Below are 56,198 nucleotides of genomic sequence, written 5' to 3'. Positions count from 1 at the left end.
TCGACCACGGCCCGGACTGCTACGCGCCCGCGCTGCTGCGCGCACCCGGAGGCAGATGGCTGCTGTGGGGGTGGTCCTGGGAAGCCCGCGAGGAAGACTGGGCCGCCCAGGACGGCTGGGCCGGAACACTCACCCTCCCCCGCGAGATCTCCCTCACGCAGGACGGCTCACTGCACCAACGGCCCGCCGCCGAACTGCTGGCTCTGCGCGGCGACCACACCGTCCACGCGCAGGGACGGGCCGCCGGGGCCGATCCGGTGGAACTGGGCGAAGTCGGCCGCAGCTTCGACCTCACGGCACGCCTGGAGACCTCCGGCGAGGCAGGCCTCCGGCTGATCACCGCCACCGACGGCTCCGAGTACCTCGACATCCGCCTCGCCCCCGCCACAGGTCACCTGGTCGTCGACCGGGACCGTGCCTCCCGGGACGCCCGCGCCCTCGGCGGTTCCTACCGGATGCCCTGCCCCGCCGGCCGGCCGGTCGACCTGCGCGTGGTCGTCGACCACTCCATCGCCGAGATCTTCCTGGCCTCCACCGGCCAGGTGCTCACCCTGCGCTTCTACCCGACCGGGCAGGGCCCGTGGCGCCTGCAGGCCCGCAGCGCGCCCGGGGAGAGTCTCGGTTACGCCGTCGACGCATGGGAGCTGCTGCCCCTCGTGATCAAGGATCCGAGCAGCGACGCCGAACAGCTGGAAAGGCGGTCCGCATGACGGCGGTCATCGCCGGGGAGGCCCTGGTCGACGTGGTGTGGCCCGCAGCCAGCACGCGCGCTCAGCCTCCGAGTCGAGAAGAGATCGACGCCACGCTGGTGAGCAGCCCGGGATCCGTCTGACAGGTCTCCCGGCGAACAGGCGTCCCGCCCACCTCCTGACGGCCGGCGGGACGAGCGACCCGCGGGCAAACGGGCTCGGCCCCAGCCCGCGGGTCGCTTCAACCGAGCCGCGCGGACGGCCGACCCGAGCCTCGTCAGCGCTGCCGCCAGCTCGATGGGGTCCCGGAAAGCGGCTGCGTCGGGACGGGCAGCCTCGACCGTGCCAGTGATGATCCCTTACTGCCTGATTCCTTTGCCGTCGCAGGAGCGGCACTCCCTCCGTCCGTGGCACTTGCTGCAGCTACGGTTTCCGAAGCACCGCGAGCAGCTCGTCGTCCCCTCGCCGGCGCAGGCAGTGCAGGACAACAGCCAGTTGTCGAAGGGGTCCGGGTTGCCGTTGCAGAGTCCGCAGGCAGTCTCGCCGCGACCGTGGCATTCCTGACAAGCCCCGCTGCCTCGGCACTCGGGGCAACGGCAGCGCGACCTGGCCGGTACCGACCCCGACACCCACCACCCGGAGGTGGGTGACCTCACCCTCGGTCATCAGGCCATGCAACTGGAGGGCACGCCCGGCCACCGTGAGCTCATGTTCTTCGCCGAACCGGGCACCCCTGATCACGACGCGATCGTCCTCCTAGACCTGCTCGGGCAGCAGCGAGCCGCCCAAGGTGCGGCGGCCGGCCCCGCACCTGCCCTCTGACCTGCGCCGCAGCCGCGTGGGGTGCCCTGTCACACCACGGATCGGCACTCCACGCCACGGCAGGGCCTGCCACTGGGAGGCCGAGACGGCGAGGCTGCTGCGTACCGGCACCACCCGTCAGCAGCCGTCCGTCGACCTCCCCGACGCAGACGTACAGACGTACAGGTGACGGGAATCGGACCGGGGCGTGGGTGCGTGCGCGCCTGGGACACCCCACGCTCCGTCGGCCGCACCACGCACGACAGAGAATCTGGAACGAAAAGGACCTGAAAATGGACCGAGTGACCTTCATCAACAAGGGCAACACGGTGGTCGGCAACCTGTTCAAGCCCGCCGGCTTCGAGCAGGGCACGAAGTACCCCGCGATCGTGGTGACCCACCCGTTCGGCGCCGTCAAGGAACAGGTCCCCACCACGTACGCGAAGCTGCTGGCCGAACAGGGCTTCGTCACCCTGGTCTTCGACGCCTCGTACCAGGGCGAGAGCGGCGGCGAGCCGCACTTCTCGGAGTTCCCCTCGGCGCGGGTCGAGGACATCCGCTGCGCGGTGGACTTCCTGAGCAACCACCCCGACGTGGACCCGGACCGCATCGGCGCCCTCGGTATCTGTGCGGGCGGCGGCTACACGGTCAACGTGTCGCAGACCGAGCTGCGGATCAAGGCCGTCGCGGGCGTGAGCACCTTCAACATCGGCTCCGCGCGCCGCGACGGCGTCGGCCCCCTGGGCAAGCAGTCGGAGGAGTACCGCACCGACCTGCTCAAGCGGTCGGGCCAGGCTCGTACGCGCGAGGCGGCCGGCGGGGAGGTGGAGATGTTCTCCCTGATCGCGGACAACCCCCGGTTCGACATGAACGACCTGTCGACGATCCCGATGATGTACCAGGAGGGCTACAAGTACTACTCGGAGATCGACCCGAACCCGCGCTTCATGGGCACGTTCGCCCTCTCCAGCCTCAGCCAGCAGATGGCGTTCTTCCCGTTCGAAGGCATCGAGTTGATCTCCCCGCGCCCGCTGTTGCTGATCGCCGGCTCCGAGGCCGACACGCTCTACATGAGCCAGGACGCCATCGGGCGGGCGAAGGAGCCCAAGGAACTCGTCGTCGTCGACGGCGCCAGCCACATCGACCTGTACTGGAACCCCAAGTACGTCCCGCAGGTCGCCGACAAGCTCACCGAGTTCTTCGGGAAGCACCTGTGACCGGTTGCCAGGGACACCGGCCGACCGTCTGAAGCAGCCGACGGGAATCCGACTGAGGGAGTGGGGCGGACGCCCCGCTCCCTCAGTCGTTGACCGGGCACCCCGGACACGGATTCAGCACGCGCACAGCGTCCTCGTCAGGGTCACTTTGTGGGTGCTGGGGTCGGTGCGTGCCGCGGGAAGGGTGTTCGGCGCCTGGCCATGCTCAACCCAGTTCACGACCGCCACCGGCGGATCGCTGGGCGCGGGCCCGGCTCCGCCGGCGCAGTGTTCGGCGCCCGGGGTTCTTCGTCATGTCGATCACCGTGCCGAAGGTGGCCGAACGCGGCCCGTGGGCGTGGCTGTTCGGCGCGAGCTATCTCCTCGTGGTCCTCATCCACCTGGTCGGGTTCATCGGGACATCGGGGCATCGGGGCATCCTGCGCGTCGGGCCGCTGAACGTGGTCATGGCCCTCGTAGTCGTGGCCGCCGGTCTGGTGCCGCCGGACGTGCGGCCCTGGCTGTGGCTGCTGGCCTTTGCCATGGTGGTGGCGACGCCCATCGTCACCGGGGTCGGCGAGTTCACCGTGGGGGTCGGGCACTTCGTGGAGCGGCACGGACTCGCGGTGATCATCGTGCTCGGCGAGTCGATCGCCGAGGTCGGTGCCGTGGCCTCGGAAGAGAGCGAGGTGACCACGGTGATCACGGGCGCGCTCCTCGTCCTGGCGCTGAGCGCGGCGATGTGGTGGCTCTACTTCGGCCGCGAGGAACGCGAGAGCGAGGCGCGGCTGGAACGGGTCCCGGCGGACCGGCGGCCCCGGGTCGCCGTGTACTCCTTCGGGTACTCCTACTTCGTGATCGTCTTCGGCATCGCGGTCGCGGCGGTCGGGATGGAGAAGTCCATCGACGCGTTCCACCACGCGTCGCACGGCGTCCCGGCCCTGCTCCTGCCGCTCGGCATCTCCCTGTATCTGGCCGGACTCGCCTGTTTCCACCACACGCTCGCCGGTGCCTGGCCACTCGCCCGTCTGGGGGCCGCACTCGCCGTCGCCGCCCTGGCCGCTCCCGCCGCACTGCACGTCAGCGGGGCGGCGGCACTCGTGTCCGCCCTCCTGGTGCTGCTCGCGCTGATCCTGTGGGAGGGCCACCACTGGGACCGGGAGGTGTGAGCGCGGCGGGGCGCACGCCGATGCCGCGCAGGCGGTGTCGCGCGGACCGGAACACTCATCCCTCCTGCCCCGGTGGAACGCTCATCCCTCCTGCCCCGGTGCACGGTGCTCGGGTGAAGAAGAGGATGCCTCGTCCGGTGTGGTCGTCGGCCGTGCCCCCTGGGGTGGCTGGGTGTCGCGCGCGGCAGGTTTGTGCGCGGTCAGGTCCAGGAGGACGAGCGCGTCATGGGCGGGGGTCCCGGGCTCGGCGTGGTAGGTGACCAGTCGATGCCCGGGGGTGCCCTCCAGCTGCATTCCCTGGTAGCCGAGAGTGAAGGTCCCGACGTCGGGGTGGTGGTAGGTCTTGCGGCCGAACGCGTGCGCCTTGACCTCGTAGCGTTCCCACAGGCGGGCGAAGTCCGGGCTCTTGAGCAGGAGTTCACCGACGAGCGCGGCCAGGTCGGGCGCGTCGGGGTCGGTACCGGCCAGAGCGCGCAGCCGGGCGACGCAGCCGCGCAGGGTGTGCTCCCAGTCGTCGAAGAGCTCGCGGGCGGCGGGGTGGAGGAAGGCGTAGCGGGCGAGGTTGCGCTGTTTGACCGGCCAGTCCTCGATGCCCGCGAACAACGCCAGGCCGGCGGGGTTCCAGGCCAGTAGGTCATTGGTGCGGCTGGCGACATAGGCGGGGCCCGGACGAAGGCTCTCCAGCAGCAGCGTGACAGCGGGCCGCACGGTCCTGCTGGGTGCGACGGGAGGTTCGGGCGCTGTCCGGGCGGCACGGACGGCCAGGTTGCGCAGGTGCTCGTGTTCGTCCTCCGTCAGCAGGAGGACGCGGGCGAGTGCGTCGACGACCGACGGGCTGGGGCGGGTCTCCTTGCCGCGCTCCAGACGGGCGTAGTAGTCGATGCTGACCCCGGCCAGGGTGGCCAGCTCCTCGCGGCGCAGCCCTGGTGTGCGGCGCAGCCCGGCGCCGGGGGACAGTCCCGCCTCGGCGGGGGTCACCTGGGCCCGGCGGGCCCTGAGGTAACGCCCCAGCTCGGTGCCACCACCGGCAGGCTGCTGCTCACGTGTCATACCGTCCAGTCTGCCGGGCCTGTGACCTGCGCGGCAGGCGTGTGGGGTGCCCTGTCACAGCACGGAACGTCACTGCCCGGCACAACGCGTCCTGCCACGCGACGCAGCGGGCGGGCAGGCTGGGCCGTGTCGCGGATCGAAGCTCTGTGGCTCACGGCCTACGCCGGTCCATACCCGTACGTGAGCACCGGCACCGGAGCACGGAGGTATCCGCGAGCGTCCCGTCAACGAAGGAATCGGCAACCGTGAAGCACATCAAACTAGGTGATCTGGACGTGTCCCGCATCGGCCTGGGCGCGATGGGGATGAGTGGCGTTTACACCGGCCACGGCACGGACGACGCCGAGTCCCTCCGCACCATCCACCGCGCCCTCGATCTGGGTGTCACCCTCATCGACACCGCCGAGATCTACGGGCCCTTCATCAACGAGGAACTCGTCGGCCGGGCCGTCCGGGGCCGCCGGGACCAGATCGTGCTGGCGACGAAGTTCGGCCTGGTCTCGCACACAGGCGACGGCGACGGCGTGCCGGGCGTGGCCGACAGCAGTCCGGCGACCATACGCGCCGCGGTCGAGGGCTCCCTCAGGCGACTCGGCACCGACCACATCGACCTGTACTACCAGCACCGCGTCGACCCGAACACACCGATCGAGGACACCGTGGGCGCCCTCGCCGAGCTGGTCGCCGAAGGCAAGATCCGCCACATCGGACTGTCCGAGGCCGGCCCTGCCACGATCCGCCGCGCCCACGCCGTCCATCCCGTCGCCGCCCTGCAGACGGAGTACTCCCTGTGGACGCGGGACATCGAAGCGGAGATCCTGCCCCTGCTGCGGGACCTCGGCATCGGCCTCGTCCCGTGGGCGCCGATCGGCCGCGGCTTCCTGACCGGCAAGATCCGCTCCACCGACCAGTTCGACGCCACCGACCGGCGCCTGACCAACCCGCGTTTCACCGAGGAGAACTTCCGGCGCAACCTGGCCCTCGTCGACGAGGTCGAGGCGGTGGCCGTGGAGGCGGGCGCCACACCGGCGCAGGTGGCCCTGGCCTGGCTGCTGGCGCAGGGCGCCGGCATCGCCCCCATACCCGGCACCAAGCGGGTCTCCCGTGTCGAGGAGAACACCGCCGCCGACCAGGTGGAGCTGACCGCCGGGCAACTCGACAAGCTCAACCGCCTCACCCCGGCCGCGGGCGACCGCCTCGAAGCGGAGATGAGCCGGCTGATCAACCTCTGACCCCTCCCCCCACCGACACGGGCGACCCCCACGATACGAGGAGCTCACCCCATGGCAGACGAGCCGACCCCCGCCCAGAAGGCACTCGGCGCCTTCGCACCGAAGCTGGTCGAGCTGACCGACGAGGTGCTGTTCGGGGACGTCTGGGAGCGTCCCGGCCTGTCGCCCCGCGACCGCAGCCTGATCACCGTGACCACCCTGGCGGCCCTGTACCGCCCGGAGCAGCTGGGCAACCACCTGCGCCGGGCCCTGGAGAACGGACTCGCCAAGGACGAACTGGTCGAGGCCATCACCCACCTGGCGTTCTATGCCGGATGGCCCAGCGCGATGAGCGCGATCACCCAGCTCAAGGACATCGTCGAAAACCAGGACAACGGCTAGCGGGAGGCCGAGCAACAGCCATGCGTACCACCACACCGGGCCCCGGCGGACCCGAGCTCGGCGTCCTGGGCCTGGGCTGCGTGGGCATGCCCCATGCCCACGACACGAAAACCCCACGTGACGACGCCACCTCCGTCGAGGTGATCCTCCCCCAGTCTCGGCTTCGGCATGACCCTGATCGACACGGCGGACGTGTACGGACCGCTCACCGACGAGGAACTGGTCGGCCGGGCGCTCAAGGACCGCCGCGACCGGGCAGTGCTGGCCACCAAGGTCGGCCTGCTCTCCCGGGACTCCAAGGGCAGGCCTGTCCGCGGCCCCAACGGCCGCCCCGAACACGTACGGCTCTCGATCGACGAGAGCCTGGCGCGGCTCGGCACCGACCACGTCGCCCCCTGCCGTACTGCCGGAAGCAGGGCATCGCCCACCCCGGAGGGCGGCCGTGACTGAGCGGCCCCCATTCCGTCAACTCCCCATCAATTCAAGCAGGATCGGAAAGTTCCTATGCGAGCGACAGTGATGTACGGCGCCGGCGACGTCCGTGTGGAGGACGTCCCCGACCCGAAGATCCAGAACCCCACCGACGCGATCGTCCGGGTGGTACTCGCCTGTGTCTGCGGCAGCGACCTGTGGCCCTACGCCTCCATGCCGGCCTCGGAAGAGGGCCGGCGCATGGGGCACGAGTTCCTCGGCATCGTCGAGGAGACCGGCTCCGAGGTGTCCGGGGTGAAGGCCGGTGACCTGGTGGTCGCGCCCTTCCTGTGGGCGGACAACACCTGCGTCTTCTGCAAGGAAGGTCTGCATGTCGTCTGTCCGCACGGCGGCCAGTGGGGCCCGAACGGCGTCGACGGCGGCCAGGGCGAGGCGGTCCGCGTCCCGCAGGCCCAGGGCACCCTGGTCAAGCTGCCGGTGGCCGAGGACTCCGCCCTCCTGCCCTCCCTGCTGTCCCTGTCCGACGTGCTGTGCACCGGCCACCACAGCGCGGTCAAGGCCGGCGTCAACGAGCGCACCACCGTCACCGTGATCGGTGACGGCGCGGTCGGCCTGTCCGCCGTACTGGCCGCCAAGCGGCTCGGTGCCGAGCGGATCATCCTGATGGGCCGGCACAAGGACCGCACCGACCTGGGCGTCGAGTTCGGGGCCACCGAGGTCGTTGCCGAGCGCGGCGAGGAAGGCATCGCCCGCGTGCGGGAGCTGACCGGCGGCATGGGCACCCATGCCGTACTGGAGTGCGTCGGCGCCCTGTCCGCCCTTGAGATGGGCCTCGGTGTGGTCCGCCCCGGCGGCGCGATCAGCCGGGTCGGCGTACCGCAGTACGGCGAGATCCCCTTCGGCTTCATGGACTTCGCGAAGAACGTCACCCTCACCGGAGGTGTGGCCCCGGCCCGCGCCTACATGGAGGAGCTGCTGCCCGACATCCTGGAGGGGAAGATCGAGCCGGGCCGGGTCTTCGACCGCACCGTGGGCCTGGACGACACCCCGGACGCCTACCGCGCGATGGCCGACCGCGAGGCGCTGAAGGTTCTCGTCAAGCCCTGACGGGCGCGGGCGTCAGTCCTGTTTCTCCTCGACGGGCTCGGTGGCGGGCTCGGTGGCCGCCCCGTCGAGGAGAAGCAGTTTCTCGTGATCAGGGGTGCCGGGTTCGGCGAAGAACACGACGAGACGGTGGCCCGGGGTGCCGTCGAGCCGCATGGACTGGTAGCCGAGGGTGAGGTCGCCGACCTCCGGGTGGTGGAAGGTCTTGTCGCCGCGCGGGTGCGGCTCTACGTCGTAGTCCGTCCAGCGACGCACGAACTCCGGGCTCTCCAGGGTGAGTTCGTCAATGAGCTCGGCCAGGCCGGGGGTGTCCGGTTCGGTACCGGCCAGGGCGCGGATACGGCCGACACAGGTGCGGACCTGCTCGTCCCAGTCGGCGAACAGCTTCGCCGCATGAGGATCGAGGAAGAGGTAGCGCAGAGCGTTGAGCCTCTCGGCCGGCCAGTCCTCCGAGCCCGCGAACAGCCGGACCGAGCCGCGATTGCCGACGAGGATGTCCATCGTGCGGCTGATCACATACGCGGGGTGGGGGCGCAGGCTCTCCAGCATCAGCTCGATGTCGGGCCGCACGGTCCGTTCGGATACGGCCGACGGCTCCGGCGCGGACCTCCTGTCCCCACGCTCGGCGAGATCGCGCAGATGTCCGTGCTCGTGCGCGTCCAGCCGGAGAGCACGAGCGAGGGCGTCGACGACGGCCGGACTGGGGTTGGTCTCCTGACCCCGCTCCAGGCGCGCGTAGTAGTCGATGCTGATCCCGGCGAGCGTGGCCAGCTCCTCACGCCGCAGCCCCGGCGTACGCCGCAGCCCGGCGCCCGTGGCAAGGCCGACGTCCTCGGGCGTCACCCGGCTCCGGCGGGTGCGAAGGAAGATCCCCAGCCCGCTGCCGTCGGCGTTCTGCTGCTCGCGTGCCATGTGGTCCAGTATGCAGCTGGAGTCATTGCCCGATCTGCCGTCCGATCTGCCCTCGAGAGCCGTCCGACAGGCGGTGGGCGATCGAAGGTGGCGCAGCAGCGCGTCGTGGGCGGCCGGCGACGGCCCGGCCCGGCCAGTGATCACGTCGGCCACCGCGGCCCTGGCGCTCCAGCACTCCGGGAACGTGCTCCGGCTCCGCTTGGGCCTGTATCGAATGCGCTGTTCACGGCCACGCATGGGTGGTCGCTACGCGGACGGTCGCCTCATGGCGGACCACCGGCCTCGTCGTACCTCGTGGCCTCGACCCGGAGCCTCGTAACGCAACGCATCGAGAAGTCCCTGGGCCGTTTTCCGGGCCGTTTGCCCGTCGCTCCGGCCGGCTTCAGTGGCAGCTCTGTGATCCAGGGGAGCCCGGATCACAGCCGCCTGCTGTCACGCCGCACCAATTCACCTACTTGGCCTTGACCGGCGTCGACGACCTGGGCACGGAGCGACTACTTCCGTTTCCCTGCGTCCCGCCAGCGTCCCGAATCCGGAGGTCAGCCTGTCACGGGAGCCACGTATGGCGGGTTCACCGTCTGCGGACTCGAACCCACGGCCGACGGATCATGGGTCCTGTGTGGTGGTTGTCGATGCGTTCCTGTCCTTGCGGCCCCTCAATGGCCCCTGGGGGTCTATGAGTCGGACGCCTGCCACAGCAGCCGCCGCGTCCGCCCAGTTCAGCCAAGGGGATGGAACCTACGCACAGCGGATTTCCCTTCCACCGCGCAGAGATTCCGCGGGCCACGACAGCTACGCCGCTGTGTTGCGATCACGCTGCGCAGCAGCGGAACGACTCCTGTAGAAACGCGCACAGCCAGTCGTCATCGGCGCGTGGACCGGCAAAGCGGTAAGCGGCGCGGTCAGGCGATCCCGGTGCCGCGCAGCAACAGCAACGCCACATCCACCGCCGCGACGGCGACCGCCGCCCCGAACGCCGCCCGCTCCCAGCGGCGACCCAGCACCGTCCCCGCCACCGCCACCAGGCCGGCCGCGACGAGCGCCGCCACTCCCCACCCGCCGGGTGGCCCGACGGGCCCCAGCGCCAGCACCGCGGACGCGGCCACCAGCGGCACCGGCAGCAGCAGCCGCGCGCCGTCCGGGCCCAGCCGGTGCGGCCATCCCCGTACGCCCGTCGCCAGATCCCCGCGGATGTCCGGCAGCACGTCACCCAGATGCGCGCCGACTCCCAGCAGCGCCCCGGCGGTGACGACCCACCAGGCCGGCCACGGCTGCCCCGGCAGCCCCAGCGCCACGAACGCCGGAAGCGCGGCGAAACCCACCGCGTACGGTGCCCAGGACCATGCCGTCGCCTTGAGCCGCAGGTCGTACGCCCACGCCGCCGCCACCCCGGTCAGGTGGACGGCGCCCGCCCAGAGGCCACAGGCGAACGAGAGCGGCACGCACAGCGCCAGCGCGGCGTAGGCGGCCACCCACACCTCCGTCACACCGACCGTGCCGTCGACGACGGGTTTGCCGCGGCGGCCGACGGCGATGTCCCGGCGCGCGTCGAACGCGTCGTTGCACCAGCCGACGGACAACTGCCCGGTGAGGACGGCCGCGGCGGTCAGGACACACCGCGCGGCGCCCTGGCCGGCGGTGACGGCGAGCGCGGTCATCAGGGCGGTGACCGCCACGACAGGTCCGGGGTGGCACGACCCGGCCAGGCCACCGACCCGGCCGGCCCAACTCGCCTCGGGGCCGCCGGTCGTCGAGTGCTCGGGAGTGCCCACCCGGCCGATCGTAGGCGCCCGGGCCCGTCCGGCCGACCCGCGTGCTCTCCGGGGCGGACGGCCGGACGGGCGATTCCTGGTGTCGAGGCCCCGGTTCGGGGAACATGTCGTGAGCAACTCAGCCGAGTTGGTAACCGGACGGGAACCACATGACGAGGATTGCCGCGGTTCGAGGTGCTCTCGCACCGCACCGTCGCACCCAGCCCGAGATCACCGACATGGTGGCCCGCACCTGCCTGCCGGAGGGCACCGACCGCCGGGTCCTGGACCGGCTGCACCGCAGCGCGATGGTCCGCTCGCGCCATATGACGCTGCCACTCGAACGGTACGGAGAACTCGACGGGTTCGGCGCCGCCAACGACGTCTACATCGCCGCCGCCACCGACCTGGGCGCCAAGGTCGTCCGAGACGCACTGCACGCGGCCGGTCTGTCCGCGGCCGACGTGGACCTGCTGATCTTCACCTCCGTCACCGGTGTCGCCGTCCCCTCGATCGACGCCCGTCTGGTCGGCCGTCTCGGACTACGGCCGGACGTCAAACGGCTCCCCCTCTTCGGGCTGGGCTGTGCCGGCGGCGCCGCCGGCCTGGCCCGTATGCACGACTACCTGCTGGGCCGGCCCGACCAGGTGGCGGTGCTACTCTCGGTCGAACTGTGCTCGCTCACCTTCCAGCGCGACGACGCCTCCCTGGCCAACCTGGTCGCCACCGGGCTCTTCGGCGACGGCGCCGCCGCGGTCGTCGCCTGCGGCGCGAACCGTCCGGGCCGCCCGGACGAGACCGCCGGCCCGACGATCGTGGACACCCGCAGCCGCCTCTATCCGGACACCGGGCGCGTCATGGGCTGGGACATCAAGGGCACCGGCTTCCGGATCGTCCTCGACCCGCGGGTGCCCGATGTCGTACGCCGTTACCTCGGCGACGACGTCGAGGGGTTCCTGGGCGACCACGGGATCAAGCCGAAGGACGTGACCGCCTGGGTGTGCCACCCCGGCGGCCCCAAGGTCCTCCAGGCCGTGTCCGAGGCCCTCGTCCTGCCCGATGGCGCACTCGATGTGACCTGGCGTCACCTGGCCGACGTCGGCAACCTGTCCTCGTCGTCCGTGCTCCACGTACTGCGCGACACCCTGGCCGAACGCCGCCCGCCACCGGGCACCCCGGGCGTGCTGCTGGCCATGGGGCCCGGCTTCGCCTGCGAACTCGTGCTACTGCGCTGGTAGTTCAGCCCCCTGAAGACACGAAGGGCACCAAGGACTCGAGGAAACATGATCTGGTACGGACTGCTGGTGGCCGCCGTCGCCGCCGAGCGCGTCGCCGAACTCGTCGTCGCCCGCCGCAACGAACGGTGGAGCGCCGCCCGCGGCGCGACGGTGACCGGGCAGGGCCACTACCCGGCGATGGTCGCGCTTCACACCGGCCTGCTGGTCGCCTGCCCGGCCGAGGTGTGGCTGGCCGACCGGCCCTTCGTACCCGCCCTGGCCTGGCCGATGCTGGCCGTGCTGGTGGCTGCCCAGGCACTGCGGTGGTGGTGCATCCACACTCTTGGCCCCCGCTGGAACACCCGGGTGATCGTCGTACCCGGCCTGCCGCTGGTGACGGGCGGCCCCTACCGGTGGCGGTGGCTGCGGCATCCGAACTACGTGGCCGTCGTCGTCGAGGGCGTTGCCCTGCCGCTCGTCCACACCGCCTGGATCACCGCGGCCGTCTTCACGGTGCTCAATGCCGCTCTGCTCACCGTGCGCATCCGCTGCGAGAACCGGGCGCTGGCCGCCGCGGCCATGCCGGCGTCGGCATGATCGACGTACTGGTGGCCGGCGGCGGACCCGCCGGACTGGCCGCCGCCATCCACGCCGCGCTCGCCGGTCTGGAGGCCGTCGTCGTCGAACCCCGGACCTCGCCCGTGGACAAGGCCTGCGGAGAAGGAGTCATGCCCGGCGGTGTCGCCGCGCTGCGAGCACTGGGCGTCGAGGTCACCGGCCGCGAACTGCGTGGCATCCGCTACGTGGACGGCACCACCCGCGCCGAAGCGACCTTCCGCGGCGGCAACGGGCTGGGAATCCGCCGTACGGAGCTGCACTCCGCACTGCACCGGCGCGCGCTAGGTCTCGGCGTGCGCATGCTGCCGGGCAAGGTCGGCGAGGTGCGCCAGAGCGCGGACACGGTCACCGTCGCCGGAACCACGGCCCGTTGGCTGATCGCCGCCGACGGCCTGCACTCCCCCCTGCGCCGCAGCCTGGGTCTGGAACTGCCGGGTCACCCCCACGGCCGCTACGGACTGCGCCGCCACTACCGCGTCGAACCGTGGACAGACTTCGTCGAGGTCCACTGGTCCCGGCACGGCGAGGCCTATGTGACACCGGTCGACGACGCCCTGGTGGGCGTCGCAGTCCTCAGCCGCCACCGGCGCGGTTACGACGCACACCTGGCGGACTTCCCGACCCTCACCGCATCCCTGTGCGGCCCGACCGCAACGGGGGTACGCGGCGCCGGACCACTGCGGCAGCGGGTGCGGCGCAGAACCGCCGGCCGTGTCCTGCTCGTCGGCGACGCCGCGGGCTACCTGGATGCCCTCACCGGCGAGGGCATCGCCCTCGCACTGGCAACGGCCGGGGCAGCCGTCCGCTGCCTGGCCGCGGACCGTCCGGACGCATACGAGCGTGCCTGGTCCCGGCTGACCCGACGCCACCGACTGCTGACGGGAGCCCTGCTGACCGCGAGCCGCCACCCCGGCACCGCCCGCCTCATCGTCCCCGCAGCATCCCGGATGCCCCCGCTGTTCTCAGCCGCAGTCCACGCACTGCAGTAGTGACCCGCCCCTACCCCTGCGGAAAGCGCCAGGGGATGGCGCGGCGTTGCCGATGGCGACGGGACTTTCGCCGAGGCCAAGCCCGCGGGCTTCCGCGCCGGTTATCGCGACCACGTCCCCTATCTGATGGTGAGTCAGGCAGCTGCGGGATCCGGGCCGACTGATGGTGTGCGCGACCTGGATCTTCGCATTGATCGCGGCTACGCCACAGAGTGGGACACGACCGGCATCATGTCGAGGCGTCGCCCGGGTACGGGGAACGGACGGCTTCCGGCCGTCCGCCGGACCCGGCGGGCACACTGCCGAACGCCAGGGCATCGACATGGAGCAGGCGTTCACCGCGCTGCGTGGTTGCGCCCGCGCGCACAACCGGCGCCTGGCCGACGTGGCCCGCGCCTTCATCGACGACTCCGAAGCCCTCCCCGGTCCGGGGTCCTGACCCACTCCGCGCCGCGGTCGGCGCGCCACCGACCGCGGCCCCTGCACCGGGTTCGCGGTCCGTACGGCCGCCGCCGCACTGCGGCGGCGGCCGTACGTGGCGCGAGGAGGGGAGGCCCCCCTCCACCGTGTCCTCGCGCGCTGTCCTCCGCGGCGGCGGGACTGGTGGGAACACCCCGTCTGGAAATGCCGGGAGGACGGAGGCCGGAGCCGCGCACTGCGGCGATGCGGCTCCGGCCGGGCCTGGTTTCCGACTCGGGGGCTGGGAGCCTGGGTGGGGAGACTTGCTGGTACCTGACGCGGTCGCAGTCCCGTCTTCCCTGCGCGGAGCCTAGAGCAGATACAGGCGAAGCGGAACAGGGCCGTTCGCAGACGCCGCCCGTGCTCTCCGCGAGAGTTGGCAGGCCCCGGACACCACAGCGCAGACCGAGGAACAGGATGCGCACGGGATTCGGCCATGGTGCGATGGACGGGCGCGGAATTCGTGCGCCTTGCTTCCGAGGTCACTCCGCGTGCGCCGGGCGGGATCGCCCCTGTCGCCCGGCGTGAGTGGAAGGAGGGGCGGGTGGGGTGGCGGAATCTAATTCCGTGTCCGCCACGGGCCGTGTCGTTGTGGTTCTCTGGCGGGACACCGGCTGCGGCCCGCCACCCGGGGGCCGACGTACGTGACCGAGGCGATCCCGCGTACATGATGCGGGGATGCGCCCGACGAGCCGACGTGTCCACGCGCCCTGCCCCCGCGTGCCCTGTGGTGAGAGAAGGGTTACCCCATGGTGGTTCTGCGCGCGTCGATCCCGGCGATGCCGTCGGCCGCTTCCGGTACGACGGCCGCCTTCTTGGCTGCTCTCGTCGGTCTCGCCGACAGGCTCGCCGAGTGGAGCGGCGGCCGTGTGCCGACGGCGGCGGGCCGGATCACCAGTGCCCTCGTGAGCCCTCTTGCGAGTCCCCTCGCTCCGGACGACTACCTGGGCCTGATCGACCCGCTGCTGTCCGCCCGCCATCCCGCGGGTCGGGTGATCGCCGTGCGGCCGGAGTGCGCCGGGGCGGCCACGCGGAGATCCGTCCCGGGCGCGGCTGGGCGGCACACCGGCCCGGACAGTACCGGCCGGTGGGGGTGGAGATCGACGGCGTACGGCACTGGCGTACGTACTCGATCACCTCACCCCCCGAAGCGCCGGGCCGGACACTGACCATCACGGTCAAGGAGCAACCTGGCGGCCGGGTCTCCTCGCATCTCGTGCACCGGACCCGTCCCGGCACCGTGCTCCGACTCAACCCCGCGCAGGGCGAGTTCACGCTGCCGGAGGATCCACTGCCGCCGCGGATGCTGATGGTGACGGCGGGCAGCGGCATCACCCCGGTGGCGGGGATGCTGCGCACCCTCGCGCGCCGCGGCTTCTCCGGGCCCGCCCCCAACGTCGTACTCCTGCACAGCGCACCCGGCCCGGACGAGTTCCTCTTCCGAGGCGAACTGGCCGAGCTGCAGGCCGGTTGCCCTGGCTGGGCGTCCATGTGCGGTACACCCGTACCGCGGGCCGGCTGGTCCCCGAGCACATGGGCGGGGCACGGACGCGGACGCGTCGGCACACCAACGTCGTCGGCCTCGACCGGGACCTCGGCTACACGATCCTGCGCATGAGCCCGGACCAGCCCTGGCATCCGGTCCACCTCCTCCAGCCGCTGTACACCGCGCTGCTCGCCCCCGTCTTCGAGTGGGGCATCGCCCTCTACGACCTGGAGGCGGATGCCGTCCCGTCCGGCCGCAAGAGCGTGCGGGCCCTCCTCGGCGACCTGGCCGGCCTGGCCCGCAAGGCCGTGCGCCAGGCGGCCAAGGACTACGTCCTCTTTCCCCTGCTCGCGGGCCCGTCCGCGCTGCCCTGCCTGGCCGGCACCGTCACCGCGAACGGGCTTCGCAACATCTGGGCGCACACCGTGATCTTCTGCGGCCACTTCCCGGGCGACGTCCAGACCTTCTCGTACGAGGAGGAACAGCTGGAGGGCGAGACGCGCGGTCAGTGGTACCTGCGTCAGATCCAGGGCTCGGCGAACATCGAGGGCGGTTCCCTCCTCCATGTGCTCACCGGCAACCTGAGCCACCAGATCGAGCACCATGTCTTCCCCGACCTGCCCAGCAACCGCTACGCCGAACTCGCGACAAGGGTGCGTGAGATCTGCGCTCGGCACGGGATCACGTACGTGAGCGGGCCGCTGTGGCGCCAGTACGCGTCCATGTGGGGCCGCGTCCTGCGTCACTCGATGCCGGACGGTTCCCGGCGCCGCCGGGCTTGGAACGGCTGACGGGCGCGGGCACAGAGGCGGAGAAGCGCGAGCCGCATCACCGCAGTACCCTGGATCGTGGGTTGGCTCACTCTCACGTGCAGCCGCCCGGAAGGGCGACTCCGGCGTGGTTGCGCCGGAGTCGTTGGCACAGTCGCACTGCCGGTTCCGGCCAGGCCACGACCTTCCAAAGGGCGAGGCCCGCATCGACCGGTGTCCCGCCCGGGCGGGACAGCGCATGATCCAGGCAGCCGACATCCGCGAGTGGCGCACCCATGACGTCGTCGACCCGAAGGGGCACACGATCGGCAGCCCCGGACCCTTCCCACACCGTGCGGACCCATCCGGCAGGCCTCAACGCTCAATCAGCCGACAAGGCAGATCGCCTCAGTAGGCGATGTCGAGGATGACGACGGCGCCCGACGCGCTGTTCTCGGCGTGGGCGAAGCCGTCGTGCGAGGCCGCGACGGCGGCGACGAGCGCGAGGCCGAGACCCGATCCGGGGGTGGTACGGCTGCCCTCGGCGCGGGTGAAGCGGTCGAAGGCGTGCGGCAGGAACTCGGGCGGGAATCCAGGGCCTTGATCGGCGACGGACACGCGCAGGCGGTCGTCGTGTACTTCCGCCAGCAACGTGATGTCGCCGCGCCCGTGGCGCAGAGCGTTGTCCAGGAGAGTGCCGATGGCCGGCCCGAGCCAGCGCGGATCCACGTGCACCGTGGCGTTGTCGTGCTCGACGGTGAGGGTGCGCCCCTCGCGCTCAGCGGCCGAACGGTAGGCGGCGGACGCGTCGTCGAGAAGGGAGCCGAGGCCGACCGGGGTGAGCTGGACGTGCTCGCCGCTGCCGAGCTGTTCGAGGTCGAGGAGCTGATTGGCCAGGGTGACCAGGCGGCTGACCTCGGCGTCGACGGAGCACAGCGTGTCGGTCAACTGCTCGGCGCTGCGCGGCCGGTGCAGCGCGACGTCGATTTCGGCCCGCATCAGGGCGAGCGGGGTGCGCAGTTCGTGGCTGGCGTCGGCGATGAACTGGTGCTCACGGGCGGTGGAGGCTGCCAGCTGGTCGAGCATGTGGTTGAGGGTGTGGCCGAGGCGGGTGATCTCGTCGTCGCGGTCGGCCGGTATTTCCAGGCGCAGGTCCTGGGCGCCGTCGGCGAGGGTGGCGGCACCGCGGCGGTAGTGCTCGACGGGGCGCAGTGCGGCGCGGGCGGTGCGGTAGCCGACGTACGAGGCCGCGATCAGGGTCAGTGAGGCGGCGAGGGCGAGTTGGGCGAGCAGTTCGCGCAGTGCCTCGTCGCGGTGCCCGCGCTGGACCGCCGCGACGGACACCACGGTGCTGCCGTCCGACAGCCGTACCCGCCTGGCCTCCTCTCGTAGCGAGATCGGTTCGATGGGCAGCAGCCGGCCGGTGTCCCGGTGGACCACCGCGCCGGCCCGCACGGCACGCAGTTCGGCGGTGGTCAGCAGGGGGGTGCGGTGGTAGCCGTCGGAGGCCATGGTGATGCGTCCGTCGGGGTCGATGACCTGGTGGACGCTGCCCGCCGGTCCCGGGGGCAGCGTGCCGTCCCGGCGCAGCGCCGTGTCGAGGTCGTGCTCGTACGTGGCCAAGTCGTCGTCGAGCTGCTGGTCCAGGGCGTACTGGACCCGCCAGAACACCAGGCCCGCGGCCCCCGTGAGGACGAGGGACATGGCGGCGGTGACCGCGAGCAACAAGCGTACGGCTATGGGTAGTTGACGCGGCCGCCAGCGCGGTGCGCGAGCGGCGGGGCGGACTGTCACCTCGGCTGCTCCAGCCGGTAGCCCAGGCCGCGCAGGGTGGTGATGTCGCTGCGGCCGAACGCCTTGTCGACCTTGGCCCGGACCTTGGACACATGGACGTCGATGACGTTGCTGCGGGCGTCGAACTCGCCGTCCCACACCTCGTCGAGCAGCGTCAGCCGGCTGACCACCCGCCCGGCGTTCTCCATCAGGACCACGAGCACGTCGAACTCCCGACGCGACAGGTCCAGTTCACTCTCTCCGCGCCAGGCACGGCGCTGGTCGGTGTCCAGGACGAGGTCGCCGACCGCCAGCCGGCCGGGGTCGAGATCGGGCGTGAGCTCGGGGCGACGGCGGAAGACCGCGCGGAACCGGGCGAGGAGTTCCTCCATGGCGAACGGCTTGACCAGGTAGTCGTCCGCGCCCGCATCCAGTCCGGCGACCCGCTCGGTGACCGCGCCGCGGGCGGTCAGCAGGACCACCGGCACGTCGTTGCCCTCGCGGCGCAGAGTACGGCAGACCTCCACACCGTCCATGCCGGGCAGCATCACGTCCAGCACGACGGCGTCCACGCCCGCCTCGCGGGCGGCCGCCAGCCCGCTGGGCCCGTCGAAGCGGCCCTCGGCGGTGTGTCCGGACTCCCGCAGATAGCGGGCGACCAGCTCGACCAGCCGTTTCTCATCGTCGATGACCACGAAGTGCACACCCGGAAGGGTAAGCAGCCTTGAGCTCAGCCCCCGGAGTGCGGCGGGCCTTCATCGTGGCTTCATGTGAAATTCCTACGTTCTTCATCTCGCGGTGGTCGTGCATCCGCGCCCGGCGGTAGCCGTGCGTCCGCCGGGAAGGAGAACGATGTACAACCAGGTTTCGATACTGGCCGGGAAGGGGCTCTCGACGAGCCTCACGGCCGGGGACCTGATCACCCGCGCCGGGCTCGACGTGATCGCGATCATGCTACTGGTGGGCTGGCTCTACCGGCGCCGCCGCCCGCTCGCCGAGATCCCCCTGGTGCTCACGGCCCTGAACATCGGGCTGTTCGCCGCGATGACCGCGATCACCGCGGGCAAGTTCCCGACCGGCGTCGGCTTCGGCCTCTTCGGCATCCTGTCGATGGTCCGGCTGCGCAGCGCGGCCTTCACCCTGCGCGATGTCGCCTACGCCTTCACCGCGCTGGTGATGGCCCTGGCCAGCGGCCTGCCGCAACGGCAGATGTGGCTGGTCGTCGCCATCGACGTGCTGCTGCTGATCGCCGTGGCCGTCGTCGACGACCCGACCTCCCACCGGCCCACCCGCACCGTGCGCGTCACCCTCGACCGCGTATACCTGGACCCGGAGGCGATCCACGCGGACGTGGCGGCCCGCCTCGGCACGCAGCCGCTGTCCGTGACGGTGGACGAGGTCGACTACGTACGTGAGACCACCCGGGTCTCCGTGCGCTTCCCCCTCCAGGACCCGGCGGACGTCCCCGACGAACGCGACCCCGACCAGGTCGGGGCCACCCAGGCCGAACGGCAGCCGACATGACGGCCGAGGCCGCGGTCCTCGAAGAGACCGCCACGGCGTCGGACCCTGTCGCTCTCGGCCTCGACGCCCTGCGCGGCGCGACCCTCGCCGAGGTCGACGCGGCAGCCGCACTGCAGCACCGCGTCGACCGCAAATACCTCCTCCCCATCGCCGTGGCGGCCCACCTGGTGGCCTCGCTCGCGGACACCCACCGTGTTTTGGACATCGACGGCCGACGCACCACCGACTACCGCAGCACCTACTTCGACACCCCGGGGCTCTTGGCCTGGCGGGCCCACGCCCAGGGCCGGCGCCACCGCTGGAAGGTCCGCACCCGGCTGTACGCCGAGGACGGACTGTGCCGTGTCGAAGTGAAGACCAAGGACGGCCGCGGCGCCACGGTCAAGCACGCGCTGAGCGTCGACGCGAGCACATACGGACAGCTGGACCGCACGGCCGCGGACTTCGTCGACGACGTCCTCGGCCGCTGTGCGATCACCACCGTCACCGCAGCCGACCTGCTCCCCGCGAGCGAGGTCCGCTACCGCCGCGCGGCCCTGGCCGACCTGGACGGCGGCACTCGCGTCACCCTCGACACGCTCCTCGACTGCCGCCGCGACGGCCGGATCGCCGCCCTGGACCACGGCCACGTCCTCATCGAGACCAAGGGCGGCCCGCGCCCGGCCCTCGGTGACCGGCTGCTGCTCGGCCTCGGCGCCAGACCCGTCTCGCTGAGCAAGTACCTCATCGGGCTCTCCCTGCTGGTCCCCGGCCTCCCCGACAACGACGTACGACGCCTCGCCCGCACCCACTTCCACATGCACCCCGCCCCGCACTCCGCTCTGTAAGGGATCACCGCCGTATGACCAGCACCGCCCGCCGCGTGAAGTGGCAGTACGTCGTCATCGCCGGACTCGCCACCACGGCGGCCGTCGTCGGCCTCGCCCGGCCGATCGTCTTCCAGGACTCCGCATCCGCCACCTCCACGAAGACCGCCAAACTGTCGGCCACCGACCGCGTCAGGCAGAACCCGCCGCCCGCCCTGTTCGCCGACGCCCAGATCGCCGACATCTCCCGGCAGCTGACGGCCCAGAAGCACACCGCCGACACCCTCTTTGCCCAGTGGACGAAGACCCACGGCACCACCCGCGACGACCACGCCTTCACCACCTGGGTCGAATCCAAGGTGCCCGCCCCACCGAACAAGGCCGCCCGCAGCGCCGAACTGCACCAGGTCCAGGAGCTCGCCAGGACCCGTACCGCCGCCGGCAAGAAGGCGGCGACCTGGCTCGAGGTCTACGGCAAGAAGGACATATGGAAGGTGTACGCGCACGACCAGCGCGAACTGCTGCCCCAGACCGAGGGCACGGCCGACAAGGCACAGCTGAAGTCCGCCCTCAAGACAGCGAAGACGATCACCGACCAACTGGCTGCCCGCTACAAGGCCCCGGCCCCCTACGTCCTCGACCCGTCGCTGCGCCCCGACAAGCACGTCAAGGCCGGCCAGAAGGGCCCCTACTCCTACCCCTCCCGGCACGGCGCCCGCTCCGCCGCCGCGGCCACCTACCTCACCGGCCTGGACCCCCACCGCGCTGCCGAGTACCAGTGGATGGCCGCCGAAGTCGCCTACTCCCGCCTCTACATGGCCGGCCACGTCCTCAGCGACCTCACCGCCGGCGTCCTGGTCGGCGACCTTGTCGGCGACTACCTCCTCGCCACCGGCGGTCATCAGGAAGGCTGAGTTCGGTGCAGGTGGCCGTCGACTGCCAGGGCGGCCGGGCCGGCCTGCAGCGCGTACGTGATCGTGCGGCGGGCGGGTTCGCGCGCAGGGGTCCCAGGCCCAGCGCCAGGGCGGCGGTGGTGAAGGCGAAGACCCCTCCTGCGGGGGCCTGCCTCGGCGGCCACGTGCCGGGCACCGGCTCCGAAGAGGCCGGCCTCCACCGGTTCCACCGGCCAAGTCCTCGCACGCACGCGCTCCGCCCGGCCGGGGACCGTCGGCAGCGAGGTCACACCTTCAGTGCCACGCCTCCGTACATGGCGACGTCCGAGTCCTTGACGTCTCCCTCGGTGCCGGGGAGCGGCTTCCACTGGTGCACGAGTGTCACCCCGGGCTCGACCAACCGCAGGCCGTCGAAGAACGGCTGGACTTCGTCCTTGGTGCGGTTGCGGGCGGGCATACCGCGCTTGGTGTACTCGGCGACCACACTGCCGATGGGTTTCGGGCTGGAGTCGGTGGTGACCGTGGACAGCGCGAGGAAGCTGCCGGGGGCCAGCGGCCGCAGGTACCGCCTGACAAGGTCGTACGCCTTCTCGTCGTCGAGCACGAACTGCAGTACCGCGATGATGGACAGCCCGACCGGCCGGCCGAGGTCGAGGGTGTCGTTCAGCTCCGCGGAGCCGAAGACCGCGTCCGGGTCGTGCATGTCGGCGTGGAGGTAGGCGATGCGGCCCTGGGGGGTGCCGGTGAGCCGGGCCCCGGCGTGCGCGAGGACGATGGGATCGTTGTCGACGTAGACGACTCGGGCGCTCGGGATGACCTCCTGGGCGACCTCATGGAGGTTCGGCGAGGTGGGGATTCCGGTGCCGATGTCCAGGAACTGGTCGATCCCCTGCTCCGCCAGGTAGCGCGCGGCGCGCTGCATGAATGTGCGGTTCTCGCGCATGGATATCTGCAGACCGGGCCAGGCGCTGAGCATCTGCTCCGCCGCCGCACGGTCCGGGGGATAGTTGTCCTTTCCCCCCAGTATGTAGTCGTAGACCCGCGCCGAGTGCGGAACGCTCGTATCGATCCTAGGTGGTTCGTAGCCCAGGGCCCGATTGGTCCAGTTTGCATCTTCGGGCACTTGTGCACTCCTCATGAATTAACTGCGCCAGAACGCTTCGCCGACGAATTTCGTACGGAAACCCAAGCACCGTCAGGAGGCCAGCATATTGGCCTGTCCCGCCTCCCAGCCCTCTGCGAAAACATCGAGTTCGACCTGCGTGAAGATCAGCGCCGGACCTTCCGGATCGCTGGACTGGCGGACCGCGAAACGACCGTCAGGCAGTTTTCTGACCTCGACGCAGGCGCCGCCGTTGCTTCCGCTCCACGGCATGTGCCAGCCTTCCGTCCCCAGTTCCTGAACGGCATTGTGAATGCGATTCACGGGACTACAGCTCCTTGCGAATATCACCGAGAAGTTCCCGGGTATGTTTTACCGGTAGGGCCTGTGCGCATATCCGGTCCAGGGCTTCCTGGTAGTTCGTCACGTCGTCGTACTCGTCGAGATACACCGCACCGACCAGGTTCTCGATGTATGCGATGTCCGAGATCTCCTCGTGCGGGAACCGGAAGATGTGGAACGGCCCGTACATACCCTCGTGCGCGCACAGCCCGAACGGCATGATCTGGAGCTTGACGTGCGGCAGGGCGGTCGCCTCGATGAGGTGGTCGATCTGCCCCCGCATCACATCGGGCGGGACCATGGGGCGGCGCAGCACCGTCTCGTCCATCACCGCCCACAGTTCGGGCGGCCGCGGCCTGCCGAGGAGTTTCCGGCGCTCCATACGGACGACGACTCTCCGCTCGGCCTCGTCTTCCCTGCCGTGGAGGCCGGCACTCAGGATGGTACGCGCGTAGTCCTCGGTCTGGAGCAGCCCCGGGACGTAGTGCGGTTCGTAGACCCGGATGAGGCTCGCCTCTTCCTCCAGGCTCACATAGGCGCTGAACCAGGCGGGCAGAGCGTCCCGGTGGCGGTGCCACCATCCCGGCTGGTTGGCCTCCCTCGCCAGGGCCAGAAAGGTCTTCGCCTCGTCCGCGGGGACTCCGTACGCCCGCAGGAGGGTCTGGACGTACGGGAGCTTCCACTTGCCCTTGGCGACTTCCATCCGCCGGATCGTCAGGTGGTTGACATCGAGCACGGCCGCGGCGTCGTCGAAGGACAACCCGGCGCGTACGCGCAGATCACGCAGCCGCCTGCCCAGGACCATCAGGCGGACCGTCGAACTGCCGGACGTCAACTGAGCCGAAGTCATCCACCACCCCCTCGCGCGGCATCCATCGGAAGCGTGCAGCATCCATCGGAAGAGTGTGCCATTCCTCGGCGGATCGACTTCCTTGGCGGATCGACTTCCTGACCATGTCTCGGTGAAATTATCACGGTGAATCTTGCTTCACGACCACGGCTCAGAGCATAGTGACGACATGGCCGTGTTCACTCAAGTGGACGGGGCATGCGCGGTGCTCATCCCCATGACGAGGAATCACGTGGCCATCTCTGACACGACCTTCCGGCGCGCTCCCTCATCCCCGGACCTGACCTTCGAACTTCCGGCACACGGAGCCTGCGTCGGCGAGGCCCGCCACCGCGTCCGAGTCCACCTCACCCGCCTCGGCTGCGGTGACGACACCTGCGAGACCGCGGTCTTACTGGTCAGCGAGCTGGTGACCAACGCGATCCAGCACACACGCAGCACCCGGGTGACATGCTCCGTCGGGGTGACAGAGGGCGCGGTGCGGATCGAAGTGAGGGATCAGGGCGAGGACTGCGCCCCCGTCGCGCCGGTCCAGGCCGACGCCGACGACGTGCACGGGCGAGGTCTGTACCTGGTGGCGGCGCTCTCCCGGGAATGGGGAGTCCGGAGACCCGCCGACGGCTGCGGCCACACGGTCTGGGCGCTTGTGCCGGCCGCCGAATGAGCACGCGGCGGAACGACGCTGGGCCTGGCACCGGCCCTCCCCTCCCGTGCGGGGATGTGAGGGCTTGCGGGGAGACGAGGTGTCGCTTCCCGCTCCCCGCCATGACGTCCGGGGATCTGTGGCCGCGGGAGCTCGAGGCCGCGCCCGAGGTGGGGTGTAGAGCGCGAACACAGAGTCGCGGTCCTCAAGTTCACCGCAACACTGCCACCACCCCGGCTCGCGGAGGCCCCCCTTGCGGCACGGCTCGCGGATCTGGGCGGAGCGACGGCTGCGCTCAGAGGACCGGCCAGGTTCACGGTCCCAGGACGGTGATGGGGTCATCGATCCACGACAGGTCAAGGGGCTGCCAACGTGAACCTGCCACGGAAGATCAAGCTCGTGCGTCTCGCTGCTGAACTTCCTTGAGGACATCGGCCACCGTCACGAAGTCGTTGTCCACGTGGAGAACAGTGTGCCCATGGTGCACAGCTGTCGCACACACCAACAGGTCGATCGGTCCCGCCGCCCGATGCTGGCCTTGCTGAGTCAGCTTGTACTGGGCGGTGTCGACCCAACGCCAGGCGTTCTTCGGAACGGGCGAGAGCACGCAGAGCGCGTCCAACTCCTCCGCGAGCTCGTCCCGGTGGGCAGGGCTGGTTGCCGAGTAGAGAAACTCGGCACGTGTCGGCTCGCACAAGTGGAACACTCCGGCTGCAATGTGCCCCTCCCAAGGACGCAGCGCCCCCGGGGTGCGGAAAAGGTGCCACAGAGCCGAGGTGTCCACCAGATACGTGATCACTCGAAGGCCTCGCGTCGCGCACGCTTCTCCGCGTCATGCGCCGCCGCGGCCTGCTCGAACTCACCACGCGCACCCCGCGCGGCCAACTTCTCCGCGGCCTCAAGCCGCTTGATCCGCGCCACGTAGTCCCGAAGGGCCGCGTTGACGGTCTCCTTCTTCGTCGTGACGCCCATGAGCCGCATGGCCTCGGCCAGCGCCTCGTCGTCGAGATCAATCTGTGTGACGGACATCGGACACCTCCAACATCCACGATGTATGCACCCAAGATACATCACCAACATTGGGCGCCACGCACACCCGGTTCAAGGACCCTCTCCCGAGCTGGGGAGAGGGTCTCGAAACCATGCGCAGCGGACCTCCTTTCCAACGCGCCACGACTCAAAGGCAGGTGGCCTCCAAGTACGCGGGACGACATCCACTCCTGCGCCGAAACGAGGCCTACTGACGAAATGCGGTTCGCGAGGTGACGGATTGCCTCATCGGCCGCTGACGTTGTGCCGCGCCGGGTCGGCGGCGTCAGCGGCCGCCCTGCGGCCGCGACCTCCGTGCCGCCAGGAACACCAGCGCGCCGCCCGCCACCTGCAGGACGGCGGTGCCCGCCCGCAGCAGGACTCCGTCCGTGCCCGGCCGCGAGCCCGCCGCCGGTCGTCGCCCCGCTGCTGGTTCCCGCCCCGGAGCCGGACGGGCTCGCGGTGGCCGTGGCCGACGGGGACGCGGAGGCGCTGGGCTGGACGTCGCCGAGCCGGTGGCCTTCACCGCGATCGCCGCGGTCGTTCGCCGCGTCGTCGTCACGATTGGGGTACTCGGGGTTCTCCACCGCCCGCACGCCCGCGGTAACGCACCTGGTCACCTCAGCGCCGTGCTCTCAGCGCGGGTTCCACCTCACGCATACTTGCCCAGGGCCGGGAGCGTCGGGCCCAAAGCAGAAGAGGACACTCTCCTTCGGTCGCATAGCGGCGGACGCGAGCCTCATCCGTGGTAGAGCACACGAACGACGTACGCGTCGGCCCGAAGTGTGTCCAGGTAGTCGTTGAAGTACCGGCGTCGCTCAGCGCCCGCCATGGTGAGCCAGCGTCCGTCCAGGGTCAGCAGGGCGTGCGTAGGCAGGGCTTCGTCCGCGGCTTCGCGTACCAGGGTGTCGAGGTCGTCGCCGAGGCGGGCGACCGGGTCGCCGCCCACGAGGTCCTCCAGGTCCGGACGGTCCAGGTACGCCGCGATGACCGGCTGGGTGCGGTAGTCCTCCAGGGCCTGTGTCTGCGGGTAGCCCTCGGGGTCGGCGAGATGTCTGGCCCGGAAGTGGCCCCAGGGCCGGCCCGGCGGGTACGCGGAGGCGAAGTCCCGCCAGGTCTCGAAGGCCCGGCGGACCCCGGCGGCCGCCCGCGCGCGCGGTGTTTCGAGGTCCAGCAGTCCGCGCGGCCCGCCGTCGCACAGCGAGGGCGGGACGTCCCGCGGCTCTCCGGAGAGGGTCTCGCTCCCCCGGAAGAGACGGGGGTCGTCCTCGTGCCCCGGGACGACCGGGAACTCACAGCCCCGGCCGTCGATCCGCCAGTAGTCCCACCAGGTCTCCACCTCCGGCTCACCGGGGGCGCGGTCGCGGTTGTAGTCGTACGGCGCCATGGCCGCGCCGATCGCCCGGTGCACGTCCTCGGGGGCGCACGGCGGCACGCACACGGTCACTCGTTCCCTGGCCACGGTCGCTCTCTCCGGCCCTTTCCTCACGCCATCGGCGGCGGGTCGCAGGACACGAGCCAGCCGTCGCAGCCCCGCTGCCACGATCGCGTCGCGTCCCAGATCATGTAGAGGTCGCCGATCACCCCGAGGCCGCCCATGAGCTTACCGACCCTGCTGCCGCCGCCCGTCCTGGGTGCCGACGGCGCCTCGGGCACGGTGGGTGCCTTCGCCTGCGCCTCACCCGGGATGATCCGGATCGTTCCGCCGTCGATCCTGCGGACCAGCGGCTGGACCCGGTGCGTGTCGAACGAGCCGTCCGGCCAGATCACACGCACGTGTTTGTTGCCCACGAACTTGTCCCGGATCGTCTCCGCCTCGGCCTGGCTCTTGGCGACGTAGACGACGTTCTGGGTCTGGCCCTTGGCCTCTCCGTTCATCTTGCCCGAGACGGTCTTGGCGGTGTTGTCGGCGTCGAACACCTTGGCGTTGCTCTCGTTGGCGTCCCAGGTGTCGACACTGACGATCTTGCCGTTCTTCCAGGTGACCTTGATGTAGTCCGCCGTGGCGCCGGCGGCGACGTGGTCGCCGTTCGGGCCGTGCCACAGACCCTTCTTCGGCAGTACGCCGTTGTCGTCCTGCCACAGATACCGCGATCCGCTGCCGTTCTTGGAGCCGTCGTAGTACTTGCCGCCGTTGCGCAGGTCGTCGTTCATGTAGTCGAACGCGACCTTCTCCGAGGTGTTGTTCGTCGCGGTGCCCACGGTGTGCGGAACGCCCCGCTCGTCGTAGAAGACCTGGCGACCCCTGACCGTGCGCTCGGTGAGCGCGTGTTCGGGCTTGACCTCGGCGGGCGCCTTCACCGAGATGATGCGCCCGCCCCGGCAGACCGCCGTGCCCTCCCAGCACTCGATGGGCTGCAGGCCGTCCGGGTCGCTCTTGGTGACCGGGTTGTTGTCGGCATAGGCGTAGCCGTTGATCTGCAGCGGGTCGGACGGGTCGATGACCGGGTCGGCCGACAGGAAGCGGCCGGTGGACTGGTCGTACTCGCGGGCGCCGAGGTGGGTGAGGCCGGTGGCCGCGTCGTCGATGCCGGTGCGCAGGTAGGAGCGCCGGTCGGGCCAGCTGAAGGGCTGGGAGCCGCGGGTCTCGCCGAACGGCTTGACGAAGCGGCGGGTCAGGGGCTGCCCGCTCGTGTCGTCCACCGCGGTGGTGGAGGTGCCGAGCTGGTCGGTGAGCAGGATGCTCAGCCGGTGGCCCGTCGTACTGCCGTTCTTGGTGGAACGGACCACGGTGGGCGCCCCGGAGTAGGCGTAACCGCGCGACGCCGCGACGATGTTGCCCTTGATGTCCGCGCTCACCTGGGTCTCGCCGAGGTAGAGCACGCTGCCCGCGGCGGTGTGCTCCAGCAGACGGTTGCCCGCGGCGTCGTACACGTACGTCGTGCGGTCGGCCGGCGTCCACTGCTGGGCGGCGCTGCCGTTGCAGGTGTAGAGCTGCAGGTCGGTGCTGTCCGCGTCGTTGGAGTTCGGCACGTCGACGCACTTGCCGGACGCCGGGTTGTAGAGGCTCTTGTCGGAGGTGCGGACGGTGAACTTCTGCGCGCTGCCGCCGTCGCAGGTGGCCAGCAGGATCTTGGTGCCGTTCGCGGTGCCGAAGGCGCTCGCGCACTTGCCGAAGATCCGCAGGCAGCCGAGCCACCGGCGGCTACTTCTTCGCCCTGCCCTGCCCTGCGTCCGCGACAGCAAGGACTGGTTCGGACGCGGGCTGCCGGCGACCTGAACACGCGTAGCCGACAGGTCCCGGCCGCCTCGTTACGGGCGGTGCTCCTCAAGTTTCCGGCGATCGTTTTCCCCGAAGCAGAAGTCGGGCCCGTTCCGGTGTCCGCCGGCCGACGATGCGGTCGCCGTGGCGGCGTGCGCCGCGCACTCCGCGCTGTCCACCATCCGATCGCTGTCGGACGCGGCATTGACGAGGCTCACACAACACACGGCAAGCAACAGGCCGCCCACCACAAGGGGCAGACTCCGGCGTGCGGGCGGCGGGGCCAGCAGGGCCCGCACCCGCTGCGGAACCTCCCCGCCGGTCGCAGCCAGCGCCGCAGGCGGGGAGGCACCAGCGGATGCCAGGGCGGCGCGCCCGACGGCGTGCGCGACGAGCCTACGGTTGCCGACGCACTGCGCGGCTTCCTCGTCGGCCCACCGTTCCAGGACGAAGCCGCCCGCGACGGCCAGTGGCCGCAGCAGCGGATTCAGGGCCGCGGTGAGCCTCCACAAGCTTTGGAAGAGGTGGTGACGGCCGCGCAGGTGAGCCCGCTCGTGTGCGAGCAGGGCCTCGCGCTCCCGGTCGCTGAGACAGCGCAGCATGCCCCGGGAGACCACGATCCGGCCCGTCGGCCCGGGCAGCGCGAAGGCCAGCGGGGCGTCGTCATCCACCACGACCAGCTCCGTCTCCTCCGGCAGCCGTGCGCACTCCCGCCGCGCCCGGACCACGTGTCGGGTCTGCCGTACGGCGGCCACGCCCAGCGAGACGACGCCCACGGCCAGCACCAGTGCGCTGCCACCCGCGACGACGAGGTAAACCGGGTCCTCGGCCCGCAGCGCGGCCACCGACCAGCGGCCCTCCTCCGCGATCTCCGGAATCTGTGCCACACCGGTAAAGGCAAGCAGGGCGAGCGCCCCCGCCCAGCCGATCGCTGTCACGAGCGCGGCGCATGCCAGGGCCCAGGCGGCGCGGCGCGGGGGCAGCACCTGTGCCAGCCGGGGCGCGATCACGGCGAGTACGGCCGTGACCGCGAAGGGGACATAGACGCTGATCAGCACAGCCTTATGCCGTCCCTCCTGAGCGATGGTTCTCGGCGTGAGCATCGTGCCCGGACAGGAGCTGGTGCAACACGTGCTCGTCCTGCTTGGACAGTTCCGAGACGAAGCGGGCCAGGACTGCTTGCCGGTCGGGGCCGCCTTCCAGCAACGACCGCATGCGCCGGGCGGTGTGCGACGCCTCGTCCCGTACCGGCTCGTACGCATTGCCACGGCCCTCGCGGTGCCGGACGAGCATCTCCTTGTCGTGCAGCCGGGACAGGATGGTCAGCACGGTCGTGTAGGCCAGGTCACCCGGCAATGCCTCCCGGACCTGGCGGGCCGTCAGGGGCCCGTTGGCGGCCCAGAGCACGGCAAGGACATCGCTCTCCAGTTCACCGCGGGCCCGTCGGCCCGACGCCTCGGAAAACCCCTCGTCCCCTCGCTCCTCCACCGGAATCCTCCCTTCGTCATCCGTCCGCACAGAGTACTCGGCAGCCTCCTACTAGTTGTAGGAGGTATTTCCGGGCTTCGAACCTCGAACTACTACAACTCGTAGAGTTCCGCTGCTCCCGTTCCATGCGGAGGAAGACCCATGCCCCACGCCGCAATCACGGCGCCCGGACCCGCGCTCGCAGGCGCTGTTCCCCGGCAGCGCTCCGCGACGCCCGCCACGGGTCGGGTCTCGATCGTGTCCGCGAGTGTCGGAGCCGGTCACGACGGTGCCGCCGCGGAGCTCGCCCGCCGCCTCATAGCGCACGGCTACGACGTGGACCGCTTCGACCACCTCGCTGGAGGCGTTCGCCTCAGGCCTGCCCGTCGCCAGTTACCGCTGCATACCCGGGCACGGGCTGACCAACGCCGCTGCCCAGGACGAAGCCGACGCGGCCGTGTGGATACGCGACCCGGCCGATCTCAAGGCGGTGCTGTGCGACCTGATCGACGGCCCGCTCGGACTTCGCCAACGGGCAACGGGACTCGTCCTGTTCGCCCGGACCCCGGATGGCGGTCCGGCAGCCGAGATCGCGCGCGTGCACCGGACAGGCGTCCCCGGCCGGACTCCGCGTCCCGCCGCTCGGCGGCGACGCCGTACAACGCGGCGGCTCGCCGCCACCGCCGCCCTCGCGTCCGCCGTGTGGGCAGGCGCCGTCTCCACGGGAGTCGCGACGACGATGTACGGCACTCCGGATCTCATCCACGCCATCGGCCACCGTCTCGACCCGGACGGCTTCCCACCAGATCACACCGCCTCCCGGTCGGGAGACCGCCACTCGTGACCGTGGCCCGGATCCTACGCACGGCCACCCTCGCCGCCCTGCCCGTCCTCACCGCGGCCCACGCCGCACCCGTCATCTCCACTTTCGGGCCACTGCGCAACCGCCTCATGCCCCGTCTCTCGGGCCGCGGCCGCCCGGACCACATAGCCCTGACCTTCGACGACGGCCCCGACCCCCGCTCCACCCCGCGCTTCTTGCGCCTGCTCGCCGAGCGCCAGGTGCACGCCACGTTCTGGCTGCTCGGTCGCGAGGCGCACCGCTCCCCCGCCTTGGTCCGTGAGATCGCCGGGGCCGGTCACGAGATCGGCATCCACGGCTGGCAGCACCGCCCCCCTGCTGCTGCGCGGGCCACGCTCCACCCACGACGACTTCAGCCGGGCCCGCGACACCGTGGCCGCGATCACCGGGCACCGGCCGACGCTGTTCCGGCCCCCGTACGGGGTCATGAAGGGAGTCCACAGACCCTGCGAGCAGCCCGGCCCGCGGCCCGACAAACCGCAGCTGCTCCTGCCGGTGCCCGCCTGCGGGCTGCTCCAGGAGACAGCCGCGAGCCGGGTCGAGCGGACAGCGGATCGTCCGCACCCGCCCTGCCCTGCCCTGCCCTGCCCTGCCCTGCCCTGCACAGCGAACTCCGCGGCCCCCTCCCTGATGTCACGAAAGGGCCCATGACACGGCTGGGCGACTCAGCCGTTGCGGAGTGTCCTGCGGAAGGCCAGGCAATCCTCGTAAGCCGGAAGCAGACCCAGCGCCTCCGCCTCGGCCAGGGTCGGTGCCTGCGCGTCCTTGGGGGACAGCAGCGGCTCGATACCGGCCGGCCACTCGATGGCCAGGTCGGGGTCCAGCGGGTGGATGCCGTGCTCGCGCTCGGGGGCATAACCCTCGGAGCATAGGTACACCACAGTGGCATCGTCGGTCAGCGCGAGGAACGCGTGGCCAAGCCCCTCCGACAGGTAGACGGCGTGGTGGGTGTCATCGTCGAGCCGGACGGCCTCCCACTGCTTGTACGTCGGTGAGCCGACTCGGATGTCAACGATGACGTCGATGACCGCACCGCGCACGCACTGGACGTACTTGGCCTGGCTGGGCGGCACATCGGCGAAGTGGATGCCCCGCAGGGTGCCCCATTTCGAGACGGAGCAGTTGGCCTGGGCCAGGTTGAAGTCCTGGCCGGTCGCCGCGCGGAACTCGTTGCCCCGGAACCACTCGTGGAAGCTGCCCCGGTCGTCGGGGAAGACCTTCGGCTCCAGCACCCACGCGCCTTCGATACCCAGGGGTCGCATCTTTTCCTTGTCCCTTTACTTCTTGAGGGCGCGGCGGAGCCTGCCGGCCAGGCCACGCAGCCTCGACATGCGCGCAGTGACCGGAGGCTTGGCGACTGCCCTGACCGGCTTGACCACGAGCGTGCCGCCATCGGTCCGCAGGGCCAAAGCCAGCGCGGCGGACTTCTCCTTGCCGGCGGCGGGCAGGATCAGCCCCAGACGCCACCGGCCGTCGGCGAGGTCGCCCAGTGGAAGGTCGGCGATGAGTTCGGCGCCGCCCGCCGGGCGGTCCGCCAGCACGGCGGGCAAGGTCGAGGTGCGGCCGGCGCCGAGGCCGGTCAGCTTCAGCGTGACGTCGGCCCTGCCCGGGACGTGCAGCGGCAGGGCGGCGGTGAGGCGGGCGATGTCTCCGGTGACCGTGACCTCGGTCGGGGTCGGGGCGGCGAGGTCGTACGAGAACCGGTCGGTCTTCTGGCCGATGTCCAGCGAGAGGTTGCCGTGCGGGTCGGTCCAGTACGGGAACACCAGGCGCGCCGGGGAGCCGAGCAGAGCGCCGATGCGCCCCTGACGGACGTCGTCGCTGCGCACGGAACCCAGGCGGGTGTCCTTGGTCCAGCCGCAGGAGCTGATCCGGATGAACACGTCCCAGATGCCGTCGCCCAGTTCCGCGCCGTTCGCCGCTGTGAGCGGGTCGACCTCGGCGGTGGCCCGCAGGATCTGCCGGAAGTGCCCTTCCCGGCCTTCCACGGCGGTTTTCTCGCGGGTCAGCTCCACGGGCTGGAAGAACTCCGCCCCCGTGTCGCGCTCGCGCACGACCAGGTCCACCTTGGACTTGCCCAGCGGAGCGGAGGTGTCCGCGCCTACCAGCGCGATCGCGTCCATGCTGCCCTGCGGCAGCGGCGGGACGAGCAGGTCCTTGTCACGGTCCGAGCGGAAGGCGACCGGCCTGCCGCCCGAGATGTATTCGGCGGTGAAGTCGATGCGCAGCTTGCCGTTGTCCCAGCTCAGGCTCTCCAGAGCGCCGGAGGGCTTGATGCCTGTCTCCCACTTGGCGAACACCTCGATGTCGCCCAGGCGGTTCGCCGCGATCAGCCCGGCGACAATCTGCTGCGTGGGCTGCATGCCTGCGGCGACACCGGGGCCGAAGCGTTCGACGGCCACCTTGTGGATCTCGTCGAACAGCTCCTGACGGTAGTCGGCGGGCAGCTTCAGCAGCCGCTGCCCGCGCATCCGCTCGACCATCTCGACGCGCAGCCAGCGGCGGAAGATCTTGTCGCGCAGGGGGCCGGGCTCGGTCAGTTCCTCGACGACGTCCAGGGCCTCGCGGAGGTTCTTGAAGTAGCCGACCGGGTCGAAGCGTTGGAAGCCCGCGTTGGATGCGTCGTCCCGCTTGACGTGGTAGTAGCAGATGTAGTCGCTGAGGACGGAGACGTTGTCGGCCCTCAGGTAAGCCTCGGTGACGAAGACGTGGTCCTCCAGGCGGCGGCGCCCTTCCATGTACCGGAGGTTGTGCTTGTCCAGGAACGCCTTCCGGAACATCTTGTGCGGCGTGAGACTGTCGATCAGCGGGGCATTGTCGACGTTCGCGTGCGGCCGGTTCCTGCGGAACAGCTCCCGCGGGACCGGACGCCCCTTGCCGGCCATCTTCCCCACGATCACGTCGGCGCTGTTCTCCACGCCGTAGTTGTACATACGTTCAAGGGCTTCGTCGCCCAGCCAGTCGTCGTTGTCCACGAACTGGATGAACTCACCCTTGGCAGCCGCAATGCCGACGTTGCGCGGCTTGCCCGACCAGCCCGACGCCTCCTGATGGATGACGTGCATGTGCGGGTACTCGGCGGCGAGCCGGTCCAGGCGCTCGGGAGTCTCGTCAGTGGAGCCGTCGTCGACGAAGATCGCCTCGTACTCGTCGACCGGCAGGCTCTGACGCAGAAGAGAGGCGATGCAGTCCTCGATGTACCTACCCGGGTTGTAGACCGGGATCACCACGCTCACCTTGATGGGCACGTGTCTTTCCGCCTCCGCTACTGAGTGACTTCATGACGGCCACCTCGGACGCCTCCCAGCCCAAGCGAATCTACTACATGTTGTAGAGTTCGACTGTCCGCCCCTCCTCTGAACCATTGGCGAAATGTAACGAATGAAAGCTCTCGTTCTCTCCGGTGGCTCGGGCACGCGCCTCCGTCCCATAACCCACACATCGGCCAAACAGCTGGTGCCCGTAGCCAACAAACCCGTGCTGTTCTACGGACTGGAGGCCATCGCCGACGCCGGCATCACGGAGATCGGGATGATCGTCGGCGACACCGCCGAAGAGATCCGGGAAGCCGTGGGTGACGGCTCGAAGCTCGGGATCAACGTCACGTACATCCCCCAGGACCAGCCGCTCGGCCTGGCCCACGCCGTGCTCATCGCGCGCGAGTTCCTGGGCGACGACGACTTCGTGATGTACCTGGGCGACAACTTCATCGTCGGTGGCATCACCGGCCTCGTCGACGAGTTCCGCACGGAACGTCCCGACGCGCAGATCCTGTTGACCCGGGTGCCCAACCCGTCGTCGTTCGGTGTCGCCGAGCTCGACGAGAGCGGGCGCGTCAAGGGGCTGGAGGAGAAGCCGAAACAGCCCAAGAGCGACCTGGCGCTGGTGGGTGTGTACCTCTTCACTCCCAGCGTCCACGAGGCCGTCCGCAGCATCCAGCCGTCCTGGCGCGGCGAGCTGGAGATCACCCATGCCATCCAGTGGCTGATCGACCAGCGCAAGGACGTCCGCTCGACGACCATCTCCGGCTACTGGAAGGATACCGGGAACGTCGCCGACATGCTGGAGGTCAACCGCTCCGTCCTGGAGACACTCGAGCCCGGCATCGAGGGCACCGTCGACGAGTCCAGCGAGATCGTCGGCCGTGTGCGGATCGACGTCGGTGCCGAGGTCCGCGGATCACGGATCGTCGGCCCCGCCGTCATCGGCCCCGGTTCGATGATCAGCGACTCCTACATCGGCCCCTTCACCTCCATCTCCGAGGGCTGCCGGATCGACGACAGCGAGGTGGAGTACTCCATCGTGCTGCGCGACTCCTCCATCACCGGCGTACGACGGGTCGAGACCTCGCTCATCGGCCGCAACGTCGAGGTCACCCCCGCGCCCCGCAATCCCTCAGTCCACCGTCTCGTCCTCGGCGACCACAGCAAGGTGCAGATCTCCTCATGACCACCAGAATCCTGGTCACCGGCGGCGCCGGTTTCATCGGCTCCCACTACGTCCGCTCGCTGCTCGGTCCGGCCGGCCCGGGCAACGTGGCGATCACCGTTCTGGACAAACTCACCTACGCGGGCAACCCGGCCAACCTCGACGAGGTGCGCGATCACCCCGGCTTCGCCTTCGTCCAGGGCGACATCTGCGACCCCGAGCTGGTCGCGAAGCTGCTGGCCGAGCACGACGAGGTGGTGCACTTCGCGGCCGAGTCGCACGTGGACCGCTCCATCGACGGCGGCGCGGAGTTCGTCCGTACCAACGTGGTCGGCACCCACACCCTGATCGACGCCGCGCACCGGGCCGGGATCAAGACCTTCGTACACATCTCCACCGACGAGGTCTACGGCTCCATCGACGAGGGCTCCTGGCCGGAGACGCACCCGCTGCAGCCCAACTCGCCGTACTCCTCGGCCAAGGCGTCCAGCGACCTGATCGCCCTGTCGTACCACCGCACCCACGGCCTCGACGTGCGGGTGACCCGCTGCTCCAACAACTACGGGCACCACCACTTCCCCGAGAAGGTCATCCCGCTGTTCATCACGAACCTGCTGGACGGCAAGAAGGTCCCGCTGTACGGCGACGGCGGCAACATCCGCGACTGGCTGCACATCGACGACCACATCCAGGGCATCGACCTGGTGCGCACCAAGGGCCGGGCGGGAGAGGTCTACAACATCGGCGGCGGCACCGAGCTCTCCAACAAGGAGCTGACCGGGCTGCTGCTCAAGGCGTGCGGCGCGGACTGGGACGAGAGCGTCGAGTACGTGCAGGACCGCAAGGGCCACGACCGCCGCTACTCCGTGGACTGCACCAAGATCCGCACCGAGCTGGGCTACGAGCCCCGCAAGGACTTCGCCACCGGCCTCGCGGAGACGGTCACCTGGTACCGCGAGAACCGCGCCTGGTGGGAGCCCCTGAAGGAGCGCGCGGCGCTGTGACCTCCACCTGGCTGATCACGGGTGCGGGCGGCATGCTCGGCAAGGACCTGCTGGCCCGCCTGGCGGCCGACGGCGAGCAGGGCGTGGGCCTGGCCCGCGGGGATCTGGACATCACGGACCCGGAGGCGGTGTACGAGGCCGTCGCGGAGCACCGGCCCGACGTGGTAGTCAACTGCGCCGCCTGGACGGCCGTCGACGACGCGGAGACCCAAGAAGCCGAGGCTCTGCGGATCAACGGCGACGGCCCCCGGAATCTGGCAGCAGCCTGCTCCAAGGCCGGCACCAGACTGCTCCAGGTCTCCACGGACTACGTCTTCGCGGGCGACGGCACCTCTCCGTACCCCGAGGACGCCCCCACCGCCCCGCGGAGCGCCTACGGCCGCACCAAACTGGCCGGCGAGCAGACGGTGCTGGCAGCCCTCCCCGACGCGGGCTACGTGGTGCGCACCGCGTGGCTGTACGGCGCGGGCGGCGGCAACTTCGTCCGCACGATGATCAAGCTGGAGGGCGTCAAGGACACCCTCGACGTCGTCGACGACCAGCGCGGCCAGCCCACCTGGACCGTCGACCTCGCCGACCGGCTCGTCCGCCTCGGGCGTTCGGCGCTGGCCGGTACCGCCCCGGCCGGGACCTACCACGGCACCAGCGGCGGCGAGACCACCTGGTTCGGCCTCACCCGGGAAATCTTCCAGCTGCTCGGCGCGGACCCCGCGAGGGTCCGCCCGACCACCAGTGCCGCCTACGTCCGCCCTGCTCCCCGGCCCGCCTACAGCGTCCTCGGCCACGACCGCTGGTCGGCCGTCGGCCTCGAGCCGATCCGCGACTGGCGTGAGGCTCTGCACGAGGCGTTCCCGGCGCTGCTCGCCACCGAGCCGTCGTCATCACGCAGGCACAGCCCCCGAGCGCCGTGTGCGACCAGCGCGGATGCGGATAACGCGCACTGACCGACACAGGCCGGACCGTCATGCTCACCTTCGCCCTGGGCACCGCCACCGGCGACCTGACCCGGCTTCCGCTTCGACGTCGGATCCGTGGACCCTGCGCTGCTCTTCGGCGCAGCGATCCTCGTGCCGTGCGTGCTACACCGCTTCGCCTGGCTCAACGTCGTCGCCGCGTTTCCCCGAGCCGACCGCTGCACTTCGGCGCTGGGCACCGCCGGACTGCGCTGATGCGGTGGGCAGACTCACGGTGATCAGGGCCCCGCCCAACGGGTGGTTGGCGAGGCTCATCTGGCCGCCGTGGGCCGCGGCGATCGTCCCGACGATGGCGAGGCCCAGCCCGCCGGAACCCGCGTCACGCGGGTTCGGCGGCGGCCCGGCGAGCATGTCGGGTGGGAAGCCCTGGCCTTGGTCGTGCACGCACAGGCGCACCACGCCGTCCCCGTGTTCGGCGCCGAGGGTGATGCGGCCCGGCCCGGAGGGGCCGCAGTGGCGCAGGGCGTTGTCGAGGAGGTTGTGCAGGACTTGGCGCAGCCGTACCGGATCGAGGTTGGCGGTCGCTTCGCGGCTGCCGGCACATTCCACGGTGACCGTCGAGCCGTCGGCCATCGCGCGGGCGCGGAACGCCTCGGCCGCGTCGGTGAGCAGCCGCGGCAGGGAGACCGGTTCGCGGCGCAGCGGGAGCCGGCCCTGTCGAGTGCGGGCGAGGACAAGGAGATCCTCGGCGAGCCCGACGAGGCGGTCTGTCTCGGCGGCGGCGGAGCGTACGGCGGCTTCGAGTTCGGTGCGGTCGCGCGGGCGCGCGGTGGCCAGTTCGAGCTGGGCCCGCAGGAGGGCCAGCGGGGTGCGCAGTTCGTGTCCTGCGGTGTCGATGAAGCGGTGCTCGCGTTCCAGCGCCTCCTGGAGGCGCGCGAGCATGGCGTTGAGGGTGTGCGCCAGACGGGCCAGTTCGTCCCTGGTCTGCGGGACGGTAAGGCGCCGTTCGGGCTCGGTCTCGGAGATCGCGGCGGCCTCCCGGCGGATGCGCTCCACCGGTCGCAGGGCCGCGCCGGCAAGCAGCCAGCCCGTGTACGAGGACGCCGCCAGGGCGAGCGGGCCCCCGATGAGCAGCAGGAGCAGCAGCCGGTCCAGCGCCTCCGCGCGGTCGCCGAGCGGTGCGCCGACGACGAGGACTGCGCCCTGTGCGACCGCCCCCGGCACGCGAACGGGCAGGGCGAGCAGCCGCGCGGGGTCGTCGATACCCACGACATGACGGCTAAGGAAGACGGGCTTGGTGACGGTTCGGGTGGTGCCCGGCGGCAGCATGGGCGCGGCCGCGACGGCCGGGGTCGTCTCGACGACGTCGCCGTGCGGCGTGAGGATCTGGCCGAACGACTCGTCGGGGTCGATGAGCCCTCGGCCCGCGTCCAGCGGGGCCCGTTCGCGCTGGGCCAGCGAGCTGACGGTGGCCGCGGCCCGTGCGCGCAGATCTAGGTCGACGGCGCGGGTCAGCTCGGTACCCATCCGGGTGTAGAGGAAAGCGCCCAGCGCGGTCAGCACCACCGCCATCGCCAGACAGAACGCGAGCGTGAGGCGGAGCCGGACGGGGAGCCTAGCCAACGGACCGCGCATGATCCGCATGCTCCCTGCGGTCGTCCCTCAGCCAGTAGCCTGCGCCCCGGGAGGTGCGCAGTGACTGTCGTCCGAAGGGACGGTCGATCTTCTGTCGGAGGTAGCCGACGTACACCTCCACGACGTTCGAGTCCGCGTCGAAGGTGAAGTCCCATACGTGCTCGATGAGTTCGGCCTTGGACAGCACCTCGCCGGGCCGCCGCATCAGGCACTCCAGCAGCGCGAACTCCTTGGCCGTCAGCGTGACCGGAGTTCCGTCGCGGGCCACGGAGCGGGTCGCCGGATCGAGGGTGAGGTCGCCGACGGTGAGCACGGCGGGCCGTTCACGGACGCCCCGCCGCATCAGCGCGCGCAGCCGGGACAGCAGTTCGGCCAGCGCGAAGGGCTTGACAAGGTAGTCGTCCGCCCCCAGGTCCAGTCCGCGCACCCGATCCTCGACGGAGTCCCGCGCGGTCAGCAGCAGGACGGGCGCCCACCGGCCGGCGGCACGGACCTCACGTAGCACGCCGAAACCGTCGGTGCCCGGCAGCATCACGTCCAGGACGATCACGTCGTAGTCGGTCTCCCCGGCATACCAGAGGCCCTCCTCGCCGGTGGCGGCCACGTCGACCGCGAAGCCGTTCTCCGCCAGACAGCGCCGCAGCAGCTCCGCCATGGGCGCTTCGTCCTCGACCACGAGAATCCGCATGGCGCCTCCTCGCGCAGGCCCTGCTTGTGTCCAGCGTAGTGGGGGTGGCTAAGGGGACGCTGAGTCCATCCGAGCGGACCCCCGGGAACTCGTGGGGACTTTCAGGGTCCCCTTAGCCGCTCGCGAGCAGGCTCGAAGCCACAGTTCGACGAGGGAGTCCCGATGATCGGCAAAGGCATGGCACACAGAGCCCTGGTCCTCACCGTCGCCGCCGGCTGCACGGCCACGGTCGTGCTGACGGCCTGTTCGTCGGGTTCGGGGAGTTCGGATCACCGGTCCGCGGCGCCCGCGACGACCAGCCCGGTTCCCCGCAGCTTCTCGGCGACCGTCGACAACCCGTGGTTCCCGCTGCCGCCCGGCCGGACGCTGGTCTACAGCGGTATCAAGGACGGCGCCAAGTCCACGGAGTACCTCACCGCCACCCGCGAGACCGAGAAGATCACCGGCATCCCCTGCCGCGTCGTCGAGGACCGCCTCTACACCGGCCGCACCCTCCACGAGGCCACCCGCGACTACTACTCCCAAGACGCCGCCGGAAACGTCTGGTACTTCGGCGAGGACACCGCCGAACTCGATGCCCACGGCGACATGCTCTCCACCGAGGGCACCTGGCGCGCCGGCCGTGACGGCGCCCGCCCGGGCATCTTCCTGCCCGCCCACCTGGTACCCGGCGCCGCCGGACAGCAGGAGTACTACCCCGGCCAGGCCGAGGACCGATTCCAGATCCTGGACCTGACCTCCCGTGTGTCCGTCCCGTACAAGACCTTCACCGGAGCCCTGCGCACGAAGGAATGGACGCCGCTGGAGCCCGGGGTCGTGGACAACAAGTACTACGTCAAGGGCATCGGCACAGTGAAGGAGGTCACGGTCAAGGGCGGCCCCTTCGAGGAGAACGTGTTGACCGCTGTCAGGGGCTAGGAGGCGCCGGACCGGGCCGGGGCCGCGGGCCGGTGCGGGGACCGGGCCCGCGTCGAACGCCCATGACGGCTTCACGTGGTGCCGGCGCGTGCTCTCCCCGTGCATCAGGTACCAGGAACAGGCGCCCCTTGTGCCTCGTCCTGATCGGCGGGGAGGAGCAGCGTGAAGGTGGCCGGGTGTGCACGGGTCAGGGAAAGCCTGCCGCCGAGCGAGACGGCCAGGTCCCGGGCGAGAGCCAGGCCGATACCCGCTCCCTGTCCGCCCCCGGTGTGCCCGCGGTCGAACAGCCGGGCCGGCTCGCCCTCCACGGCGCCTTCGTCGCTGACGTCGAAGGCGAGGGCACCGTCCAGGTCGCGCACGGCGATCCGGACGGTGCCGCGCCCGTGCGTCCGGGCGTTGTCCAGCAGGATGCCGAGCACCTCCGACACGGGCGCGCCCGGGACCAGGGCATCGGCCGGTACGTCCCGTGCGGCGCACTCCAGGCGTCTGCCGTCCTGGGCGAACGGGCCGTGCCACCGTTCCCCAGACCGGAGAGGACCGCCAGGTAGATCCGCAGAAGGGTGGTGGAGTCGGACCACGACGCAATCGGCGCGACAAGGAGAGAGATGCCGCGGGCGCGGGGCGCGCTGAAGAAGGCGGCGGGAACCTGGCCACTGACCTGGCTGACGTAGACCGTCTCGTCCCAGCCGAGACCGAGATCCGGCCGTACGAGGACAAGCTGGGCAAGCGTGAAAGCCCCTGCAACCGCCGCGAGCCAAGGTTCGGCCCACCGGCGCCGAAGCCGGGCCGACCGCGGCGGGAAACCGGTGCGAGTGGCACCGGTCATCGTGACGTTCGAACCGTCGGCCATCCCGCACCTTTCGTCGTCACGCGCCCCGGAACCAAGTTCTCCTACACCTTGTAGGAGAACAGTTCACCGTACGGCTCGTCGGTTGGAGACGGGTGAGAGGAAGCCGTCTCCCTCACCCCTGTCCAAGGTGAGGGGATGGCGGGCCGCAGCCCACTCGACAGGCCCGAACGGCGTAGTGCCGACGAGTTCGAACGGCCTCCGCTGTCCGCTCACCAGGAGCCATCAACACCGGCTTCGACCGCCCCGACGGAGTTCGCGGATATGCCCGGGCTGCCGCAGGCGACTCGTCATCTCCGCCGGCCGGGCGTGGGGTGGCCTGTCAGCCCATGTCCGTCAGGAGGGCGTTCAGTTCCTTCTCCTGCTGCGCGGGCGACATCGGGGGGTTCGAGTGGTCGATGCCGAAGGTCTTGAGCATTTTGTCCATCTGGGCGTCGATGGAGGTCCAGCCGGTGTTGTCCAGCGGCTGCAGCGAGGCCTGGTCGGCATCCCACAGGTCACGCAGCGACTGTGCGGCCGCGTGCGCTCCCTTCGCGTTCCCCGAGCGTGCGTCCTTGAGCGAGGTGGAGGCGAGGGTCTTCAGCGCGGCGACCTTGGCGGGCGGGAACTTCTTCACTGCCTGGCCGGGAGCCATCTGGACCGCGGAGGTGTTGTCCTCCTCCGGCGCCGGGCCGACGTGCGGCTGGCTGTGGGCCCAGACCAGCAGGCTCGTGGTGGCGACGGCGAGCAGGCCGAAGCCGGCCAGACCGACGCGCTCCTTGCGCGGGTCGCCGGTGACGTGTGCGGCGTGGGCCGCCTCGTAGGTCTCGCTCACATCCGAGCGCGTCACCGTCAGGTAGACCACCGTCGCCAGGATCAGGCCGAGGAAGATCAGGCTGGTGGTGAAGGTGCCCAGCGCGAGGCCGGTCGGCTCGCCCGGCTGAGCGACCTTCGGGGAGGCGAGCCAGTCGCCGATGTTCGCGCCCAGCGGGCGGGTCAGGATGTAGGCAAGCCAGAAGGACAGCACCGGGTTCGCACCGAACTTCCACAGCAGCGTGATCGCAGCGATGAGACCGAGCGGCAGCAGCACCGAGGCGCCCGGGCTCCAGCCGGTGAGCTCGAGGGTCCAGTCACCGGTCGCGGTGCCGAGCGCGAAGGTGACGAGAACGGCGAGCCAGTAGAACGACTCGCGCGGTAGCGTGGTGACCGAGTGGATCGACAGCGTGCGCTCGCGCAGCCACCACACGCCGAAGACCACCGCGAGCAGCACCGAGAAGACCGCGGAGCTGATCCACAGTGGCACATTGAGCTGGTCGGTGAGGATGTCGGTGTACAGGGTCCCCGTGACGCTGACAACGACCACGGTCAGCCAGTAGGGGAACGGGACGTACCGCTTCAGCCGCAGCTGGACGGCCAGGACCACCACGAACACCCCGGTGAAGATCCAGGCCGTGTTCACCAGGCCGACGCCCAGCTTCATGTTGATCCAGTCGGCGAAGCTCTCCCCCACCGTGGTGCACAGGATCTTGATCACCCAGAACCAGATGGTGACCTCGGGAACCTTGTTGAGCATGAGGCGCCCGCTGCGCGTGCGCGCTTCCGTAGTCGTTGTCATGCAGGGAGGTTTACGCGGGGAACCTGCAAGCAACCTGACTACGTGACCGCACGCACCGCCGGGAGCGTCACCTCGACATGACCGCGGCCGTCCGCGATCGCCCGGACCTCCACACCGGCCGAGGCGGCAATGCGCCGGACCACCGGCAACCCCAGCCCATATCCATCGCCGCCGGTCACACCCGCCTCGAAGACCCGCTCGACGTCCGCGGGATCGAAGCCTGGGCCGTCGTCCAGGACATCGACCACGACGGTCGCACCCTGGTTGCGCGCGGTGATCCACACACGCGTCTTCGCGTGCCGCTGGCCGTTCTCCAGCAAGGGTGACAGCAGCGACACGGCGACATCTGGCGCCAGGGCCACCTCGATCCTCGCGGGAAAGGCGACCTCGACCGCGCGATTGCCGATCGCCTGCCGCGCTGCGGAGCGCAGATCGCACCGGGTCCCCTCGTCCGTGCGGGCGCGCGCGGCGCGCAGAATCGTCGTGATCGCCGCGTCGAGGCGGTCTACCTCGCTCAGTACCGCGTCCGGCGGCACCGGCTCACCGGACAGCTGCGCCAGCTGCGCCTCACCCCGCAGGACCGTGAGCGGTGTCCGCAGCTCGTGGGCGATCTCGTCGGTGAGCCGGCGCTCGTCCGCCAACGCGTTGTCGACGCGCTCCAGGAGGCGGTCCAGCGTCTGTCCCAGTTCCCCGAACTCGTCGCGGGGGACGCCGAGGTTGAAGCGGCGCCCGGGTTCGTGATGGCCCCAGTCGTCGGCGAGAGCGGCCATTTCGTGCACGACCCGCAGCGCGCGGTGCACCACGAGATGCGCGACACCACCGGCGAGGAGGACCGTGAGGCCGCCCAGGATCAGCGACAAGGTCAGACTGCGCTGCTCGGACGTCTCATAAGGCGTGAGGTCCACCCGGACGACCACCATGACGTGGCGGCCGTCGACCGGGACATGCCGCGCGTACAGGAGGGAGTCGCCGACGGTCGCGGTCTGCGAACGCCCCGAGTCCGCCAGCTCCTCGACACGCCTGACCACGCTCGCCGGTACGTTCCCGTCGATCAGGCGGCCGTCGGCATACACCCAGGCGACCTCGTCCAGCGCCTCACTGCCGTTCTCCGTGAGCACGACACGGCCACCCTTGCCGGTGACATTCGCCGCGACCGCCTCGGCGCGCGTGCGGGCCAGATCGTGCGCGTCGGCGTCCGTCACCCTGCTCAGCAGCACGTGCGAGACGACGACCAGGATGGCGACCACGGCGGTGGCGATCAGGACGGTGAGCGCGACGACGCTTCTGCGGAAGCCCGTCACTGCCATCGGTAGCCCACGCCGCGGACGGTCGCCAGACGTTCGGCCACGCCCAGCGGACCGAGCTTGGTCCGCAGCCGGCGCACATAGGAGTCGAGGGTGTTGTCGCTGACGTGAGCCCCGTGCGGCCAGCCGGCGGCGACGAGGGCGTGGCGGCGCACCGCGTCGCCCTGCGAGGCGATCAGGCGGCCCAGCAGCCGGAACTCGGTCGGGGTCAGGCTCATGCTCACCGAATCGTAGGTCACCACGTGCTTCGAAGGATCGAGGACGACCTCGTGCGATGCGCGCGCCACGGTGGCCCGGCGCAGCAGCGCCCGGACGCGGACCAGCAGTTCCGGGATGTCGAAGGGTTTGGTCATGTAGTCGTCGGCGCCCGCCTCGAAGCCGCCCACCTTGTGATGCAGACCGTCCAGGGCGGTGAGCATCAACACCGGCACGTCGACGCCGCGAGCCCGCAGGGCCAGGCAGACATCGCGGCCGTCGGCGTCCGGCAGCCCGAGATCCAGGACGACCAGCTGGGGCACCGGCGTGAGGTGCCGTAGCAGGCTGTCGGCCGTGGCGGCCACGGAAACGGTGTGACCGTCGTGCTCCAGGGCACGTCTGAGGATGCCGCGAACCGCCGCGTCGTCTTCGCACACCAGGATGAAAGCCACGTGCCGACCCTAGATTCTCGCGTCTCAATACTCCATCCGCCCCGGCCAGGTACTTGACGCCGGCCCGCTCCCTGCCGGGACGGCACGGTGGCGCGTCCGAGCGTATGCAAGACCTCCCAGGGGTGAGCTTGATCGAAGAGGTAGCCTCGGCTGTCGGTAACCCCCTCAACTCCGGTTTTCGCCGCAGTGGCTCACGCCCGTCCTCACGACGCTGCTTGTCGTCCTTCGCCGCGGCATCAGCGACGGCACCCGCGAGCGTGGTGGTTGAGTTGACCTGCGCGCTCCAGGGCTTCACCAAGTCCTCGGGTAATTGGGCGCACACAAGATTGCAGAGGCGCAGGCAGGCCGAAGCGGCGTGCAGCGCCCTCCGCCTCCTGGGTCGATCCTGTACGGACATCGCACGAGGACCCATACGGGCCGAGTCGCATCCCGGACACGGTCAGAGGGCAGCGAATTGGCCTGATCCCTCTGGCCACTTGAGCGTGAACCCGCTCCTGGCTGCGCACCGGGGCAGGGTGAGGTTGCACACACCACGCCCTCGATGAAGACGATCACCACCAGCAGTGGGGAGAGGCCGTGGACTGCCGGAAACCCGCTGGCGATGGCGCCCCACCCAGGGTGATCAGGACACAGGTGTGGGCGGTGATGCGAGTGTTGCCGGCAGGAGCGGTGCAGGGCGCGGCCGGAAGTCTGTTCTGCGCCCACTCACTCCGAGGGCCCAGGCATCCTTGCCTACTCTCCGAACTGTAGGACGGATGGCCTGGCTCCACCTCGCCGCCTCGCGATCTCTAGCCTCGCGCTTTCACGAGTCGTGCTGTCCGGCTGGTGATCAGGAAAGCAGAAAGTGCCTCTGACCAGCAATGCTGGCGATTTGGGCCGTTTTCGCAGGTGAGGGTAGGGGTCCCGGGTTCCGCGTGACTTTGAGTGAGTAGCTGACGTGGCTGAGAGCTTCGTGTCCGTGCCGGGTGTGAACGGCGTTGGCCTCCCACCCGTCCCTCGGCGTCCGGCGCGTCTACACCTCGATGTGCGAGCCCATGATGACCGTGCGGTCGCGGGGCAGGCCGAAGTACTCGGCGGCGTCGGCGGTGATGTAGGAGGTGGCGATGAACAGCCGCTTGCGCCAGGGCGCCATCGTGTGTGCCTTTCCGCGTCGGAGTTCGATCTTCGACAGGAAGTAGGACGCCTGGTCGAGTTGCAGCGGCCCTTCGGTCCGGGCCGGGTCGAGCATCGCCAGTATGCCGGGCACGTCCGGTGTCTCCATGTAGCCGAACCGGGCGGTGACGTGGAAGATCCCGTCGTCGCTGTAGCCAAGGTCGTCGACGACGATCCGCTGGCCGGCCGGGACGCGGGGCACGGGCTCGGTCTCGATGGACAGGATCACGACATGGTCGTGGCGCACGTGATTGTGCTCGACGTTCGCCCGCATGGCCAGGGGCGCGGTCTGCTTGCCCCGGTTGAGGAAGACGGCCGTGCCGGGGATCCGGAGCGTCGACACCTCCCCGGTGCGCAGGCGGTCGATGAACTCCGGCAGCGGGCCTTCCTCGCGTGCGCGTTCCGCGGTGACCAGTTCGCGGCCGCGTTGCCAGGTCGTCATGACGGTGAACACGGTGAGGCCGATCAGCAGCGGCAGCCACGCGCCGTGGACGAGCTTGGTCAGGTTGGCCGCCACGAACAGCAGGTCCACGAAGAGCAGCACGGTGGCGCCGATGGCAATCAGCCACCTGGGCGTGCCCCATTTCGCGCGGGCGACGTAGAAGAACAGCAGGGTGGTGATGGTGATGGTGCCGGTGACCGCCATGCCGAACGCGAAGGCCAGCGCGGTGGAGCTGCGGAAGGCGAAGACCAGGGTGAGGACCGAGACCATGAGCAGCCAGTTGATCCAGGGGACGTAGATCTGGCCGATGGTGGACTCGGAGGTGTGCGCGATGCGCAGCCTTGGCAGGTAGCCGAGCTGGGCGGCCTGGGAGGTGACCGAGTACGCGCCGGTGATCACTGCCTGGGAGGCGATGACGGTGGCCGCCGTGGCCAGCAGGATCATCGGCCACTGTCCCCAGTCGGGCACGAGCAGGAAGAACGGGCTGCTTATGTTGTGCGGATCGGTGAGGATCAGCGCGCCCTGGCCGAGGTAGCTCAGGATGCACGCGGGGAAGACGAGGATCAGCCAGGCGCGGGTGATCGAACGGCGGCCGAAGTGCCCCATGTCGGCGTAGAGCGCCTCGGCGCCGGTGACCGCGAGCACGACCGCGGCCAAAGCAAAGAAGGCGGTGCCGAAATGGCCGAACAGAAAGCCCAGGGCGTAGGTCGGCGACAGCGCCCGCAGGATCTGCGGGTGGTCGGTGATGCCGGCGACGCCGCTCGCGCCGATGGCCGCGAACCAGACGATCATGACGGGTCCGAACACCCGGCCCACCGCCGCGGTTCCCCTGCGCTGCACCACGAACAGCAACACGATGATCACCGCGGTGATGGGCACCACCGCACTGTCCAGCGACGGCTGGACGACCTTGAGCCCCTCGACCGCGGACAGCACCGAGATCGCCGGTGTGATCATGCTGTCACCGAAGAACAGCGACGCACCGAAGATGCCCAGTGCGGCCAGTACGACGGCGGCCCGCCCGCCCCGCTGGGAGCCCCACCGCCGCAGCAGGGTGATCAGCGCCATGATGCCGCCCTCGCCGTCGTTGTCGGCGCGCATCGCCAGCAGCACATAGGTGACCAGGACGATGATCACCACCGACCAGAACACCAGTGACACCACCCCGTACACGTTCTGGGTGGTGACCGGGACGGGGTGCGGATCGCTCGGGTTGAACACGGTCTGCAGGGTGTAGATCGGGCTGGTCCCGATGTCGCCGAAGACCACGCCGAGAGCACCGATCACCAGCGCGAGGCGCACCGAGTCGTGCGTGCCCGCCCGAGGAGCCTCCGGCGCCGCCGATGCGGGTCCGTCATCTGCCGCGGTGCTCTGCCGGCGACCGGCCATGGTGATCCTCCTCCGTACGGGCCGCTGAACTGCAGGCCGGGGCATCGGGGCGGACGATACCTATCCCACAACGCAACCTCCGGTAGGGGGTGCCGCTTCGTCTCGAAGGACGTCTCGCACGGTCGGCCCGCAGGAGGGCGCCGGCTGTGCACCGGGAGACGTGAAGCACCTCCAAGCCCCGCTGCTCGCACGATCGCATAGGCGGCGAGCGACGACGCCACGTTCACGCCGACGACGCGCCGTCCGAACGGTGTAATGATCACCGCGGCGCTCGCACGCGATCGAACGCCTGGTGACCTTGACCGACACCACGCCCAACTCGCTGCTCCTGGAACGAGCGGCCGACCCCGCGACCGCACAGTCACCGGCTGGCTCGCGCCAGCCCGCGCCGACGACCTGCGCGTGATCACCTCCGCGGCAACCCTGGTAGAGGTGGTCCACCCTCGGATCAACCGCCCGGCCCTGGAATGCACGTTGTCCCGCCTGGTCGTCGAACCGGTCACCGAGCCCCTCGCCCGCCACGCCGCCGCACTCTCGCCGACACCGGCCTGCACGGACACAAGTACGCCCTCGACGCCATGCTCACCGCCACCGCCCTCACCGCCCCCGGCCGCGTTGATCAGGATCAGGACCCAGAACAGGACCAGGTCACCGGCGTCGACCAGGAGGAAAAGTGATGGGACGAAGGCCCAGGACATCGTGAAGGCGCCGTAGGTCTGCTTCTTGCCCCAGCGGAACGTCAGGTGGCTGACCAGCGGCAGCCACGCGAGGCCGGCGATGAACCAGGTGAGCATGACGAGCGACGCCTCTTCCTCGGTGAAGCCCATGACGTGCACGCCGAAGTAGATGGAGACGGTGGCGGTCACGCTGAACGGGGCCCACCCGAACGCGGTCATCCCCATCAGCAGCCGGACGTAGCGTGACTTCAACAGCCCGAGGAAGCCTGCGGCCACTGCCAGGCGACGCCATGTCAGACAGTGCGCGGAATATGGTGCCCGGCCCTCCGGCGGCGCGCCGCTCGGCGCGATCACCGTGGCCACGGCCGTCCGTGCAGGGTCACAGGTGCTCTCACCTGCCCATACGGAGCAAACCTCCTCGGGGTCCCGCTAAGGCGTCATCGTGCACCTGCCAAGATGTCCCCATTCAGCACAAGTCCCCGCTTCGACCCCCGCGCCGTGGGTACGCCACAGATATCCTCTATCTTCCCATTTGCGCATGTAGCGCCTCATTCGTCCTATAATGAGGCGTTCCTACCACCCTGGTCTGGCGACCCTTCGGACCGGTGCTGGATGGATGATCATCGCCCGCCGGGCCATCGTCCGTCATGGCTGCACCTGGAACCGGTCACCACCGGACAGGGGGTGCACGGCTATGACGGCCCCCATAGAGGTCACCGGCTCAGCCGCCGAGGCGCAGCCGGAGTCCGTGCTGTCCGGGATGGGCGAGGGGATCGAGGGCCGGTCGCTCGGGCAGATCGCGTGGATGCGGTTCAAGCGTGACAAGGTCGCGGTCGCGGGCGGCATCGTCGTTCTCTGCCTGCTGGTGCTGGCAGTCTTCGCCAAGGTCATCGAATCCGTCTTCAAGCTTGATCCGGACGCCTTCCACCAGAATCTGATCGATCCGGTGCTGCTCAGGCCCAAAGGGGCCTGGGGCGGGATCAGCTGGGACCATCCCCTCGGCGTCGATCCACAGTTCGGCCGCGACCTGCTCGCGCGGATCATCGAAGGTGCATGGGTGTCACTGGCGGTCGCGTTCGGCGCGACCATGCTGTCGGTGACTCTCGGCACGGTGCTCGGCGTGGCCGCCGGCTATTACGGGGGCTGGGTCGACACGGTGATCAGCCGCCTCATGGACATCTTCCTGGCCTTCCCGCTGCTCCTGTTCGCGATCGCTCTGTCCGCCTCCCTTCAGGGCGGCGCCTTCGGACTGCACGGGTTGACGCTCCACATCAGCGTGCTGATCTTCGTGATCGGTTTCTTCAGCTGGCCCTACATGGGCCGCATCATCCGCGGCCAGACGCTTTCGCTGCGCGAGCGCGAGTTCGTCGACGCGGCGCGCACCCTCGGCGCCCGGGGGCCGCACATCCTGTTCAAGCAACTGCTGCCGAATCTCGTCGCACCGATCATCGTCTACTCGACGCTGCTGATCCCGACGAACATCCTCTTCGAGGCCGGTCTGAGCTTCCTCGGCGTCGGCATCCAGCCGCCGCAGGCGTCCTGGGGCGGCATGCTCAACCAGGCCATCAGCCTCTACCAGGCGGATCCGTGGTTCATGCTGGTCCCGGGTCTGGCGATCTTCATCACTGTCCTGGCATTCAACCTGCTCGGCGACGGACTCCGGGACGCCCTGGACCCGCGGAGCAAGTGATGCGCGCACCGATTCCCGGCTCAGGCGAGGGGAGCTCGTCATGAGGAGATCAAAGACCACATTCGTTCTTGCGGGGGCCGCAGTCGCGGCGCTGGTCGTGTCAGCGTGCGGCGGCGGCAACGGCGGCGGCGGAACGGCGGGGAAAGCCCCCGCCTACAACGCCGGCATCACCGGCGTGGTCAATCCCTCCGACCACAAGGGCGGGACAGTGGTGTACCAGCTTTCGAGCACACCGGACTCGATGGACCCCGGCAACACCTACTACGCCTTCATGTGGGACTTCTCCCGGGTCTACGCGCGGGCGCTGACCACCTTCCAGCCCGCACCCAAAGGTGCCGGCCTGAAGCTCGTACCGGACCTCGCGGAGGGGCTCGGCAAGCCCAGTGACAACGGCAAGACCTGGACTTACCACATCCGTCCGGGACTGAAGTTCTCCGACGGCACACCGATCACGACCAAGGACGTCAAGTACGCCATCGAGCGGAGCAACTACGCGCCTGATGTGATGTCCAACGGGCCCACGTACTTCAACGCGCATCTGGTGGACAACACCCCCAAGTACCAGGGGCCGTACAAGGACAAGACCGGCGGCCTGAAGTCGATCGAGACGCCTGACGCCACCACCATCGTCTTCCATCTCAACCAGCCGTTCGCAGACTTCGACTACCTGGTCAGCAATCCGCAGACCGCGCCTGTCCCCCAGGCCAAGGACACCGGCTCGGACTACGTGAAGCACGTGATCTCGTCCGGCTCGTACATGTTCCAGAGCTATCAGGACGGCAAGGGCGCAACGCTGGTGAGGAACCCGAACTGGAGCGCGTCCTCCGACCCGATCCGCAAGCAGCTCCCGGACAAGATCACCGTCCAGTTCAACATCGCCCAGACCACGGTCGACCAGAACCTGATCGCCGGCAACGCCACGCTGGACATCGCGGGCGCCGGCATCGCGGCGCAAAGCCAGGCCGCCGCCTTGAGCAACCCGACCCAGAAGGGACACATCGACGACGCACAGAGCGGCGCACTCGCCTATGTGGCGATCTCCACGGCCGTGAAGCCGTTCGATAATGTGCACTGCCGCAAGGCGGTGGAGTACGCGGTCGACAAGGTCTCCGCGCAGACCGCGACCGGCGGCGACATCCACGGTGACATCGCCACAACGATCCTGCCGCCCACGGTCTCCGGCCACGTCAAGTACGACCTGTACAAGACCCCTGGTTACAAGGGAGCGAACTCGCCGGAGGGCCTCGCCGCAGCCAAGGATGAGCTCAAGCGGTGCGGCCACCCGGGCGGCTTCTCCACCAGCCTCTCCGCCCGGGCCGACCGGCCCAACGAGATCGCGATCGCCCAGGCGGTCCAGGCGTCGCTGAAGAAGGTCGGGATCAACGTCGGCATCCAGCAGTACCCGTCGGGGAAGTACTTCACCGACAACGCCGGCGCGCCGGCCTTCGTCCACTCGCACGGTCTCGGTCTGATGATGACGGCGTGGGCCGCCGACTGGCCGACCGGTTACGGCTTCCTCCAGCAGATCATCGACGGCACGGCCATCAAGGCCTCAGGTAACTCCAACCTGTCCGAGCTGAACGATCCCGGCATCAACCAGATGCTCGACGCGGCCATCGGCAACACCGACGCCGCGGCCCGCACCAAGGCGTGGGGTGACATCGACAAGGCCGCGATGGAGCAGGCGCCTCTGGTGCCTCTGCTCTACCGCAAGGACCCGCTGTACCGCCCGGACCACGCAACCAACGTGTTCGTCACCGAGGCATACGGCATGTACGACTACCTGAACGTCGGCCACAAGTAGCCCTTGGCGGACGCGCGGACCGTACCGGAAACGGAGGAGGTGAAGGGCGGGGCGCCGGCCGACCGGGCCGAGGTCCGGCCGGCAGGGGCCCCGCCGCCCGACCGTGGGTGCGTACATCATCCGGCGCGTAGCGGCGGCGGTGATCCTGCTGTTCGTCGTGACGGCCATTACCTTCGCGATCTTCTTCATGGTGCCACGACTGGCCGGCGAGACCACCACTCAGCTGGCGGCTCAGTACGTCGGCCGCGACCCCAGTCCTGAGGCACTGGCCGCCGTCAAGAAGAACCTGGGTTTCGACCAGCCGCTGTACACGCAGTACTGGCAGTTCGTGCACGGGATCTTCGCCGGCCGCACGTTCCATTTCGGGCCGGATGCCTCTTACTGCCAGGTGCCGTGCTTCGGTTACTCGTTCAAGAGCCACCTGCCGGTCTGGCCGCAGATCACCCAACGCATCCCCGTGACGCTGTCACTGGCCGTGGGGGCGGCGATCATCTGGCTGGTCAGCGGTGTGTCGATCGGCGTGCTGTCGGCGCTCAAGCGCGGCTCGTTCTTCGACCGGCTCTCCATGGGCATCGCGCTGGCCGGCGTCTCGCTGCCGATCTTCTTCACCGCGCTGGTTTCGCTCGCACTGTTCAGCTACAAGTGGTCGATCTTCCCGAACCTGCACTACGTGCCCTTCACCTCGGACCCGCTGATGTGGGCGAAGAATTTGGTACTGCCCTGGGTCACCCTCGCCTTCTTGTACTCGGCGCTGTACGCCCGGCTCACCCGGGCAGGCATGTTGGAGACGATGAGCGAGGACTACATCCGCACCGCACGGGCCAAGGGCCTCACCGAACGGACGGTGGTCGTCAGGCACGGTCTGCGTGCCGCCCTCACCCCGATCATCACGATCTTCGGCCTGGACATGGGTCTGCTGCTCGGCGGCGCCGTACTGACCGAGACCGCCTTCTCGCTGCCAGGAGTCGGGCAGTACGCGGTGCAGGCGATCACCGACAACGACCTGCCGAAGATCATGGCCGTGACCACACTGGCTGCCTTCTTCATCGTCGTGGCCAACCTCGTGGTGGATGTGCTGTACGTCGCCGTCGACCCCCGGGTGAGGTACTCATGAGCCGCAAACCTCGCGAACAGCCGCCGATGGGGTCGTCCATTGGCGGTGTGGAGGCGGGCCGCGGCGCGCCGCCCGGTACCGGCTTTCTCCACATACGCGACCTGCGCATCCACTTCGACACCGACGACGGTCTGGTCAGGGCCGTGGACGGCATTTCCTTCGAGCTGGATCGGGGCCGGACGCTGGGGATCGTCGGCGAGTCCGGGTCCGGCAAATCGGTGACCTCGCTGGGCATCATGGGCCTGCACCGCACGCTCAAGGCCAAGATCTCCGGCGAGATCTGGCTGGACGACGAAGAACTCATCTCCGCCCCTCCCGAACGCGTGCAGCACCTGCGGGGCCGCAAGATGGCGATGATCTTCCAGGACCCGTTGACCGCGATGCACCCCTTCTACACAATCGGCGCCCAGATCACCGAGGCCTACCGGGTGCACCACCCGAAAACGAGCCGCAAGGAGGCCCGCCTACGGGCGGTCGAGATGCTCGAAAGGGTGGGAATCCCGCAACCCGCCACCCGGGTGGACGACTATCCGCACCAGTTCTCCGGCGGTATGCGTCAACGCGCAATGATCGCCATGGCTCTGGTCAACGACCCCTCGCTGCTGATCGCGGACGAGCCGACGACCGCACTGGACGTCACCGTCCAGGCGCAGATCCTGGACCTCGTCCGGGAGCTCCAACAGGAGTTCGGTTCCGCGGTGATCATCATCACTCACGACCTGGGGGTGGTGGCCGAGTTGGCCGACGACATCCTGGTGATGTACGCCGGCAAGTGCGTGGAGAAGGGCGAGGCCAAGCAACTGTTCACGGCGCCCGAGCATCCGTACACCTGGGGCCTGCTGGGCTCCATGCCGCGCATGGACCGCGAAATGCAGGCGCGGCTGATCCCGATCGCCGGGAACCCGCCGAGCCTGATCAGACTGCCGCTCGGATGCGCGTTCCACCCGCGCTGCCCGTTTGCCGACCGCAACGGTGACAAGTCCCGCACGGAGGTCCCCAAGCTGACCGACGCGTCAGGCACCGGCCATCTCGTGGCCTGCCATCTGCTGCCCGAGGAACGGCGCCGGATCTTCGCCAAGGAAGTGGCGCCCGGGCTGTGAGGCCGGACGAAGGCTGTACGGCCGGAGAAGGATGTGGAGGTCTCATGGGACGCACGCAGACCACCGATCACGAGCCCCTGCTGAACGTCCAGGGGCTGGTGAAGCACTTCCCCATCACCCACGGCCTGCTGCGCCGTCAGGTCGGCGCGGTGCGGGCGGTGGACGGCATCGACTTCAGCGTGCTGCCCGGAGAGACGCTGGGCGTGGTCGGCGAGTCGGGCTGCGGCAAGACCACGACCGGGCGGCTGATCATCCGGCTCCTCGAGCCCACCGCAGGGAAGATCGAGTTCGAGGGGCACGACATCACGCACCTGTCGCCGGGCGCGATGCGACCTCTGCGCAAAGACATCCAGATGATCTTTCAGGACCCGTTCTCCTCCCTCAATCCCCGGCACACCGTCGGCACGATCGTCGGCGATCCCTTCCGGCTGCAGAAGGTGAAGACCGCACAGGGAGTGAAGCGCGCCGTCCAGGACCTGCTGGAACTGTGCGGGCTCAGCCCCGAACACTACAACCGCTACCCGCACGAGTTCTCCGGCGGCCAACGGCAACGCATCGGCGTGGCCAGGGCGCTGGCGCTGCGGCCGAAGATGATCGTGGCGGACGAGCCGGTATCGGCGCTGGACGTCTCCATCCAGGCCCAGGTGGTCAACCTGCTGGACGATCTCCAGGAGGAGCTGGGCCTCACCTACGTGATCATCGCGCACGACCTTTCGGTCATCCGGCACGTCTCGACGCGGGTGGCGGTGATGTACCTGGGAAAGGTGGTGGAGATCGGCGGCAGGGAGTCGCTGTACCGCGGGCCCATGCACCCCTACACGGTGGCACTGATGTCCGCGGTCCCCGTCCCGAACCCCGAGCGCCGCACCAAACGCGAACGGATCCTCCTCACGGGTGACGTGCCCTCGCCCGTGAACCCACCCCCCGCCTGCCGCTTCCACACCCGCTGCTGGAAGGCGCAGGACATCTGTAAGGTGCAGGAACCACCGCTGAGAGAGCTCAAGCGGGGACACCTGGTGGCCTGCCACTTCCCGGAAAACATGTCTGGCGAAGCAGACTAGCCTGCGCGGGGCGTCGGCCCCGGCGCAGGACCGCGGCAGCGAATACACGTCGAGGCGTCCAGCAGCTGTGCGGCAGGTGGGGCGTGGTGCAGTCGATGGGGCGCGTCGGGTCGGCCCTGGACAATGCCGCCGCGCAGTCGTTCCACTCGGTCCTCAAGGTCGAGTACATCTACCGGCACACCTTCGCCACCCGCGCCGAGGCCCGGCTGAAGACCGCGACGTGGATCGCGGACTTCTACAACACGAAACGCCGTCACAGCGCGGCCGGCGGGAAGCCGCCCGTCGAGTTCGAACGGATCGTCCAGGAAACGCGAGCTCGGACCGATCAGGAAGGCCGGGCCGCATAACCAACGTCTCTACGCAACCAGGGGATTGACAGGATCGACCTCTCGTTCGCCGAGTACGCGGGCGACTGGCCGGGCCGCCCGCTCGCCCTGCACCCCCGGCCATCGCCCGCGCGGTCGCTGAGATCGTGCAGCGCGCCGAGGACGCACTCGACGCCCCCGAGCGGCGGACCGCACCGGCCGACGCCACTGTGGCAGAACGAGCCCTGCAGTCCATGGACTTCGCACCGCCGCCCGGGAAGGTCGTCGACGACGCCGCAGTACTCACCCGACTCGCCACGGTGGAAGCGGCGCTGGAACAACTCCGCCGGGCGGCCGCCGAACCGTTCTCTGTCAAGTTCAGCGTGTTGAGACATGGTCAGCCAACTGCCGCAGTGAGCCGGCTACGGAAGGTGAACAGCGACCTGCGCCGCACTCTCGCTCTGTACGAGGAGGCGATCCGCCAGCTGGCCATCGAAAACGACGCACTGCGCAGCGGCGGCACCGTTCTTCCACTGCCCAGCCGCAGCAGGCCCGCGCCACCCGGGCCGTCCTGAATCCGACACCCCCCGCTGGCGCCTGGCGTGGATATGGTCGCTGGGCGTGGCGCTCAGCCGACTACCGGTGATCAAGTGGAGTTGATCAAGCCGTGCGTGCCGACGGCGTGCTCGTTCCTGCCCGGGTCGCGTCGGTGCCCCAGCTGGCCAGCAGTCGCAGGGCCTCCGCGGACGGGGAGTTC

At 69.8% G+C, this 56,198-nt stretch carries 54 protein-coding genes and 5 pseudogenes (1 of these 59 running past the window's edge); 32 read left to right on the top strand and 27 right to left on the bottom strand.

The window, feature by feature from the left end; translation table 11 throughout:
- The 3 genes from ACWC09_RS16385 to ACWC09_RS16375 form a co-directional block, all read left to right on the top strand.
- A protein-coding gene (locus tag ACWC09_RS16385; RefSeq protein ID WP_450851207.1) for a glycoside hydrolase family 32 protein crosses the window boundary here: on the top strand, positions 1-710 show its end. Its footprint begins 775 nt before the window's first position; 710 of the gene's 1,485 nt are visible here — the last part of the coding sequence; the start codon falls outside the window, past its left edge; its stop codon occupies positions 708-710.
- A gap of 552 nt (positions 711-1,262) precedes the next feature.
- Entirely contained in the window at positions 1,263-1,511 is a 249-nt protein-coding gene (locus tag ACWC09_RS16380; RefSeq protein WP_450851273.1) for an MmyB family transcriptional regulator, read from the top strand.
- Between the two features lie 272 nt (positions 1,512-1,783).
- Positions 1,784-2,707, top strand: coding sequence for an alpha/beta hydrolase (locus ACWC09_RS16375; protein WP_450851206.1), 924 nt, complete (start codon positions 1,784-1,786; stop codon positions 2,705-2,707).
- A 114-nt stretch (positions 2,708-2,821) separates the two neighbouring features.
- On the opposite strand, the pseudogene ACWC09_RS16370 reads toward ACWC09_RS16375, so the two are convergent.
- Positions 2,822-2,980 (bottom strand): annotated as a pseudogene (locus ACWC09_RS16370) (tannase/feruloyl esterase family alpha/beta hydrolase); the annotation flags it as partial.
- A 20-nt stretch (positions 2,981-3,000) separates the two neighbouring features.
- Between ACWC09_RS16370 and ACWC09_RS16365 the strand changes: the two are divergent.
- Complete coding sequence (locus ACWC09_RS16365; RefSeq protein WP_450851205.1) at positions 3,001-3,855, top strand: low temperature requirement protein A; 855 nt, start codon at positions 3,001-3,003, stop codon at positions 3,853-3,855.
- Between the two features lie 81 nt (positions 3,856-3,936).
- Here the strand turns inward: ACWC09_RS16365 and ACWC09_RS16360 are convergent, their stop codons facing one another.
- Positions 3,937-4,905: a helix-turn-helix transcriptional regulator gene (locus ACWC09_RS16360; protein WP_450851204.1), complete on the bottom strand. Its 969-nt coding sequence runs from the start codon at positions 4,903-4,905 to the stop codon at positions 3,937-3,939.
- 245 nt (positions 4,906-5,150) lie between these two features.
- Here ACWC09_RS16360 and ACWC09_RS16355 point away from each other — a divergent pair, with 245 nt between their 5' ends.
- The 4 genes from ACWC09_RS16355 to ACWC09_RS16340 all read left to right on the top strand — a co-directional run bounded on the left by ACWC09_RS16355 (position 5,151) and on the right by ACWC09_RS16340 (position 8,057).
- The gene (locus ACWC09_RS16355; protein ID WP_450851203.1) at positions 5,151-6,137 is read left to right on the top strand and encodes an aldo/keto reductase; all 987 of its coding nucleotides are present in this window, start codon (positions 5,151-5,153) and stop codon (positions 6,135-6,137) included.
- Positions 6,138-6,188: 51 nt separating this feature from the next.
- Positions 6,189-6,518 carry a carboxymuconolactone decarboxylase family protein gene (locus tag ACWC09_RS16350; RefSeq protein ID WP_450851202.1) on the top strand — a complete coding sequence of 110 codons (330 nt, stop codon included), beginning with the start codon at positions 6,189-6,191 and terminating at the stop codon, positions 6,516-6,518.
- A 168-nt stretch (positions 6,519-6,686) separates the two neighbouring features.
- Complete coding sequence (locus ACWC09_RS16345; protein WP_450851201.1) at positions 6,687-6,968, top strand: aldo/keto reductase; 282 nt, start codon at positions 6,687-6,689, stop codon at positions 6,966-6,968.
- Between the two features lie 54 nt (positions 6,969-7,022).
- Positions 7,023-8,057, top strand: a complete 1,035-nt coding sequence (locus ACWC09_RS16340; protein WP_450851200.1) for a zinc-binding dehydrogenase — start codon at positions 7,023-7,025, stop codon at positions 8,055-8,057.
- Between the two features lie 12 nt (positions 8,058-8,069).
- On the opposite strand, the gene ACWC09_RS16335 is transcribed toward ACWC09_RS16340, so the two are convergent.
- Entirely contained in the window at positions 8,070-8,966 is an 897-nt protein-coding gene (locus ACWC09_RS16335) for a helix-turn-helix transcriptional regulator (RefSeq protein ID WP_450851199.1), read from the bottom strand.
- A 902-nt stretch (positions 8,967-9,868) separates the two neighbouring features.
- Positions 9,869-10,738: a UbiA family prenyltransferase gene (locus tag ACWC09_RS16330; protein ID WP_450851198.1), complete on the bottom strand. Its 870-nt coding sequence runs from the start codon at positions 10,736-10,738 to the stop codon at positions 9,869-9,871.
- A 149-nt stretch (positions 10,739-10,887) separates the two neighbouring features.
- Between ACWC09_RS16330 and ACWC09_RS16325 the strand changes: the two genes are divergently transcribed.
- The 4 genes from ACWC09_RS16325 (at position 10,888) to ACWC09_RS16310 (ending at position 13,980) form a co-directional block, all read left to right on the top strand.
- Positions 10,888-11,955: a type III polyketide synthase gene (locus tag ACWC09_RS16325; RefSeq protein ID WP_450851197.1), complete on the top strand. Its 1,068-nt coding sequence runs from the start codon at positions 10,888-10,890 to the stop codon at positions 11,953-11,955.
- Positions 11,956-12,000: 45 nt separating this feature from the next.
- Positions 12,001-12,531 carry an isoprenylcysteine carboxyl methyltransferase family protein gene (locus tag ACWC09_RS16320; protein ID WP_450851196.1) on the top strand — a complete coding sequence of 177 codons (531 nt, stop codon included), beginning with the start codon at positions 12,001-12,003 and terminating at the stop codon, positions 12,529-12,531.
- The gene (locus ACWC09_RS16315) at positions 12,528-13,541 is read left to right on the top strand and encodes an NAD(P)/FAD-dependent oxidoreductase (protein WP_450851195.1); all 1,014 of its coding nucleotides are present in this window, start codon (positions 12,528-12,530) and stop codon (positions 13,539-13,541) included. Before ACWC09_RS16320 ends, ACWC09_RS16315 begins: the two co-directional genes overlap by 4 nt.
- A 322-nt stretch (positions 13,542-13,863) precedes the next feature.
- On the top strand, positions 13,864-13,980 hold the full coding sequence (locus ACWC09_RS16310) for a hypothetical protein (RefSeq protein WP_450851194.1): 117 nt from the start codon (positions 13,864-13,866) through the stop codon (positions 13,978-13,980).
- 762 nt (positions 13,981-14,742) lie between these two features.
- Here ACWC09_RS16310 and ACWC09_RS16305 read toward each other — a convergent pair.
- Positions 14,743-14,895, bottom strand: a complete 153-nt coding sequence (locus tag ACWC09_RS16305) for a hypothetical protein (RefSeq protein WP_450851193.1) — start codon at positions 14,893-14,895, stop codon at positions 14,743-14,745.
- Between the two features lie 192 nt (positions 14,896-15,087).
- On the opposite strand from ACWC09_RS16305, the gene ACWC09_RS16300 reads away from it, so the two are divergent.
- A complete protein-coding gene (locus tag ACWC09_RS16300; RefSeq protein ID WP_450851192.1) occupies positions 15,088-15,618 on the top strand; it encodes an FAD-binding oxidoreductase in 531 nt (176 codons plus the stop codon).
- Positions 15,615-16,277, top strand: coding sequence for a fatty acid desaturase family protein (locus ACWC09_RS16295; protein ID WP_450851191.1), 663 nt, complete (start codon positions 15,615-15,617; stop codon positions 16,275-16,277). The genes ACWC09_RS16300 and ACWC09_RS16295 overlap by 4 nt, the downstream gene beginning before the upstream one ends.
- Before the next feature lie 366 nt (positions 16,278-16,643).
- Here ACWC09_RS16295 and ACWC09_RS16290 read toward each other — a convergent pair whose 3' ends face one another.
- Complete coding sequence (locus tag ACWC09_RS16290) at positions 16,644-18,029, bottom strand: ATP-binding protein (RefSeq protein ID WP_450851190.1); 1,386 nt, start codon at positions 18,027-18,029, stop codon at positions 16,644-16,646.
- On the bottom strand, positions 18,026-18,712 hold the full coding sequence (locus ACWC09_RS16285; RefSeq protein WP_450851189.1) for a response regulator transcription factor: 687 nt from the start codon (positions 18,710-18,712) through the stop codon (positions 18,026-18,028). Before ACWC09_RS16285 ends, ACWC09_RS16290 begins: the two co-directional genes overlap by 4 nt.
- Before the next feature lie 148 nt (positions 18,713-18,860).
- On the opposite strand from ACWC09_RS16285, the gene ACWC09_RS16280 reads away from it, so the two are divergent.
- From ACWC09_RS16280 to ACWC09_RS16270, 3 genes are read left to right on the top strand one after another with little or no spacing between them, the layout of a single operon-like run.
- Positions 18,861-19,532 (top strand): DUF4956 domain-containing protein, encoded by a 672-nt coding sequence (locus ACWC09_RS16280; protein WP_450851188.1) that lies wholly within the window; start codon positions 18,861-18,863, stop codon positions 19,530-19,532.
- Positions 19,529-20,359, top strand: a complete 831-nt coding sequence (locus tag ACWC09_RS16275; protein ID WP_450851187.1) for a polyphosphate polymerase domain-containing protein — start codon at positions 19,529-19,531, stop codon at positions 20,357-20,359. The genes ACWC09_RS16280 and ACWC09_RS16275 overlap by 4 nt, the downstream gene beginning before the upstream one ends.
- A gap of 14 nt (positions 20,360-20,373) precedes the next feature.
- A complete protein-coding gene (locus tag ACWC09_RS16270) occupies positions 20,374-21,252 on the top strand; it encodes a phosphatase PAP2 family protein (protein ID WP_450851186.1) in 879 nt (292 codons plus the stop codon).
- Between the two features lie 265 nt (positions 21,253-21,517).
- Here the strand turns inward: ACWC09_RS16270 and ACWC09_RS16265 are convergent, their stop codons facing one another.
- From ACWC09_RS16265 to ACWC09_RS16255, 3 genes are all read right to left on the bottom strand, one after another.
- Entirely contained in the window at positions 21,518-22,354 is an 837-nt protein-coding gene (locus ACWC09_RS16265) for an SAM-dependent methyltransferase (protein ID WP_450851185.1), read from the bottom strand.
- A gap of 72 nt (positions 22,355-22,426) precedes the next feature.
- Positions 22,427-22,657, bottom strand: coding sequence for a DUF397 domain-containing protein (locus ACWC09_RS16260; protein WP_450851184.1), 231 nt, complete (start codon positions 22,655-22,657; stop codon positions 22,427-22,429).
- Positions 22,658-22,661: 4 nt separating this feature from the next.
- Entirely contained in the window at positions 22,662-23,525 is an 864-nt protein-coding gene (locus tag ACWC09_RS16255; RefSeq protein WP_450851183.1) for a helix-turn-helix domain-containing protein, read from the bottom strand.
- 232 nt (positions 23,526-23,757) lie between these two features.
- Between ACWC09_RS16255 and ACWC09_RS16250 the strand changes: the two genes are divergently transcribed.
- On the top strand, positions 23,758-24,189 hold the full coding sequence (locus tag ACWC09_RS16250; RefSeq protein WP_450851182.1) for an ATP-binding protein: 432 nt from the start codon (positions 23,758-23,760) through the stop codon (positions 24,187-24,189).
- A 370-nt stretch (positions 24,190-24,559) separates the two neighbouring features.
- On the opposite strand, the gene ACWC09_RS16245 is transcribed toward ACWC09_RS16250, so the two are convergent.
- The 6 genes from ACWC09_RS16245 to ACWC09_RS16220 all read right to left on the bottom strand — a co-directional run bounded on the left by ACWC09_RS16245 (position 24,560) and on the right by ACWC09_RS16220 (position 29,887).
- Positions 24,560-24,967: a PIN domain-containing protein gene (locus tag ACWC09_RS16245; RefSeq protein WP_450851181.1), complete on the bottom strand. Its 408-nt coding sequence runs from the start codon at positions 24,965-24,967 to the stop codon at positions 24,560-24,562.
- On the bottom strand, positions 24,964-25,197 hold the full coding sequence (locus ACWC09_RS16240) for a type II toxin-antitoxin system VapB family antitoxin (RefSeq protein WP_053672219.1): 234 nt from the start codon (positions 25,195-25,197) through the stop codon (positions 24,964-24,966). The genes ACWC09_RS16245 and ACWC09_RS16240 overlap by 4 nt, the downstream gene beginning before the upstream one ends.
- A gap of 739 nt (positions 25,198-25,936) precedes the next feature.
- On the bottom strand, positions 25,937-26,659 hold the full coding sequence (locus ACWC09_RS16235; RefSeq protein WP_450851180.1) for a hypothetical protein: 723 nt from the start codon (positions 26,657-26,659) through the stop codon (positions 25,937-25,939).
- A gap of 23 nt (positions 26,660-26,682) precedes the next feature.
- Positions 26,683-28,383, bottom strand: a complete 1,701-nt coding sequence (locus tag ACWC09_RS16230; protein ID WP_450851179.1) for an RHS repeat-associated core domain-containing protein — start codon at positions 28,381-28,383, stop codon at positions 26,683-26,685.
- Positions 28,384-28,449: 66 nt separating this feature from the next.
- Positions 28,450-29,457 carry a M56 family metallopeptidase gene (locus tag ACWC09_RS16225; RefSeq protein ID WP_450851178.1) on the bottom strand — a complete coding sequence of 336 codons (1,008 nt, stop codon included), beginning with the start codon at positions 29,455-29,457 and terminating at the stop codon, positions 28,450-28,452.
- A gap of 4 nt (positions 29,458-29,461) precedes the next feature.
- Entirely contained in the window at positions 29,462-29,887 is a 426-nt protein-coding gene (locus ACWC09_RS16220; RefSeq protein ID WP_450851177.1) for a BlaI/MecI/CopY family transcriptional regulator, read from the bottom strand.
- 436 nt (positions 29,888-30,323) lie between these two features.
- On the opposite strand from ACWC09_RS16220, the gene ACWC09_RS16215 reads away from it, so the two are divergent.
- Together ACWC09_RS16215 and ACWC09_RS16210 are read left to right on the top strand one after the other, a co-directional pair.
- Positions 30,324-30,710: a hypothetical protein gene (locus ACWC09_RS16215; RefSeq protein WP_450851176.1), complete on the top strand. Its 387-nt coding sequence runs from the start codon at positions 30,324-30,326 to the stop codon at positions 30,708-30,710.
- 107 nt (positions 30,711-30,817) lie between these two features.
- A pseudogene (locus ACWC09_RS16210) lies at positions 30,818-30,982 on the top strand (polysaccharide deacetylase family protein); the annotation flags it as partial.
- Between the two features lie 411 nt (positions 30,983-31,393).
- Here ACWC09_RS16210 and rfbC read toward each other — a convergent pair.
- Together rfbC and ACWC09_RS16200 are read right to left on the bottom strand one after the other, a co-directional pair.
- Positions 31,394-31,990 carry a dTDP-4-dehydrorhamnose 3,5-epimerase gene (gene rfbC / locus ACWC09_RS16205; RefSeq protein ID WP_450851175.1) on the bottom strand — a complete coding sequence of 199 codons (597 nt, stop codon included), beginning with the start codon at positions 31,988-31,990 and terminating at the stop codon, positions 31,394-31,396.
- A gap of 15 nt (positions 31,991-32,005) precedes the next feature.
- Positions 32,006-33,976 carry a glycosyltransferase family 2 protein gene (locus tag ACWC09_RS16200; protein ID WP_450851174.1) on the bottom strand — a complete coding sequence of 657 codons (1,971 nt, stop codon included), beginning with the start codon at positions 33,974-33,976 and terminating at the stop codon, positions 32,006-32,008.
- A gap of 133 nt (positions 33,977-34,109) precedes the next feature.
- Here ACWC09_RS16200 and ACWC09_RS16195 point away from each other — a divergent pair, with 133 nt between their 5' ends.
- From ACWC09_RS16195 to rfbD, 3 genes are read left to right on the top strand one after another with little or no spacing between them, the layout of a single operon-like run.
- The gene (locus tag ACWC09_RS16195) at positions 34,110-35,177 is read left to right on the top strand and encodes a glucose-1-phosphate thymidylyltransferase (protein WP_450851173.1); all 1,068 of its coding nucleotides are present in this window, start codon (positions 34,110-34,112) and stop codon (positions 35,175-35,177) included.
- On the top strand, positions 35,174-36,160 hold the full coding sequence (rfbB, locus tag ACWC09_RS16190) for a dTDP-glucose 4,6-dehydratase (protein ID WP_450851172.1): 987 nt from the start codon (positions 35,174-35,176) through the stop codon (positions 36,158-36,160). Before ACWC09_RS16195 ends, rfbB begins: the two co-directional genes overlap by 4 nt.
- Positions 36,161-36,192: 32 nt before the next feature.
- Positions 36,193-37,104: a dTDP-4-dehydrorhamnose reductase gene (gene rfbD / locus ACWC09_RS16185; protein ID WP_450851272.1), complete on the top strand. Its 912-nt coding sequence runs from the start codon at positions 36,193-36,195 to the stop codon at positions 37,102-37,104.
- A gap of 135 nt (positions 37,105-37,239) precedes the next feature.
- Here the strand turns inward: rfbD and ACWC09_RS16180 are convergent, their stop codons facing one another.
- On the bottom strand, positions 37,240-38,709 hold the full coding sequence (locus tag ACWC09_RS16180) for a HAMP domain-containing sensor histidine kinase (RefSeq protein WP_450851171.1): 1,470 nt from the start codon (positions 38,707-38,709) through the stop codon (positions 37,240-37,242).
- A complete protein-coding gene (locus ACWC09_RS16175; RefSeq protein WP_450851170.1) occupies positions 38,690-39,397 on the bottom strand; it encodes a response regulator transcription factor in 708 nt (235 codons plus the stop codon). The genes ACWC09_RS16180 and ACWC09_RS16175 overlap by 20 nt, the downstream gene beginning before the upstream one ends.
- 162 nt (positions 39,398-39,559) lie before the next feature.
- Between ACWC09_RS16175 and ACWC09_RS16170 the strand changes: the two genes are divergently transcribed.
- The gene (locus ACWC09_RS16170; protein WP_450851169.1) at positions 39,560-40,315 is read left to right on the top strand and encodes a hypothetical protein; all 756 of its coding nucleotides are present in this window, start codon (positions 39,560-39,562) and stop codon (positions 40,313-40,315) included.
- Between the two features lie 104 nt (positions 40,316-40,419).
- On the opposite strand, the gene ACWC09_RS16165 is transcribed toward ACWC09_RS16170, so the two are convergent.
- From ACWC09_RS16165 to ACWC09_RS16140, 6 genes and pseudogenes are all read right to left on the bottom strand, one after another.
- On the bottom strand, positions 40,420-40,743 hold the full coding sequence (locus ACWC09_RS16165; protein WP_450851168.1) for an ATP-binding protein: 324 nt from the start codon (positions 40,741-40,743) through the stop codon (positions 40,420-40,422).
- Between the two features lie 92 nt (positions 40,744-40,835).
- Positions 40,836-41,165: pseudogene (locus tag ACWC09_RS16160) on the bottom strand (hypothetical protein); the annotation flags it as partial.
- Positions 41,166-41,484: 319 nt separating this feature from the next.
- Positions 41,485-42,756 carry a COG4705 family protein gene (locus tag ACWC09_RS16155; protein WP_450851167.1) on the bottom strand — a complete coding sequence of 424 codons (1,272 nt, stop codon included), beginning with the start codon at positions 42,754-42,756 and terminating at the stop codon, positions 41,485-41,487.
- A 38-nt stretch (positions 42,757-42,794) separates the two neighbouring features.
- Positions 42,795-44,063, bottom strand: coding sequence for a sensor histidine kinase (locus ACWC09_RS16150; protein WP_450851166.1), 1,269 nt, complete (start codon positions 44,061-44,063; stop codon positions 42,795-42,797).
- Positions 44,054-44,707, bottom strand: coding sequence for a response regulator transcription factor (locus ACWC09_RS16145; RefSeq protein WP_450851165.1), 654 nt, complete (start codon positions 44,705-44,707; stop codon positions 44,054-44,056). Before ACWC09_RS16145 ends, ACWC09_RS16150 begins: the two co-directional genes overlap by 10 nt.
- Before the next feature lie 1,012 nt (positions 44,708-45,719).
- Positions 45,720-47,690, bottom strand: a complete 1,971-nt coding sequence (locus tag ACWC09_RS16140; RefSeq protein ID WP_450851164.1) for a potassium transporter Kup — start codon at positions 47,688-47,690, stop codon at positions 45,720-45,722.
- A 396-nt stretch (positions 47,691-48,086) separates the two neighbouring features.
- Here ACWC09_RS16140 and ACWC09_RS16135 point away from each other — a divergent pair.
- Positions 48,087-48,367: pseudogene (locus tag ACWC09_RS16135) on the top strand (DNA-binding protein).
- Here the strand turns inward: ACWC09_RS16135 and ACWC09_RS16130 are convergent.
- Positions 48,362-48,586: pseudogene (locus ACWC09_RS16130) on the bottom strand (MFS transporter); the annotation flags it as partial. The pseudogenes ACWC09_RS16135 and ACWC09_RS16130 sit on opposite strands and share 6 nt — an antisense overlap.
- Positions 48,587-49,061: 475 nt before the next feature.
- On the opposite strand from ACWC09_RS16130, the gene ACWC09_RS16125 reads away from it, so the two are divergent.
- From ACWC09_RS16125 to ACWC09_RS16095, 7 genes are all read left to right on the top strand, one after another.
- The gene (locus ACWC09_RS16125) at positions 49,062-50,057 is read left to right on the top strand and encodes an ABC transporter permease (protein WP_450851271.1); all 996 of its coding nucleotides are present in this window, start codon (positions 49,062-49,064) and stop codon (positions 50,055-50,057) included.
- A gap of 40 nt (positions 50,058-50,097) precedes the next feature.
- On the top strand, positions 50,098-51,861 hold the full coding sequence (locus ACWC09_RS16120) for an ABC transporter substrate-binding protein (protein ID WP_450851163.1): 1,764 nt from the start codon (positions 50,098-50,100) through the stop codon (positions 51,859-51,861).
- A 103-nt stretch (positions 51,862-51,964) separates the two neighbouring features.
- Positions 51,965-52,975: an ABC transporter permease gene (locus ACWC09_RS16115; protein WP_450851162.1), complete on the top strand. Its 1,011-nt coding sequence runs from the start codon at positions 51,965-51,967 to the stop codon at positions 52,973-52,975.
- A complete protein-coding gene (locus tag ACWC09_RS16110; protein WP_450851161.1) occupies positions 52,972-54,075 on the top strand; it encodes an ABC transporter ATP-binding protein in 1,104 nt (367 codons plus the stop codon). The genes ACWC09_RS16115 and ACWC09_RS16110 overlap by 4 nt, the downstream gene beginning before the upstream one ends.
- 44 nt (positions 54,076-54,119) lie before the next feature.
- Complete coding sequence (locus ACWC09_RS16105; RefSeq protein ID WP_450851160.1) at positions 54,120-55,136, top strand: ABC transporter ATP-binding protein; 1,017 nt, start codon at positions 54,120-54,122, stop codon at positions 55,134-55,136.
- Positions 55,137-55,219: 83 nt separating this feature from the next.
- Positions 55,220-55,483 (top strand): integrase core domain-containing protein, encoded by a 264-nt coding sequence (locus tag ACWC09_RS16100; protein WP_450851159.1) that lies wholly within the window; start codon positions 55,220-55,222, stop codon positions 55,481-55,483.
- 125 nt (positions 55,484-55,608) lie between these two features.
- Complete coding sequence (locus ACWC09_RS16095) at positions 55,609-56,016, top strand: hypothetical protein (RefSeq protein ID WP_450851158.1); 408 nt, start codon at positions 55,609-55,611, stop codon at positions 56,014-56,016.
- Positions 56,017-56,198: the final 182 nt, after the last annotated feature.

The organism is Streptomyces sp. NPDC001617 (assembly GCF_053596855.1).
The sequence above is the reverse complement of the archived record's forward strand: the minus strand, read 5'-3'. Positions and strand labels throughout refer to the sequence as shown.

What these genes read in the sequence shown, in the direction of transcription:
- ACWC09_RS16375 (WP_450851206.1), top strand. Translation starts at nt 1,784, where the DNA reads ATGGACCGAGTGACCTTCATCAACAAGGGCAACACGGTGGTCGGCAAC.
- ACWC09_RS16365 (WP_450851205.1), top strand. Translation starts at nt 3,001, where the DNA reads ATGTCGATCACCGTGCCGAAGGTGGCCGAACGCGGCCCGTGGGCGTGG.
- ACWC09_RS16360 (WP_450851204.1), bottom strand. Translation starts at nt 4,905, where the DNA reads ATGACACGTGAGCAGCAGCCTGCCGGTGGTGGCACCGAGCTGGGGCGT.
- ACWC09_RS16350 (WP_450851202.1), top strand. Translation starts at nt 6,189, where the DNA reads ATGGCAGACGAGCCGACCCCCGCCCAGAAGGCACTCGGCGCCTTCGCA.
- ACWC09_RS16345 (WP_450851201.1), top strand. Translation starts at nt 6,687, where the DNA reads ATGACCCTGATCGACACGGCGGACGTGTACGGACCGCTCACCGACGAG.
- ACWC09_RS16340 (WP_450851200.1), top strand. Translation starts at nt 7,023, where the DNA reads ATGCGAGCGACAGTGATGTACGGCGCCGGCGACGTCCGTGTGGAGGAC.
- ACWC09_RS16335 (WP_450851199.1), bottom strand. Translation starts at nt 8,966, where the DNA reads ATGGCACGCGAGCAGCAGAACGCCGACGGCAGCGGGCTGGGGATCTTC.
- ACWC09_RS16325 (WP_450851197.1), top strand. Translation starts at nt 10,888, where the DNA reads ATGACGAGGATTGCCGCGGTTCGAGGTGCTCTCGCACCGCACCGTCGC.
- ACWC09_RS16320 (WP_450851196.1), top strand. Translation starts at nt 12,001, where the DNA reads ATGATCTGGTACGGACTGCTGGTGGCCGCCGTCGCCGCCGAGCGCGTC.
- ACWC09_RS16315 (WP_450851195.1), top strand. Translation starts at nt 12,528, where the DNA reads ATGATCGACGTACTGGTGGCCGGCGGCGGACCCGCCGGACTGGCCGCC.
- ACWC09_RS16310 (WP_450851194.1), top strand. Translation starts at nt 13,864, where the DNA reads ATGGAGCAGGCGTTCACCGCGCTGCGTGGTTGCGCCCGCGCGCACAAC.
- ACWC09_RS16295 (WP_450851191.1), top strand. Translation starts at nt 15,615, where the DNA reads ATGAGCCCGGACCAGCCCTGGCATCCGGTCCACCTCCTCCAGCCGCTG.
- ACWC09_RS16280 (WP_450851188.1), top strand. Translation starts at nt 18,861, where the DNA reads ATGTACAACCAGGTTTCGATACTGGCCGGGAAGGGGCTCTCGACGAGC.
- ACWC09_RS16275 (WP_450851187.1), top strand. Translation starts at nt 19,529, where the DNA reads ATGACGGCCGAGGCCGCGGTCCTCGAAGAGACCGCCACGGCGTCGGAC.
- ACWC09_RS16270 (WP_450851186.1), top strand. Translation starts at nt 20,374, where the DNA reads ATGACCAGCACCGCCCGCCGCGTGAAGTGGCAGTACGTCGTCATCGCC.
- ACWC09_RS16255 (WP_450851183.1), bottom strand. Translation starts at nt 23,525, where the DNA reads ATGACTTCGGCTCAGTTGACGTCCGGCAGTTCGACGGTCCGCCTGATG.
- ACWC09_RS16240 (WP_053672219.1), bottom strand. Translation starts at nt 25,197, where the DNA reads ATGTCCGTCACACAGATTGATCTCGACGACGAGGCGCTGGCCGAGGCC.
- rfbC (WP_450851175.1), bottom strand. Translation starts at nt 31,990, where the DNA reads ATGCGACCCCTGGGTATCGAAGGCGCGTGGGTGCTGGAGCCGAAGGTC.
- ACWC09_RS16195 (WP_450851173.1), top strand. Translation starts at nt 34,110, where the DNA reads ATGAAAGCTCTCGTTCTCTCCGGTGGCTCGGGCACGCGCCTCCGTCCC.
- rfbB (WP_450851172.1), top strand. Translation starts at nt 35,174, where the DNA reads ATGACCACCAGAATCCTGGTCACCGGCGGCGCCGGTTTCATCGGCTCC.
- rfbD (WP_450851272.1), top strand. Translation starts at nt 36,193, where the DNA reads ATGCTCGGCAAGGACCTGCTGGCCCGCCTGGCGGCCGACGGCGAGCAG.
- ACWC09_RS16180 (WP_450851171.1), bottom strand. Translation starts at nt 38,709, where the DNA reads ATGCGCGGTCCGTTGGCTAGGCTCCCCGTCCGGCTCCGCCTCACGCTC.
- ACWC09_RS16175 (WP_450851170.1), bottom strand. Translation starts at nt 39,397, where the DNA reads ATGCGGATTCTCGTGGTCGAGGACGAAGCGCCCATGGCGGAGCTGCTG.
- ACWC09_RS16170 (WP_450851169.1), top strand. Translation starts at nt 39,560, where the DNA reads ATGATCGGCAAAGGCATGGCACACAGAGCCCTGGTCCTCACCGTCGCC.
- ACWC09_RS16155 (WP_450851167.1), bottom strand. Translation starts at nt 42,756, where the DNA reads ATGACAACGACTACGGAAGCGCGCACGCGCAGCGGGCGCCTCATGCTC.
- ACWC09_RS16150 (WP_450851166.1), bottom strand. Translation starts at nt 44,063, where the DNA reads ATGGCAGTGACGGGCTTCCGCAGAAGCGTCGTCGCGCTCACCGTCCTG.
- ACWC09_RS16140 (WP_450851164.1), bottom strand. Translation starts at nt 47,690, where the DNA reads ATGGCCGGTCGCCGGCAGAGCACCGCGGCAGATGACGGACCCGCATCG.
- ACWC09_RS16125 (WP_450851271.1), top strand. Translation starts at nt 49,062, where the DNA reads ATGACGGCCCCCATAGAGGTCACCGGCTCAGCCGCCGAGGCGCAGCCG.
- ACWC09_RS16120 (WP_450851163.1), top strand. Translation starts at nt 50,098, where the DNA reads ATGAGGAGATCAAAGACCACATTCGTTCTTGCGGGGGCCGCAGTCGCG.
- ACWC09_RS16110 (WP_450851161.1), top strand. Translation starts at nt 52,972, where the DNA reads ATGAGCCGCAAACCTCGCGAACAGCCGCCGATGGGGTCGTCCATTGGC.
- ACWC09_RS16105 (WP_450851160.1), top strand. Translation starts at nt 54,120, where the DNA reads ATGGGACGCACGCAGACCACCGATCACGAGCCCCTGCTGAACGTCCAG.